The sequence below is a fragment of the Novosphingobium piscinae genome (assembly GCF_014230355.1).
Lineage (GTDB): Bacteria > Pseudomonadota > Alphaproteobacteria > Sphingomonadales > Sphingomonadaceae > Novosphingobium > Novosphingobium piscinae.
The window spans coordinates 1-50,332 of sequence record NZ_JACLAX010000019.1 but is presented as its reverse complement, the minus strand read 5'-3'; the positions used below and the strand labels follow the sequence as shown (position 1 = coordinate 50,332).

At 71.1% G+C, this 50,332-nt stretch carries 50 protein-coding genes, 1 other RNA gene and 2 pseudogenes; 24 read left to right on the top strand and 29 right to left on the bottom strand.

Going from position 1 to position 50,332, the window contains the following annotated elements:
• Window positions 1-218: 218 nt before the first annotated feature.
• The 4 genes from H7F53_RS14955 (at window position 219) to H7F53_RS14940 (ending at window position 2,561) form a co-directional block, all read left to right on the top strand.
• Window positions 219-821 carry an FMN-binding negative transcriptional regulator gene (locus tag H7F53_RS14955; RefSeq protein WP_185680304.1) on the top strand — a complete coding sequence of 201 codons (603 nt, stop codon included), beginning with the start codon at window positions 219-221 and terminating at the stop codon, window positions 819-821.
• Window positions 818-1,504, top strand: a complete 687-nt coding sequence (locus tag H7F53_RS14950) for an HAD-IA family hydrolase (protein ID WP_185680303.1) — start codon at window positions 818-820, stop codon at window positions 1,502-1,504. Before H7F53_RS14955 ends, H7F53_RS14950 begins: the two co-directional genes overlap by 4 nt.
• Entirely contained in the window at window positions 1,501-1,773 is a 273-nt protein-coding gene (locus H7F53_RS14945; protein WP_185680302.1) for a hypothetical protein, read from the top strand. Before H7F53_RS14950 ends, H7F53_RS14945 begins: the two co-directional genes overlap by 4 nt.
• Window positions 1,774-1,865: 92 nt before the next feature.
• Window positions 1,866-2,561 carry an ATP12 family chaperone protein gene (locus H7F53_RS14940; protein ID WP_185680301.1) on the top strand — a complete coding sequence of 232 codons (696 nt, stop codon included), beginning with the start codon at window positions 1,866-1,868 and terminating at the stop codon, window positions 2,559-2,561.
• 93 nt (window positions 2,562-2,654) lie between these two features.
• Here the strand turns inward: H7F53_RS14940 and H7F53_RS14935 are convergent, their stop codons facing one another.
• Window positions 2,655-5,369: a valine--tRNA ligase gene (locus tag H7F53_RS14935; protein ID WP_246438929.1), complete on the bottom strand. Its 2,715-nt coding sequence runs from the start codon at window positions 5,367-5,369 to the stop codon at window positions 2,655-2,657.
• A 112-nt stretch (window positions 5,370-5,481) separates the two neighbouring features.
• Here H7F53_RS14935 and H7F53_RS14930 point away from each other — a divergent pair, with 112 nt between their 5' ends.
• From H7F53_RS14930 to H7F53_RS14900, 7 genes are all read left to right on the top strand, one after another.
• Window positions 5,482-6,582: an ABC transporter permease gene (locus H7F53_RS14930; RefSeq protein ID WP_185680299.1), complete on the top strand. Its 1,101-nt coding sequence runs from the start codon at window positions 5,482-5,484 to the stop codon at window positions 6,580-6,582.
• Between the two features lie 4 nt (window positions 6,583-6,586).
• The gene (locus H7F53_RS14925) at window positions 6,587-7,447 is read left to right on the top strand and encodes an ABC transporter ATP-binding protein (protein ID WP_185680298.1); all 861 of its coding nucleotides are present in this window, start codon (window positions 6,587-6,589) and stop codon (window positions 7,445-7,447) included.
• 9 nt (window positions 7,448-7,456) lie between these two features.
• On the top strand, window positions 7,457-8,395 hold the full coding sequence (locus H7F53_RS14920; RefSeq protein ID WP_185680297.1) for an MlaD family protein: 939 nt from the start codon (window positions 7,457-7,459) through the stop codon (window positions 8,393-8,395).
• Complete coding sequence (locus H7F53_RS14915; protein ID WP_185680296.1) at window positions 8,392-9,006, top strand: ABC-type transport auxiliary lipoprotein family protein; 615 nt, start codon at window positions 8,392-8,394, stop codon at window positions 9,004-9,006. The genes H7F53_RS14920 and H7F53_RS14915 overlap by 4 nt, the downstream gene beginning before the upstream one ends.
• Window positions 9,007-9,070: 64 nt before the next feature.
• Window positions 9,071-9,604 carry a hypothetical protein gene (locus H7F53_RS14910; RefSeq protein ID WP_185680295.1) on the top strand — a complete coding sequence of 178 codons (534 nt, stop codon included), beginning with the start codon at window positions 9,071-9,073 and terminating at the stop codon, window positions 9,602-9,604.
• Between the two features lie 140 nt (window positions 9,605-9,744).
• On the top strand, window positions 9,745-10,488 hold the full coding sequence (locus H7F53_RS14905; protein ID WP_185680294.1) for a 7-carboxy-7-deazaguanine synthase QueE: 744 nt from the start codon (window positions 9,745-9,747) through the stop codon (window positions 10,486-10,488).
• A complete protein-coding gene (locus H7F53_RS14900; protein WP_185680293.1) occupies window positions 10,485-11,975 on the top strand; it encodes an MATE family efflux transporter in 1,491 nt (496 codons plus the stop codon). Before H7F53_RS14905 ends, H7F53_RS14900 begins: the two co-directional genes overlap by 4 nt.
• A 110-nt stretch (window positions 11,976-12,085) precedes the next feature.
• Here the strand turns inward: H7F53_RS14900 and H7F53_RS14895 are convergent, their stop codons facing one another.
• From H7F53_RS14895 to H7F53_RS14875, 5 genes are all read right to left on the bottom strand, one after another.
• Entirely contained in the window at window positions 12,086-13,780 is a 1,695-nt protein-coding gene (locus H7F53_RS14895; protein WP_185680292.1) for an ATP-binding protein, read from the bottom strand.
• 93 nt (window positions 13,781-13,873) lie between these two features.
• A complete protein-coding gene (locus H7F53_RS14890) occupies window positions 13,874-14,629 on the bottom strand; it encodes a TIGR02186 family protein (RefSeq protein WP_185680291.1) in 756 nt (251 codons plus the stop codon).
• 3 nt (window positions 14,630-14,632) lie between these two features.
• A complete protein-coding gene (locus H7F53_RS14885) occupies window positions 14,633-15,547 on the bottom strand; it encodes a sulfite exporter TauE/SafE family protein (protein ID WP_185680290.1) in 915 nt (304 codons plus the stop codon).
• Between the two features lie 85 nt (window positions 15,548-15,632).
• Window positions 15,633-16,718 (bottom strand): hypothetical protein, encoded by a 1,086-nt coding sequence (locus tag H7F53_RS14880; protein ID WP_185680289.1) that lies wholly within the window; start codon window positions 16,716-16,718, stop codon window positions 15,633-15,635.
• The gene (locus H7F53_RS14875; protein ID WP_246438928.1) at window positions 16,715-18,145 is read right to left on the bottom strand and encodes a glycosyl transferase family protein; all 1,431 of its coding nucleotides are present in this window, start codon (window positions 18,143-18,145) and stop codon (window positions 16,715-16,717) included. The genes H7F53_RS14880 and H7F53_RS14875 overlap by 4 nt, the downstream gene beginning before the upstream one ends.
• A gap of 96 nt (window positions 18,146-18,241) precedes the next feature.
• On the opposite strand from H7F53_RS14875, the gene nhaA reads away from it, so the two are divergent.
• Both nhaA and H7F53_RS14865 read left to right on the top strand, forming a co-directional pair.
• On the top strand, window positions 18,242-19,444 hold the full coding sequence (gene nhaA, locus H7F53_RS14870; protein WP_185680287.1) for a Na+/H+ antiporter NhaA: 1,203 nt from the start codon (window positions 18,242-18,244) through the stop codon (window positions 19,442-19,444).
• Window positions 19,445-19,525: 81 nt separating this feature from the next.
• Window positions 19,526-19,961 (top strand): annotated as a pseudogene (locus H7F53_RS14865) (VOC family protein).
• Between the two features lie 5 nt (window positions 19,962-19,966).
• Here the strand turns inward: H7F53_RS14865 and H7F53_RS14860 are convergent.
• Window positions 19,967-20,686 (bottom strand): TorF family putative porin, encoded by a 720-nt coding sequence (locus H7F53_RS14860; protein ID WP_221773760.1) that lies wholly within the window; start codon window positions 20,684-20,686, stop codon window positions 19,967-19,969.
• A gap of 213 nt (window positions 20,687-20,899) precedes the next feature.
• Between H7F53_RS14860 and H7F53_RS14855 the strand changes: the two genes are divergently transcribed.
• A complete protein-coding gene (locus H7F53_RS14855; RefSeq protein WP_221773759.1) occupies window positions 20,900-21,700 on the top strand; it encodes a metallophosphoesterase in 801 nt (266 codons plus the stop codon).
• Window positions 21,697-23,007, top strand: a complete 1,311-nt coding sequence (locus H7F53_RS14850; protein WP_185680285.1) for a UDP-glucose dehydrogenase family protein — start codon at window positions 21,697-21,699, stop codon at window positions 23,005-23,007. Before H7F53_RS14855 ends, H7F53_RS14850 begins: the two co-directional genes overlap by 4 nt.
• Window positions 23,008-23,060: 53 nt before the next feature.
• Here H7F53_RS14850 and rnpB read toward each other — a convergent pair.
• From rnpB to H7F53_RS14820, 6 genes are all read right to left on the bottom strand, one after another.
• Window positions 23,061-23,494: RNase P RNA component class A (gene rnpB / locus H7F53_RS14845), an RNA gene on the bottom strand.
• A gap of 22 nt (window positions 23,495-23,516) precedes the next feature.
• Window positions 23,517-24,221, bottom strand: coding sequence for an N-acetylmuramoyl-L-alanine amidase (locus tag H7F53_RS14840; protein WP_185680309.1), 705 nt, complete (start codon window positions 24,219-24,221; stop codon window positions 23,517-23,519).
• A gap of 13 nt (window positions 24,222-24,234) precedes the next feature.
• Window positions 24,235-24,873, bottom strand: coding sequence for a histidine phosphotransferase family protein (locus H7F53_RS14835; protein WP_379542809.1), 639 nt, complete (start codon window positions 24,871-24,873; stop codon window positions 24,235-24,237).
• Window positions 24,874-24,979: 106 nt separating this feature from the next.
• Window positions 24,980-25,378 (bottom strand): M67 family metallopeptidase, encoded by a 399-nt coding sequence (locus H7F53_RS14830; RefSeq protein ID WP_343062095.1) that lies wholly within the window; start codon window positions 25,376-25,378, stop codon window positions 24,980-24,982.
• On the bottom strand, window positions 25,375-26,289 hold the full coding sequence (ubiA, locus tag H7F53_RS14825; RefSeq protein ID WP_246438927.1) for a 4-hydroxybenzoate octaprenyltransferase: 915 nt from the start codon (window positions 26,287-26,289) through the stop codon (window positions 25,375-25,377). Before ubiA ends, H7F53_RS14830 begins: the two co-directional genes overlap by 4 nt.
• 111 nt (window positions 26,290-26,400) lie before the next feature.
• Window positions 26,401-26,688: a GIY-YIG nuclease family protein gene (locus H7F53_RS14820; RefSeq protein ID WP_185680284.1), complete on the bottom strand. Its 288-nt coding sequence runs from the start codon at window positions 26,686-26,688 to the stop codon at window positions 26,401-26,403.
• Between the two features lie 222 nt (window positions 26,689-26,910).
• On the opposite strand from H7F53_RS14820, the gene H7F53_RS14815 reads away from it, so the two are divergent.
• From H7F53_RS14815 to H7F53_RS14805, 3 genes are all read left to right on the top strand, one after another.
• Complete coding sequence (locus H7F53_RS14815; protein ID WP_185680283.1) at window positions 26,911-27,669, top strand: 16S rRNA (uracil(1498)-N(3))-methyltransferase; 759 nt, start codon at window positions 26,911-26,913, stop codon at window positions 27,667-27,669.
• Between the two features lie 114 nt (window positions 27,670-27,783).
• Window positions 27,784-29,172, top strand: coding sequence for a glutamate--cysteine ligase (locus H7F53_RS14810; protein ID WP_185680282.1), 1,389 nt, complete (start codon window positions 27,784-27,786; stop codon window positions 29,170-29,172).
• A complete protein-coding gene (locus H7F53_RS14805) occupies window positions 29,172-29,471 on the top strand; it encodes a putative quinol monooxygenase (RefSeq protein ID WP_185680281.1) in 300 nt (99 codons plus the stop codon). The genes H7F53_RS14810 and H7F53_RS14805 overlap by 1 nt, the downstream gene beginning before the upstream one ends.
• A 43-nt stretch (window positions 29,472-29,514) precedes the next feature.
• Here H7F53_RS14805 and H7F53_RS14800 read toward each other — a convergent pair whose 3' ends face one another.
• The 8 genes from H7F53_RS14800 to H7F53_RS14765 all read right to left on the bottom strand — a co-directional run bounded on the left by H7F53_RS14800 (window position 29,515) and on the right by H7F53_RS14765 (window position 36,976).
• Window positions 29,515-30,303 carry a carbon-nitrogen hydrolase family protein gene (locus tag H7F53_RS14800; protein ID WP_185680280.1) on the bottom strand — a complete coding sequence of 263 codons (789 nt, stop codon included), beginning with the start codon at window positions 30,301-30,303 and terminating at the stop codon, window positions 29,515-29,517.
• Window positions 30,304-30,354: 51 nt separating this feature from the next.
• Window positions 30,355-31,686 carry a methyltransferase family protein gene (locus tag H7F53_RS14795; RefSeq protein ID WP_185680279.1) on the bottom strand — a complete coding sequence of 444 codons (1,332 nt, stop codon included), beginning with the start codon at window positions 31,684-31,686 and terminating at the stop codon, window positions 30,355-30,357.
• A gap of 65 nt (window positions 31,687-31,751) precedes the next feature.
• On the bottom strand, window positions 31,752-32,126 hold the full coding sequence (locus H7F53_RS14790; protein WP_185680278.1) for a hypothetical protein: 375 nt from the start codon (window positions 32,124-32,126) through the stop codon (window positions 31,752-31,754).
• 136 nt (window positions 32,127-32,262) lie between these two features.
• Window positions 32,263-32,436 carry a hypothetical protein gene (locus H7F53_RS14785; protein ID WP_185680277.1) on the bottom strand — a complete coding sequence of 58 codons (174 nt, stop codon included), beginning with the start codon at window positions 32,434-32,436 and terminating at the stop codon, window positions 32,263-32,265.
• A 161-nt stretch (window positions 32,437-32,597) separates the two neighbouring features.
• Window positions 32,598-33,941: an outer membrane protein assembly factor BamB family protein gene (locus tag H7F53_RS14780; protein WP_185680276.1), complete on the bottom strand. Its 1,344-nt coding sequence runs from the start codon at window positions 33,939-33,941 to the stop codon at window positions 32,598-32,600.
• A gap of 30 nt (window positions 33,942-33,971) precedes the next feature.
• The gene (locus H7F53_RS14775; protein WP_246438926.1) at window positions 33,972-34,766 is read right to left on the bottom strand and encodes a tetratricopeptide repeat protein; all 795 of its coding nucleotides are present in this window, start codon (window positions 34,764-34,766) and stop codon (window positions 33,972-33,974) included.
• A 188-nt stretch (window positions 34,767-34,954) separates the two neighbouring features.
• Entirely contained in the window at window positions 34,955-36,082 is a 1,128-nt protein-coding gene (locus H7F53_RS14770; RefSeq protein WP_185680275.1) for a glycosyltransferase family 4 protein, read from the bottom strand.
• A gap of 24 nt (window positions 36,083-36,106) precedes the next feature.
• Window positions 36,107-36,976: an alpha/beta fold hydrolase gene (locus H7F53_RS14765; protein ID WP_185680274.1), complete on the bottom strand. Its 870-nt coding sequence runs from the start codon at window positions 36,974-36,976 to the stop codon at window positions 36,107-36,109.
• Window positions 36,977-37,048: 72 nt separating this feature from the next.
• Here H7F53_RS14765 and H7F53_RS14760 point away from each other — a divergent pair, with 72 nt between their 5' ends.
• The gene (locus H7F53_RS14760; RefSeq protein ID WP_185680273.1) at window positions 37,049-38,458 is read left to right on the top strand and encodes a protein adenylyltransferase SelO family protein; all 1,410 of its coding nucleotides are present in this window, start codon (window positions 37,049-37,051) and stop codon (window positions 38,456-38,458) included.
• 118 nt (window positions 38,459-38,576) lie between these two features.
• Window positions 38,577-39,989: a succinylglutamate-semialdehyde dehydrogenase gene (locus H7F53_RS14755; RefSeq protein ID WP_185680272.1), complete on the top strand. Its 1,413-nt coding sequence runs from the start codon at window positions 38,577-38,579 to the stop codon at window positions 39,987-39,989.
• 10 nt (window positions 39,990-39,999) lie between these two features.
• Here the strand turns inward: H7F53_RS14755 and H7F53_RS14750 are convergent, their stop codons facing one another.
• Entirely contained in the window at window positions 40,000-40,725 is a 726-nt protein-coding gene (locus tag H7F53_RS14750) for a hypothetical protein (RefSeq protein WP_185680271.1), read from the bottom strand.
• A 132-nt stretch (window positions 40,726-40,857) separates the two neighbouring features.
• On the opposite strand from H7F53_RS14750, the gene ygfZ reads away from it, so the two are divergent.
• The gene (gene ygfZ, locus H7F53_RS14745) at window positions 40,858-41,604 is read left to right on the top strand and encodes a CAF17-like 4Fe-4S cluster assembly/insertion protein YgfZ (RefSeq protein WP_185680270.1); all 747 of its coding nucleotides are present in this window, start codon (window positions 40,858-40,860) and stop codon (window positions 41,602-41,604) included.
• A gap of 72 nt (window positions 41,605-41,676) precedes the next feature.
• Here the strand turns inward: ygfZ and H7F53_RS14740 are convergent, their stop codons facing one another.
• The gene (locus tag H7F53_RS14740) at window positions 41,677-42,279 is read right to left on the bottom strand and encodes a TetR/AcrR family transcriptional regulator (protein ID WP_185680269.1); all 603 of its coding nucleotides are present in this window, start codon (window positions 42,277-42,279) and stop codon (window positions 41,677-41,679) included.
• Window positions 42,280-42,309: 30 nt separating this feature from the next.
• Between H7F53_RS14740 and H7F53_RS14735 the strand changes: the two genes are divergently transcribed.
• On the top strand, window positions 42,310-43,191 hold the full coding sequence (locus H7F53_RS14735; protein ID WP_185680268.1) for a metal-dependent hydrolase: 882 nt from the start codon (window positions 42,310-42,312) through the stop codon (window positions 43,189-43,191).
• A 27-nt stretch (window positions 43,192-43,218) separates the two neighbouring features.
• On the opposite strand, the gene H7F53_RS14730 is transcribed toward H7F53_RS14735, so the two are convergent.
• The 3 genes from H7F53_RS14730 to rplU form a co-directional block, all read right to left on the bottom strand.
• A complete protein-coding gene (locus H7F53_RS14730; RefSeq protein ID WP_185680267.1) occupies window positions 43,219-43,779 on the bottom strand; it encodes a GNAT family N-acetyltransferase in 561 nt (186 codons plus the stop codon).
• A gap of 245 nt (window positions 43,780-44,024) precedes the next feature.
• Window positions 44,025-44,294, bottom strand: coding sequence for a 50S ribosomal protein L27 (gene rpmA, locus H7F53_RS14725; RefSeq protein ID WP_185680266.1), 270 nt, complete (start codon window positions 44,292-44,294; stop codon window positions 44,025-44,027).
• 18 nt (window positions 44,295-44,312) lie between these two features.
• Window positions 44,313-44,615 (bottom strand): 50S ribosomal protein L21, encoded by a 303-nt coding sequence (gene rplU, locus H7F53_RS14720; protein WP_185680265.1) that lies wholly within the window; start codon window positions 44,613-44,615, stop codon window positions 44,313-44,315.
• A 210-nt stretch (window positions 44,616-44,825) separates the two neighbouring features.
• Between rplU and H7F53_RS14715 the strand changes: the two genes are divergently transcribed.
• The gene (locus tag H7F53_RS14715) at window positions 44,826-45,365 is read left to right on the top strand and encodes a hypothetical protein (RefSeq protein ID WP_185680264.1); all 540 of its coding nucleotides are present in this window, start codon (window positions 44,826-44,828) and stop codon (window positions 45,363-45,365) included.
• Between the two features lie 129 nt (window positions 45,366-45,494).
• Here the strand turns inward: H7F53_RS14715 and hemH are convergent, their stop codons facing one another.
• The 3 genes from hemH to H7F53_RS14700 are packed head-to-tail and all read right to left on the bottom strand — an operon-like array spanning window position 45,495 to window position 49,889.
• Window positions 45,495-46,511, bottom strand: a complete 1,017-nt coding sequence (hemH, locus tag H7F53_RS14710) for a ferrochelatase (protein WP_185680263.1) — start codon at window positions 46,509-46,511, stop codon at window positions 45,495-45,497.
• Window positions 46,511-48,874, bottom strand: a complete 2,364-nt coding sequence (locus H7F53_RS14705) for a xanthine dehydrogenase family protein molybdopterin-binding subunit (protein ID WP_185680262.1) — start codon at window positions 48,872-48,874, stop codon at window positions 46,511-46,513. Before H7F53_RS14705 ends, hemH begins: the two co-directional genes overlap by 1 nt.
• Before the next feature lies 1 nt (window position 48,875).
• The gene (locus H7F53_RS14700; protein ID WP_185680261.1) at window positions 48,876-49,889 is read right to left on the bottom strand and encodes a P-loop NTPase; all 1,014 of its coding nucleotides are present in this window, start codon (window positions 49,887-49,889) and stop codon (window positions 48,876-48,878) included.
• Between the two features lie 116 nt (window positions 49,890-50,005).
• On the opposite strand from H7F53_RS14700, the pseudogene H7F53_RS14695 reads away from it, so the two are divergent.
• Window positions 50,006-50,332: pseudogene (locus H7F53_RS14695) on the top strand (hypothetical protein); the annotation flags it as partial.

Sequence of the window (50,332 nt, the reverse complement as noted above, 5' to 3'; positions counted from 1 at the left end):
CGCGCCCGTGGCGGCCCCGCGACTGGCAAGGCGGCCGGCAAGACGGGCGGCAAGACGGGCGGGCCGCCCGCCGGCAAGCCGACCGGCCGGGCGGCTCCGCGCGGCGCATCCGGCCAGTCCGCTGGCAAGCCCGGCGGCAAGCCCACTGGCCGGCCCGCCGCCCGTCCCCGCCCCGGCCCCGGCTCCAGCCCTCGCCGTCCGGGACCGAAAGCGCGCTGATGCATCCCGCCGCCGCGTTCCGTCACGATGATCGCGCCCTGCTCGAGGCCGTGGTGGCAGAGGTGGGTTTCGGCATGGTCTTCCTGACCACGCCCGACGGCCCGCGGGTGGCCCACGTGCCCCTGCTGTCAACCGGCGACGGGGCGGTGCAGTTCCACCTCTCGCGCGGCAACGCGCTGGCCCGCTGGATCGACGGGGCCCAGGCGCTGGCCGTGGTCAACGGACCCGATGCCTATGTCTCGCCGGCGTGGTATGCCGATCAGGGCCAGGTGCCGACCTGGAACTATGTGGCGGTCGAGATGGAAGGACGGGTGCGGCGGATGACGGCAGAGGGACTCCATGGCCTGCTCGAGACCGTCTCGGCCCGGCACGAGGAACGGGTCAACCCGGCGGCGCCGTGGACGATGGACAAGGTCCCGCCCGAGCGGATGGCCCGCCTGCTCGACGGGATCATCGGCTTCGAGCTGGAGATCGCGGCCTGGCGCCCGACCTTCAAGCTCTCGCAGAACAAACCCGCGGAGGAGCGCGCGCGGGTCGCCGCAGGGCTCGACCGCACCGGCGCGCCGGCCCTGGCCGAACTGATGCGGAGGCTTGCGCCATGACCGCCGCAGGCACCCCGGCCCGGCCGGGCGAACCCCGCCTGATCGTGTTCGACTGCGACGGCACGCTGGTCGATGGTCAGGGCGCGGTGGTCTCGGCGATGGGCGCGGCCTTCGCCCAGTTCGCCCTGCCCACCCCCGAAGCCGGACTGATCCGTCGCTCGGTCGGCCTGTCGCTGCCCCAGGCGGTGCGCCGCCTGGCTCCCGACAGCGACGACGAGGCGGTCCGCGACATCGTCGATGCCTACAAGTCTGCCTTCCGTGCGGCCCGAGCCGCCGGTGAGCTGTCCGAACCGTTGTTCGCCGGCATGGCCGAGTTGCTCGGGGCGCTGGTCGCCGCCGGCTGCACGCTCGGCGTTGCCACCGGCAAGTCGGACCGCGGGCTCGAGCACTGTCTCGACACCCACGGCATCGCCCACCTGTTCGTGACGCTGCAAACCGCCGACCGGCATCCGTCCAAGCCCCACCCGGCGATGCTCGAGGCGGCACTGGCCGCCGCCGGGGCGCGGCCCGAGCAGGCCGTGATGATCGGCGATACCGCCTATGACATGCTGATGGCGGTCGAAGCCGGGGTCCGTGCGATCGGTGTGGCCTGGGGCTATCACGAGCCCGAGGAACTGATCGAGGCCGGTGCAGAGTATGTTGCCGCCACCATTGACGAGCTGAGGACCTACCTGCTGCGATGAGCGAGACGCCCACCCCCGATGCCCCGCCCGCCCCGGCGCAGGAGCCGGCCGCGAAGGATCCTGCCGCCAAGGATCCGGCAAAGGCCCGCTTCATCGCCATCACCCTGCTGCGGATGAGCGGCGCGCTGTGCGTGCTGCTCGGGGTGATGATCACCGAGCGGCGGATCGACTCGCCATGGTGGCTGGGCGTGATCCTCACCCTGGTCGGCTTCGTCGATGTCTTCCTGATGCCGAAGATCCTCGCCCGCCGCTGGAAGACACCGGGCTGACCGCCCGATCCCCGGCCCACTCCGGGCCTTTTGGGGACAAGCCGGCCGGAGCCGGCGAGCTGCCCCGATCAGACCTTCGGATCAGGATTGCCATGAAGCGCTTCTACCAGGACGTCGCGGTCGTCGAACAGGATGGCGGCTGGCGGGTCACGCTCGACGGACGGCCGCTCAAGTCGGTCGGCGGCCGGTTGCAGGTGGTCCCCAGCCGCGGGCTCGCCGAAGGGCTGGCCAGCGAATGGGCCGGCCAGGGCGAGCAGATCGACCCGGCGCGCTTCGTCTACCGCGACATGACCGACTACGCGATCGACGTGGTCGGCCCGGACCGCGCCCAGGCGATCCGCGAGCTGCTGCCCTACGGCGAGACCGACACGCTGTGCTACCGCGCCGAGCCGGGCGACAGTCTGCGGCGCGAGCAGGACCGTGTGTGGGAACCGCTGCTGGTCGCCGCCGAGGCCCGTCACGGGCTGGCTTTCACCCGGATCGGCGGGGTCATCCACCGGCCGCAGCCGGCCGGGACCATGGCCCGGCTCGAGACGATCCTGGCCGAGGCCGACGATTTCGGGCTGGCCGCGCTGCGCAACCTCGCCGGGCTGGCCGCCTCGCTGGTGATCGGGCTGGCGGCGCTGGAGGACGGGGCCGCGCCCGAGGCGCTGTGGCTGGCGGCCAATCTCGAGGAGGACTGGCAGGCCGAACGCTGGGGCCACGATGCCGAAGCCGCCGCGCGCCGCGAACGCCGCCGCGAGGCCTTCCTCGCCGCCGCCACCTTCGCCCGTCTCGCGCGGGGCTAGGACGCGGGGGAGAAGCCGGCGGGGGGCGCTGGCTCCGCTCCCGGCCCTTCCCCGGAAAGGCAAGGGGGCCATGGCAGCCCCGCGACCGGGGCCTCAGCCCAGCCGCGCCAGCGCGGTGGTCAGGCGTTCGGCCTCGGCGGCGTGCAGCGCATGGTCGGCCCGGGCCTTCTCGACCGCCTCGGGCTTGGCCTTCTCGACGAAGGCCGGATTGCCCAGCCGCCCCTCGAGCGACTTGGCTTCCTTCTGAGCCGCCGCCAGCGCCTTCTCGAGCCGCGCCTTCTCGGCGGCGATGTCGATCACGCCCTCGAGCGGGATCACGATGTTGGCGTCGCCCGCCCCCACCTGCATTGCCGCCCCGGCCGGGGCCGGTGCGAAGTGGATGCCATTGAGCCGCGCCAGCCGGTCGATCGCGCCGGGATTGCGCGCGATGATCCCACGGGTCGCCTCGCTGGCCTCGGGCAGATAGGCGTCGAGCCGGGCGCCCGGGGCGATGCCCAGCTCGTTCTTGGCGGTGCGCAGGTTGCCGATCAGCGCGATCAGCCATTCGACCTCGGCCTTGGCTGCGGGATCGACCGCGGCCTGCGGCGCCGGCCACTGCGCAACGATCAGCTCATGGGGGCGATCCCCCAGCTTCGACCACAGCTCTTCGGTGACGAAGGGCATGAACGGGTGGAGCGTGACCAGGATCTGGTCGAGCACCCAGCCGGCGACGGCCCGGGTCTCGTCATCGAAGCTGCCCTTCACCAGCTCGATGTACCAGTCGCAGAACTGGTCCCAGACGAAGTGGTAGATGGTGTTGGCCGCCGCATCGAAGCGCAGGTCGGCCAGCGCCTGATCGAGCGCGGCCACGGTCTCGACCACTTCGCCGACGATCCAGCGGTTGACCGCACTGGTCGCGGCCGGAGCGGCGACCGACGCGCTGCCGCCGACGCCGTTCGACTGGCAGAAGCGCGCCGCGTTCCACAGCTTGGTGGCGAAGTTGCGGTAACCCTCGACCCGCTTCTCATCCATCTTCACGTCGCGGCCCTGGCTTTCCATGGCCGCCATGAAGAAGCGCAGGGCATCGGCGCCGTACTGGTCGATCAGGCCGAGCGGATCGACCACGTTGCCCTTCGACTTGGACATTTTCTGCCCGTCCGCGGCGCGGACCAGCCCGTGGAGGTAGAGCTTGCGCCACGGCACCTCCTTCATGAAGTGCAGCCCCTGCATGGCCATGCGCGCATCCCAGAAAAACAGGATGTCGAAGCCGGAGATCAGCACGTCGTTGGGATAGTGGCGGGCGAGGAGGCTTTCCTCCCCGTGCCGGGGAGGATTTTCTTCCGGCCAGCCCAGCGTGGCGAAGGGCCAGAGGGCGGAGGAGAACCAGGTGTCGAGCACGTCCTCGTCGCGGGTCAGCGGCTTGTTGCCGGCCAGCGCCTGCGCTTCGGCCTCGGTCTCGGCCACGTAGACCGAGCCATCCTCGGCGTACCACGCCGGAATCCGGTGCCCCCACCACAGCTGGCGGCTGACGCACCAGGGCTGGATGTTCTCCATCCAGTTGAAGAACGTCTTCTCCCAGGTCTTGGGGACGATCTCGATCGCGCCGCTCTTGACCGCGGCGATCGCCGGCTGGGCCAAAGTTTCGGCATCGACGTACCACTGGTCGGTCAGCCAGGGTTCGATCACCACGCCGCCGCGGTCGCCGAAGGGGGTCTGGATCGTGCGCGGTTCGGCGTCGTGGAGAGTTTCGTTGCCCTCCTTGTCCTTGATCACGTGCGGGATCAGGCAGCCGGCCGCCTTCATGTCGGCGACGATGGCGGTGCGCGCGTCGAAGCGGTCCAGCCCCAGGTACTTGTCCGGCACCAGCCCGTCGGCGGTCTGGACCACGCGGGCCTCGGCGTCGAACATGTTGAGCATGTCCGCCGGCTTGATCCCGGCGCGCTTGCCCACCTCGAAGTCGTTGAAATCATGCCCGGGAGTGATCTTGACCGCGCCCGAGCCGAGCGCCGGATCGGCATGCTCGTCGGCGACGATGCGCAGCCGCCGGCCGGTCAGCGGCTGGAGGATCTCCTGGCCGATCACGCTGGCATAGCGTTCGTCCTCGGGGTGCACGGCCACGCACATGTCGGCCAGCATGGTCTCGGGCCGGGTGGTGGCGACCTCGATGTAGTCGAGCCCGTCGTCGCGGGTCACGCCGTCGGCCAGCGGGTACTTGAAGTGCCAGAAGCCGCCCTTGACCTCGCGGGTCTCCACCTCGAGGTCGGAGATCGCGGTCTTCAGCTTGGGGTCCCAGTTCACCAGGCGCTTGTCGCGGTAGATCAGGCCCTGGTTGTAGAGGTCGACGAAAACCTTCACCACGGCCGTGGTGAAATGCGGGTCCATGGTGAACTGCTCGCGCGACCAGTCCATCGAGCAGCCCAGCCGGCGCAGCTGGCGGGTGATGGTGCCGCCGCTCTCGGCCTTCCATTCCCACACCTTGGCGATGAAGTCCTCGCGCGAATAGTTGGTGCGCTTGTCCTGCCGCGCCTCGAGCTGGCGTTCGACCACCATCTGGGTGGCGATGCCGGCGTGGTCGGTGCCAACCACCCACAGCGCATCCTTGCCGCGCAGCCGCTCGTAGCGGATCAATATGTCCTGCAGCGTGTTGTCCAGGGCATGACCGATGTGCAGCGAACCCGTGACGTTGGGCGGCGGGTTGACGATGGTGAACGGCTGCGCCGCAGGGCGCGCCGGCCGGAACAGGCCGTGGCTTTCCCAATGGGCATACCACCGCGCCTCGATGGCAGCGGGGTCGAAGGTCTTGTCGAGCGGAGTGTCCGGGGCAGTCATGGCTGGCGCCATGCCAGCGCGGTCCCGCCGGCGCAAGCCGGCTGCGCTGCGGCCGCGCGATCCGATCGCCACCCTTGTCGTGCCCCGGCTTTTCCCGCATGAACCGGTCCTGATGAGGCAACCAGCCGAATTTTCCGCCCGTGACGATGGGACAATCGCGCTCTCCGGGCCGCTCACCGTGGCGACCGTGGGCCCGCTCGACCAGGCGCTGCGCGGGCTCGACCAGCCGGTCGGGGCGGTCGACCTTGCCGGGGTGACGGCGATCGACACGGTGGGCGCCTGGACCGCCTGGCGGCTGGCACGCGACAGCGGCGCCGAGATCACCGGCGCCAGCGCCGAGGCCCGCCGCCTGATCGATGCGGTAAGCGGCGCGCGGGCCGATCCCGACGTGCGCGCGCCGCGCGCCGAGCTGAGCGAGCGGGTGCCCGGCGCGGTCGGCGACCTGGTGGTGGGCTGGTGGCAGGGCACGCTCGGCGTGGTCGGCTTCCTCGGCCAGCTGATCGTCGCGCTCGGCCATATCCTGCGCCACCCCGGCGCGATGCGCGGCAAGGCGCTGGTCCGCCAGCTCGAGCTGGTCGGGGTCTCGGCGCTGGGGATCATCGGGCTGATGAGCTTCCTGGTCGGCATCGTCATCGCCCAGCAGGGCGCGGTCCAGCTCCAGCAGTTCGGCGCCGAGGTCTACACGGTCAACCTCACCGGCCGGCTCGCCATGCGCGAGCTGGGCGTGCTGATGACCGCGATCATGGTGGCGGGCCGCTCGGGCTCGGCCTTCGCCGCGCAGCTCGGCACGATGAAGCTGACCGAGGAGGTCGACGCGATGCGCACCATCGGCGTCTCGCCGATGATCGTGCTGGTGGTGCCGCGGGTGCTGGCCTCGGTGCTGATGATGCCGCTGCTGGGGTTCTATGCCGCGGTGATCTCGATCATCGGCGGAGCGGCGATCTCGGACGTGGCGCTGGGCATCCCGTTCATGACCTTCCTGCTGCGCATCCAGGAGGTGGTCCCGATCCGCGACCTGTGGGTGGGCATGATCAAGGCCCCGTTCTTCGGCGCGATCATCGCCATGGCCGGATGCTACCAGGGCATGCAGGTCAAGGCCAATGCCGAGGAGGTCGGCGCGCGGACCACCATGGCGGTGGTCCAGGCGATCTTCATGGTGATCGTGCTCGACGCCTTCTTCGCGGTGTTCTTCACCAATATCGGCTGGGGCTGAGGTGATGGACCAGCCCGCCCCCCACCTCCCGGCCGAGACCGGCGACGCGACCGACCCGATCGTGATCGAGGGGCTGGTCAACCGGTTCGGCGACCACGTGATCCACCGCGACCTCTCGCTGCGGGTGCGCAAGGGCGAGATCCTTGGCGTGGTCGGCGGGTCCGGCACGGGCAAGTCGGTGCTGATGCGCTCGATCATCGGGCTGCAGGTGCCCGCAGCCGGTTCGATCACCGTCCTCGGCCGGTCGATCACCGATGCCCGCGACGACGACGACATCGATATCCGCGCGCGCTGGGGCGTGCTGTTCCAGGGCGGCGCGCTATTCTCGACGCTGACCGTGGGCGAGAACGTCGAGGTCCCGCTGCGCGAGTTCTACCCCGAACTGGGGGATGCGCTGCTGCACGAGATCGCCGCCTACAAGGTGATGCTCTCGGGCCTGCCGGAAGAGGCGGTCGGCAAGTATCCGGCCGAGTTGTCGGGCGGGATGAAGAAGCGCGCCGGGCTGGCCCGCGCGCTCGCGCTCGATCCGGAACTGCTGTTCCTCGACGAGCCGACCGCCGGGCTCGACCCGATCGGCGCCGCCGCCTTCGACCGGCTGACCCGCGCGCTGCAGGAGACGCTCGGGCTGACCGTGTTCCTGATCACCCACGATCTGGATACGCTTTACGAGATCTGCGACCGGGTGGCGGTGCTGGCCGATGGCCGGGTGATCGCGGTGGGGACCATCCCCGAACTGCTCGCCACCGACCATCCGTGGATCCAGCAATACTTCAATGGTCCCCGGGGGCGGGCGGCGCGCGACAGCCGCGCGCGGGCCGGCGCCGCGGCCGACATGGTGGACAAGTCCGCCGCAGGGGGAGCATAGCATCGCGTCATGGAAACCAGAGCCAACCATGTCTGGGTCGGGGTGGTCACGCTGGCGCTGCTGACGCTGGTCGCCGCCTTCGTGGTCTGGATCGCCCGTCTCAACGAGGGCAACCAGGACGCCTACGACATCTTTTTCAAGCAATCGGTCGACGGGCTGGCGATGGGCTCGCAGGTGACCTTCGCCGGCGTGCCCGCCGGACAGATCGAGCGAATCGAGCTGTGGCCACGCGATCCCAGCTTCGTGCGGGTGCGGATCCGCGTGGACGAGAAGGTGCCGATCCTCCAGGGCACCACCGCCACGATCCTCGGCAGCTTTACCGGGGTCTCGACCATCCAGCTCGAGGGCGCGGTCAAGGGCGCCCCGCCGATCACCGAGCTCGGGCCCGAGGGCGCGCCGGTGATCCCGACCAAGCGCGGCGGTCTCGGCGCGCTGCTGAACAACGCCCCGCTGTTGCTCGAGCGGCTGGCCACCCTGTCCGAACGGCTCACCCTGCTGCTCTCGGACAAGAACCAGCAGTCGATCGAGAACATCCTCAGCAATACCGACCGGATGTCCGCCAACCTCGCCGACGCCTCGCCGCAGATCGAGCGGACCCTCGCCGAGCTGCAGGTCACGCTCGGCCAGGCCAGCACCACGCTGGCCGCCTTCGAGCAGACCGCGATCCATGCCAATGGCCTGCTCGCCAACGAGGGCCAGCCGCTGGCCCGCCAGCTGCGCGAGACGCTGACCGCGGCCAAGCAGGCGGCCGACGCGCTCAAGATGACGGTCAATGAGGCCCGGCCCGCCGCCCGCGAGCTGTCAACCTCGACCCTGCCCGCCGCCGAGGCCGCGATCCGCGACCTGCGCGAAACCTCGCGGGCGCTGCGCGACATCACCCAGAAGATCGACGATCAGGGCGCCGGCGCCTTGCTCGGCAAGTCCAAGCTGCCGGACTACCAGCCATGAGGACCCCGCCCTTGCCCCTGCGCCGCCTCGTTCCGTCGCTGCTCCTCGCCGCGGGATGCGCCCTGGCGCTGTCCGGCTGCATCCGTCTCGGCAGCGGCAAGCCGCCCGCCACCCTGCTCACGCTGACCTCGGCCAGCGCGGTCGCCGCGGGAGCTGGGGCAAGCGGCAAGGCTGAGGATGCGCTGGTGGTCTTCGACCCCGAGGTCGACCGGACGCTGGCCGTCCAGCGCGTGGCGGTGACGGTCGATCCCGCCAATGTCGCCTATCTCAAGGATGCGCTGTGGGTCGAACGCCCCGCCCGGCTGTTCGGCGCACTGCTCACCGAGACGATCCGCGCCAAGGGCAAGCGCCTGGTTTTCGCGGCCGACGATCGCGCCGCGGCGGGCAGCGACCGGCTGAGCGGGCGGCTGCTCGCGCTTGGCTACGACGCGGCGAGCCAGGCCGTGGTGGTCCGGTTCGACGCGGTGCGTACCCGGCCGGGCGGCGCCATTGCCACCCGGCGCTTCGAGAGCCGCGTCCCGGTCAGCCGGGCCGAGGCCGCCACCGTTGCCCCCGCGCTCAACCGCGCGGCCAATGCCGTCGCCGCCGAGGTGGCTGACTGGATCGGCTGACCGCGCGGGTACGTTAGCCATTCCGGTTGACGAACGCTTGACCCGCGCGGGCTAGAGACCGGCCATGGCCTGGTTTCGCACCGACCCCCTGTTCTGTCGGCGCAGCGCGCGCACCGACCTGCAGTATTGGCTGATGCTGCTGGTGGGCGCGGCATTCGCCTACGGCGGTTTCACGATCGAGCCGGCGAGCAACTGCAACGACAGCGGCGAATGCGCGCCCTGGCTGGTGCCGATCGCCGCGGTGATGGGCCTGGGGTTTGTCGCCATGGCCCTGGGCCCGCTGATCACCAACCCGCAACGGGGTCTGAGCTTCGATCCCGCCACCAGCGAACTGCGCTGGTGGCAGAACCGCACCGACCGCCATCCCGGCGATGCGGCGCAGATCCCGGTGGGCCAGATCGCCTCCATCCGGCTGATCGAAGGCAGCGATTCCGACGAGATCCATGTCTACGACCAGGCCGGCGAACGCCTGCCCTACCTCGACGAGACGGTCATCCCGGGCTCGATCCGCAGCTGGGCCGAAGCGATGGTCGCCCGCTGGCCGCATATCCGATTGACCGCCGAGCGTGAGCGCCCACCGCGCAAAACGGTTTCCTAGCGCGCTCCGATCTGACAAGGCGGGGACGTGCCGCGCTGTCCGCATCCTGCCCTGCCGCCTTCCGACCAGTGCCGCCCGGCTGGGAAGCGATGGCCGTCCTGGACCCTGTCAACCGTGTCAACCACCCCCCGCTCCGGCCCATGCTGACCCTCGCCACCACGGTCCCCGGCGAGCCCGAGATCTTCGCCTCGCTGCAGGGCGAAGGGCCGTCGCTGGGGCGGCCCAGCGTGTTCGTGCGGCTGTCGCGCTGCAACCTGGCCTGCCATTGGTGCGACACCGCCTACACCTGGCGCTTCACCGGCGACAACCGGCCGCACCGCGACGGGCTGGCCTTCGACCGGGGCGACAACCAGCTGGCCCTGGCCGAGGCCGAAGTGGCCGCGCGGATCGCCGCGCTCGGGCCCGACCGGCTGGTGATCACCGGCGGCGAGCCGCTGCTGCAGGGGGCGGCGCTGGCCCGGCTGCTCGATGCACTGGCGGTGCTGCGGCCCGCCGGGCACGTCGAGATCGAGACCAACGGCACCGTCGCCCCGCATCCCGCGCTCGACCCGCTGGTTCACCAGTACAATGTCAGCCCCAAGCTGGCGCACAGCGGCAATCCCGCCGAACTGGCGCTGCCCGCCGAGCGGCTGGCCGCCTGGGCGGCCGAACCGCGGGCGTTCTTCAAGTTCGTGGTGGCCACGCCGGACGATCTGGCCGAGGTGCGCGAACTCGCCCGGCGCCACGCCTTCGTGTCCGACCGGGTGTTCATCATGCCCGAGGGCACGCGCCCCGCCATCCTCACCGAGCGCCTGCGCTGGCTGGCCCCGCTGGTCCTCGCCGAAGGCTGGCGGCTTACTGACAGGTTGCACATTCACCTTTACGGCGACACACGGGGGACATGACCGACGCCACGTCCGACCCGGGGGCCGCCGCCCAGTCAGGCGCCAGCCAGCCCGGAGCCAGCCAGCCCGGAGCCAGCCAGCCGGGTGCCGCCCGTCGCGGCGACCTGACGCAGGGTCCGATCCTGCGCACGCTGCTGCTGTTCTCGATCCCGACACTCCTGTCCAACGTGCTGCAGACGCTGAACGGCTCGGTCAACGCGGTGTGGGTCGGGCGGCTGATCGGCGAAAGCGCGCTGGCCGCCACGGCCAATGCCAACGTCATCACCTTCCTGCTGTTCTCCGCGGTGTTCGGTTTCGGCATGGCCACCACGGTCAAGGTCGGCCAGCACTACGGCGCGCGCAACATCGATGCGGCGCGGCGCACCTTCGGGGCCGGGACCGGCTTCTGCACCCTGCTTTCGCTGGCCGTGGCGATCGCCGGCTGGTTCGCCTCGCCCCAGCTGCTGCGGCTGATGGCGACCCCGGGCGCCAGCATGGCCGAGGCCGACGCCTACCTGCGGGTGATCTTCCTCTCGCTGCCGTTCGGCACGCTCACCATGATGCTGTCGATGGGGCTGCGCGGTGCCGGCGATGCGCGCACCCCGCTCTATGCAATGATCCTGACCGTGGTGATCGACATCGCGTTCAATCCGCTGCTGATCCGCGGGATCGGCCCGATCCCGCCGCTGGGCATCGCCGGATCGGCACTGTCCACCGCGATCGCCAACCTCGCCGGGGTCGTGCTGCTGGTGGTGGTGCTCTACCGCAAGGACCTGCCGCTGCGCCTGCGCGGAGCCGAGCTGGCCTATCTCCGGCCGGTCGCCAGCGAACTTGGCTACATCGTCACCAAGGGCCTGCCGATGGGCGCGCAGATGCTGCTGATCGCGGCGGCGCAGCTGGTCATGGTCGGACTGGTCAACCGCGAGGGGCTCGACACTACCGCCGCCTATGGCGCCTCGATGCAGCTGTGGAACTACCTCCAGATGCCGGCCTTCGCGATCGGCTCGGCGGTCAGCGCGATGGTCGCCCAGTCGATCGGCGCGGACGATCATCGCCGCGCGGCCGCGGTGACCCTCTATGGCGTGGCCGCCAACCTCATCATGACCGGGGTGCTGGCCGTGCTGATCGTCGGCTTCGACCGGCCGCTGCTCGCCCTGTTCCTTGGGCACGACAGCCCGGCCATCCCGATCGCCCGGCACATCCAGCTGATCTGCACCTGGTCGTTCATGCTGTCGGGGGTGATGATGGTGATGACCGGGACCATGCGCGCCTATGGCGCGGTCATGCTGCCGCTGGTGATCCTGTTTATCGCCTTCTACCCGGCGCGGATGGGGTTCTATTTCAGCGTCTATCACCTGATCGGCAGCGAGGCGCTGTGGTGGTCCTATCCGGCCAGCTCGGCCGTGGCGCTGGGGCTGACCGTGCTGGCCTATACCCGCGGCGGCTGGCGCAAGAACCGCACCGGGATCTACCCCGGGGCGGCACCGGCCGCGGCAGGCCGGGGGTGAGCCCGGTCTAGAGCGAAATCCGTACCGACAACACCGGACGGATCACTCCGGACTTTGGTTTCGCCGCGTTTTCCGGGTCACCCGATGGTTCCATCTGGTTGGTAGACGCTCTAGCGGCCCTGGGCGCGCCAGCGCATCACGGTGCGCAGGACCATGTCCTCCTCGCCGCCGGAGTTGCTCCACAGCTCGGTGATCGAGGGATCGGCCGAGGCCGGCCGGCGGACCTCCTCGAGCTCGTCGAACGAGACGCGCACCGGGATCGAGACGCCCTCGCCCGAGATGATGCACTCGCGGTTGCGCAGCGCCGGGATGGAATCCAGGAAGCCCTTGGCGCCTTCCGGCATGGCGGCGCGGACGAAGGCCTGGTCGCGCTCGTTGTTGAGGCGCATCGCGATGATCGTGCCGCACTGCGACAGCACGCCTTCGGCCAGATCGGAGGGGCGCTGCGTGATCAGCCCCAGGCTGACCCCGTACTTGCGGCCTTCCTTGGCGATCCGCGAGAGCACGCGCCCGACCGACGAGCCGTCGGCGTTGCGCTCGCTGGGGACGTAACGGTGCGCCTCCTCGCAGACCAGCAGGACCGGCCGGGTCTCCTCGTCGCGGGCCCAGATCGCGAAGTCGAAGATCAGGCGGCCGAGCACGGCAACCACGGTCGAGGTCACCTCCGAGGGCACGCCCGAGACGTCGACGATCGAAATCGGCTTGCCCATCGCCGGGAGGCGGAAGATCTTGCCGATGAAGTCGGCCATGGTGTCACCCACCAGCACGCCGGAGAACATGAACTGGTAGCGCGGGTCGCCCTTGAGCTCGTCGAGCTTGCTCTTGAGCCGCATGTAGGGGACCGAGCTGGTGCTCTTGTCGAGCTTGCCCGCCTCGTTCTGGAGGATCGCGGCCAGGTCGGAGAGGAGATAGGGGATCGGGCTGTCGACCGTGACCTTGCCGAGGCCCTCGGCGAGGCGGCTCTTCATCCGCGCCTGGAGCAGGCACTTGGCGAGGATGTCGGCATCGACCGCACGGTCGGTGCCGTGCGAGGTCAGCAGCACCTCGCAGTGCTCCTCGAAATTCATCAGCCAGTAGGGCAGCTGCAGGTTGGTGGTGTCGAAGATCACCCCGGTATTGCGGAAGGCCGAGGCATATTCGCCGTGCGGGTCGATCATGACCACGTGGCCCTGCGGCGCCATTTCGCAAATGCGGTGCAGGATCAGCGCAGCGCTGGTCGACTTGCCGGTGCCGGTCGAGCCGAGCAGGGCGAAGTGCTTGCCAAGCAGCGCGTCGATGTAGACGCCGGCGCGGATGTCGCGGGTGGGGAAGACGGTGCCGATCTGGATCGCCGAGCGGCCGTCGCTGGCGTAGATCTGGCGCAGGTCGCTGCTGCTGGCGGGATAGACCAGCGCGCTGGGGATCGGGAAGCGCGTCACGCCGCGGCGGAAGCCGTGGATCCGCCCGGTCAGCTTCTCCTCGTCGCCCTCGCCGAGGAAGTCGATGTTGGCGAGCACGCCGCTGCCGGACTTGGGATCCTGCCGCTGGGTCCGCACGCTAGCGAGCAGCCAGCCGCGCCCGACGCGGATCTTGATCGCGCTGCCGACCTGGCCGGCCAGCGCGATCGAGGGATCCTCGTCCTCGCCGCACTCCTGCAGGCGCTGCAGGTCGAACGCGACCAGCGACGACGAGCCGGCGATATCGAGCACCACCCCGATCGGTTCGGCGGCATTGCCGTGGCGCCCCTCGACCCGGAAGCCTGCGGGCACATCGGCCCCGGTTGCGGGATGGGCCTGATCGAACCCGCTCATGCTCATGTTGGTCATGCGTCCGCCGCTGGTTGCTGTCGTCACGGCCGCAAACCTACGGGCGGGAGGGTTAACGTCAGGCAAAGATGTCCCGCGCAGTCGCCCGGGCGATCATCCGGGGGTCAGCAGGCGACCGGCGATCCAGCCCATCGCCACCGAGACGGCCACGGCGAGCAGGCCGTAGAGGAAAGCCGAGTGTTGGGCGAACTCGGCGACAAGACGCTCGAACCCGCGCTTCTTGACCTCGACCCGGGCGATCGCCGAGGCGACCACCGCGCCGCGGGTCACCGCGAAGGTCTCGGCAGTATAGGTCCCGGTCTGGACGTTGGACGGCAGCTTGATCCGCGCCTGGTAGAGCACCTGCTCGTTCACGGTCACCCCGGTCGGGTCCTCCTGGTAGAGCTTCTGGTTGGTCATCAGCTGGACCAGCCCCGCGGCGAAGCGGATCTGCTCCTCGGTCTGGAAACTGCCGATCGGCGAGAGCTGCAGGAACGGCAGCCCGAGCTCGTAAATGGCCGCGGTGCGCGGATCGACGATCCGGTCAAGCGGGCGCGACGAGGCGACGGCGTAGAACGAGGGGGCCGAGCGGAACCGCGCGCTCGCGGCGTTGACCCAGATCCCGGCATACCTCTGCTTTTCGCGCAGCGTGATCGACTGGGTCGGTCCCTTGAGCACCACGACGATGTCATAGTCGCGCCCGGCCCGGGTCCCCTGCGGATCGAGGATCGCGCCGTAGAGCAGCAGTTCGGTCCCGGTGAAGCCCTGCCGAACCTGCACCTCGTGCTGCGACACCTCGGGGACGAGGATCGGATCGCGGGCGCCGCCGAGCAGGACGAGGCAGACCAGGGCAAGGAGCGCGCGCAGCATCGGCTAGAGCGGGGCCAGGGTGTAGATCGCGTCGGGGCGATAAGTCAGCCCCAGCGCCATGCGCAGCGCGACGACCAGGACGATCCCGGCCAGCACCAGCCGCAGCCGTTCGGGCTGGACGCGCTGGGCGATCCGCGCCCCAAGCTGGGCCCCGGTGACTGAGCCAAGCAGCAAGAGCACGGCCAGGACGATGTCCACCGCCTTGGTGGTCAGGGCGTGCATCATCGTCGTCGCCATGGTGACGAACAGGATCTGGAACAGCGAGGTGCCGACCACCACGCTGGCGCTCATCCCGAGAATGTAGAGCATGGCCGGGACCAGCACGAAGCCACCGCCGATGCCCATCAGCATGGTCAGCACCCCGGTGGTCATGCCGAGCAGCAGCGGGGCGAGCGGCGAGATGTAGAGGCCCGAGCGGTAGAACCGCCAGCGCAGCGGCAGATTGGCGACCAGCGGATGGTGCCGCCGCTTGCGCGCGGCAAGCGGCTGGCCGCGGGTGCGGGCCCGGATTTCGCGAATCGAATCGCGCGCCATGAACCCGCCGATCCCACCGAGCAGCAGCACGTAGAGCACGTTGATCACGGTATCGATCTGGCCCAGCGCGGTGAGGACACGAAAGAGCAGCGCGCCGATCGCCGTGCCGATCACCCCTCCGGCCACCAGCACCCCGCCCATCAGGAAATCCACCCCGCCACGGCGGCTGTGCGCGAAGACGCCGGAGACGCTTGCCCCGGTCACCTGGCTGGCGGCCGAGGCGGCGGCGACAGTCGGTGGCACGCCGTAGAAGATCAGCAGCGGCGTGGTCAGGAACCCCCCGCCCACACCGAACATACCCGACAGCAATCCGGTCAGCCCGCCCAGCGCGATGATGACCAGGCCGTTGACCGCGAGGTTGGCGATGGGAAGGTAGACGTTCATCGTTCGCCGGCAGCCTAGAACGTCTCCCGCCGAGGGGAAAGCGCCAATCCCCGCCCGGCCGGCCCGCCGGCCTGCCGGTCTGCGGCTAGAATGAGGCGGCCAGCACCAGTGCCGGTCCGGAGCCTGGCGCCGCCTGCCCCGCCACGCGCTGCCGCCAGTCGGCCTGGAGGCGGCCCTGCAGCCCCGGACCGAGCCGCAGCGGCAGGGTCAGCGTCGGCCCCAGATCGAGCCGGGTCGCCCCGCGCTGCCCGGCCGCCCAGACCCCCGCGCCAGCGCGCAGCGGCAGCCCGGTGGCGGCGCCCAGGTCAGCGTCGATCAGGCCGTGGACATCGGCATAGGGCGTGGCCTCGCGGCCACCCACCCACCCGGCCTGGGCATAGGCGGAGGCCTGCAGCCCTCGCCCGAGCCGCCGCGTCGGGACCTGCCCGACCAGCCCGACGGCCGGCCGCACCCGCTGGCCACCGACACCGGCATCGACCCGCAGTTCGGCGGTGAGATCGAGCGCCAGCGTGGGCAGCGGACGCCAGCCCAGCCCCATGGCTGCCTCCTGCGCCGGCAGCTCCAGCGCCGCACTGGCGCGCAGATAGGCAAAACCGCGTGCTGCGACCGCCCCTCCCGGCCGCAGCCGCAGGATCGCCCCGGCCTGGCTGGCGCCATAGCGCGGACCCGCCACCGCACCGGCCGCGCTCGCACCGCGTAGCAGCACCCAGCCATCGCCCGCGATCCGCAGTCCGGACCGGGTGCGCCCCGCCGGCGGGTCCAAGTGCGGTAGCCCCGCAGGCGGAGCCGCCGAGGGTGGAGCGCCGTGCGGCTCCACCGCCGTCGCCGCTGGCCCATCAGGGCCCCCGGCGGCGCGCAGCCCTGCCTGCGGTCCGGCCAGCTCGACCCGGACAATGCGGGGTGGACCGGTCGGCGCCGGTTCTGCCGCGTCCGCTTTCGCGTCGCCGCCAGGGATCACCAACCTGCGTGGCTGCCCCGCCGCGAAAGCGACGGCCACCCCTTCGGCCGCAATGTCGCGCAGGGGGAGCCGCCCGCGGGCGAGCGGCGGTGCCTCGACCGGGACGCCCGGCGCCCCCACCAGCTGCGCGCCGATCCGCACCAGCCCCCAGCCGAGCAGGATCGTCGCCAGGGTCCAGACCGGCTGGCCGGTGCGCGCCGCGCCGCGACTCATCGGGGCTGCCCCCGGGCCGCCGGATGATGGCGGTGGCCGGTCTTGTCCCAGCGGACGCGTCGGCCGCGCAGGCTCTGCAGGTAGACCCGCAAGGCACGGTGCGCGGCAGCGATCGCCACGAGGTTGCTGACCGGTGCCCGCAGCACCGCGCGCAATCCCTCGGCCGGGCCATATTCATGCGCCACGAACAGGCCGCGCCAGACCAGCCGCCACGCCAGCCCCGCCCCGCAGGCAAGGACAAACGGCCCGGCCCAGTCCGGCATCAGCGCCGCGCGGGCCGCGGCCGGCGAGACCGCCAGCGCCAGCAGGGCCGTGCAGCCCAGCGCGGCATAGGCCGCCAGCAGGACCGCCGCCGCCATCGGCGCGCGCCGGTCGCGCAGCGCCATCCAGCGATCGACCAGCCCGCCCGACCAGCCGAGGCGATCCCACCCCTGGTAACAGATCCCGAGCGTCCAGCGCGTCTTCTGGCGGACCGCGCGGTCGAACCGGTCGGGGAAACAGGCCCGGGTCGCGACCAGCTGGCCGGCATGGTCGCGCAACCGCAAAAAGCGGCCGCGCCCGCCGGTCCGCGCGATCCGCCAGCCGATTTCGTAATCCTCGGTCAGACAGTCCGGCGCGAAGGGCCCGGCACTGGCGCCGGTTCTGTCCGGTGCCGGCCCCGCCGCCGCGCGGATCCGGGCCAGGCGATCAAGCAGGTCGCGGTTGAAGCCGCAGCCCACGCCCGCCGCCGGCAGCGCGGCCCCCAAGGCCGTGCGGACCACCAGCGCCTTGGTATGGGCCTCGGCAAACTCGTCGAGATAGTGCCCCGCCACCCACAGCGAGCCCTCCAGCGGTTCGGCCCGAACGGGGAGCTGGACGAACTCCGCCTCGGCCAGCGCCGCGTCGAACACGGCGAGTTCGGCGGGGTGGACCATGTCCTCGGCATCATGGAGCACCACGGCCCGGACCCGCTGGCCGCCGGCCGCCTCGTCGGCGACGAGCGCGCGGTAAAGGCCGTTGAGGCAGTCCGCCTTGGTGGTTGGCCCGGCGGGGGCAACCGTCACGACGCGCAGGCGCGGATCGCCATCGCCGGCCTGCTCGGCCGCCAGCCGGGTCGCCGGATCGCTGGCATAGCAGCCGACATAGAGCCGCAACTCCGGGTGCGGCCAGACGGCCAGCGCGTGACGCACCGTGGTGCCGATCACGGCCGCCTCCTGCCAGGCCGGGACCAGCACGGCGAGCGGCCCGCGGAGCGGACGCGCGGCAAAGCCTGCCGGCAACCGGCGGGATTGCGCCCGGCCCCGGGCCACCAGGAGCAGCCAGAGGCAGTCGATCAACAGATCGTCGATCAGGCCCAGCAGCAACCAGAAACCGGCGAAGAGCAGCAGCTCATGATGGAGCAGCGCCAGTCCGGTCGATGCAAGCCCCGCGCCTGTTTCCGCCCCCAACGCCTGACCTCCGCAGCCCGGCGCAACCCTGTAAACGGGCTTATTACAATTGTTCCAGGTTGCAAAGCCGGCGCGGCCCGGCGCAGGGTGACCGGCATGACACCGCGCCGCCATGCCTTCACCCGGCTCGCCACCCGCCTCAATGCCCTGGCCCATGGCGAGGCCGGCGCGGCGCTGCTGCTGATGGCGGCCGCGGGCGCGGCGATCGCCCTCGCCAACTCGCCGGGGCAGGAGGGCTATCACCGGCTGATCCACGGCCCGCTGGCCTGGACCCCGCTGTCCCACCTCGGCTCGCTCGAGCTGTGGATCAACGACGGACTGATGGCCCTGTTCTTCTTCGTCGTAGGGCTGGAGATCAAACGTGAGGTCCTCGACGGCGAACTGGCCAGTCCGTCGCGGCGGCGATTGCCGGTGCTCGCCGCCTTGGCCGGCATGGCTTGCCCCGCGCTGGTCTATCTTGCCTTGGCCCACGGCCTGTCGGGACCAGCCGGAGCAAGCCTGAGCAGCGGTTGGGCGATCCCAGCAGCCACCGACATAGCCTTCGCGGTCGGGGTCCTCGCACTGGTTGGTCGCGGCCTACCACCGTCGCTGCGCCTGTTCCTGCTGACCGTCGCCATCGTCGACGATCTCGGCGCCGTGCTGATCATCGCCCTCGCCTATACCCCCGCGGTCGCGACCGGCTGGCTCGCCCTCGCCGCCGTGTTGTGGCTGGCCATGGCCGGGCTGGGGCGGCGGCGCTTCCCGCACTGGGCGGCCTATGCGGTGCTCGGCCTGGGGCTGTGGTTCGCCGTGCTCCACTCCGGAATCCACGCGACCATCGCCGGGGTGCTGGCCGCCTTCACGATCCCCCTCCAGCCCAGCCAGGAGAACGGTGACAGCCTGCTGCTGCGGCTCGAGCACGGGCTGGCGCCGTGGAACGCCTATGTCATCGTCCCCCTGTTCGGCTTCGCCAATGCCGGGGTCGGGCTGGGCGGAGGGCTTGGCGAGGCGCTTGAACCCCTGCCGCTGGCCGTGGCGGGCGGGCTGTTCCTGGGCAAGCAGATCGGCGTGTTCGGGGCGATCATCCTGGCCGAGCGCACCGGGTTCGCCCCGCGCCCTGCCGGCGCGACCCTGCGCCAGCTGTGGGGCCTTGCCGCGCTGTGCGGGATCGGTTTCACGATGAGCCTGTTCATCGCCAACCTGGCTTTCCCCGGGGCGCCCGAACAGATCGAGGCGGCCAAGCTGGGAATCGTCGCGGGCTCGCTGCTGGCCGCGCTGCTCGGCTATGCGCTGCTGCGGAGCGCCCGCGCCCCGACCTGACTCCGGCCCGGCCGATCCCGCCGCCCGCTTGCTGCAAGCCACCCGCTGTGCGAGGACCGCTCGACCAGCAAGGAGCCCAGCGTGCCCAAGTTTCTGCACAGCATGATCCGCGTCACCGATCCCGACGCGACCATTGCCTTCCTCAACCTGATCGGGCTGGAGGAGGTCCGCCGGTTCGACAGCGAGCAGGGCCGCTTCACCCTGATCTTCATGGCCCCCCGGTGACGAGGGCAGCGCCGAGGTCGAACTGACCTACAACTGGCCGCCGGCCGACGGCAGCCCGGCCGAGGTCTATGGCGGCGGGCGCAATTTCGGCCATCTCGCCTACCGGGTCGAGAACATCTACGAGACCTGCGCAAGGCTCCGGGCGGCGGGCCACACGATCCACCGCCCCCCACGGGACGGGCACATGGCCTTCGTCAAGACCCCCGACGGGATCTCGATCGAGTTGCTGCAGGACGGCCATCTGCCACCGCAGGAGCCCTGGGCCTCGATGCCCAACAGCGGCAGCTGGTAGGCGCCTCAGAAGCCCAGCGCGAGCGTCCCGACCAGCCGCTCGCCGGTCAGGCCGGAGCGGTACGGGCGGTCGCTGCCGACCAGCGCCGCCCCCAGCGTCCAGCGTCCCCCCAGCGTTGCGGTCGCGCCAAGGGCGTAGTCCCAGGCGACACCGCCCGCCGCCAGTGCCGCCGAGGCCAGGGGCAAGGGTCCGGCCTGCCGGCCGAGCCGGCCGGTCAGGGTCAGCGGGGTCCCCGGGACGGCCAGGTCGACCGTGCCGTGCAGGTAAAGGCTGTCGCTGTCCCCCGCGCCCAGCGCCGCCTGAGGCCAGGCATAGCGCGCGCCCAGGCTGAGCCGCGCCGGGCCATAGCTGGTCGCCACCGCGACCATTGGCTCGAACAGCCCGCGCCGTCCGCGGATCGCCGAGGGAAAGGCGGAGTACTGCAGGCCTCCGGTGAACGTCACCCCGGAGAGCAGTTCGCGGCCGTAACTGGCGAAAAGGTCGAGTTGCAGATCGCCCTGGACCGGATCCCCGGCCAGCCGCGAGGCCCACAGGCCGGCCTGCAGCCCGCTGGCATGGTCGAGCTCGACCAGGCCCTGCAGCGCCGGATCGCCGCCCGACCGCGAGACCCCGCGGAAGCGGTAATCACTGACCAGCGCGATCTCGCCGCGCAGCGAGAGCGCCCCGGTCGGCACGTCCTGCGCTCGCCCGGGGCCGACCGTCCCGGTCAGGAGCGCTGCGACCAAGGCGGTGCGGACAAGACGAGACCTCAAGCGCGGCACTCCCCTCCTCAAGACCATGGGTCCGTCCATTGCCGCGGTCATGCCGCGGCGCAAGCCCCCGACGACCCCACCGGGCGATTCCGCCGCTCTGCAGTCGTTTGCCGACGGCGAGGTGGTTGTCGTTCGGGCCCAGGCGGCATATGTCGGCCCCATCGGGAGGCTACGGCTCTGATTAGCTTGCGAAACCTCTTTCGCTTCCGGACCCCGGAACCGCCCGGCGCGGCCACCGTGCCGGCGGGCCAGCGAGTCTATGCGATCGGTGACGTGCACGGCCGGGCCGACCTGTTTGCGGCGCTGGTCGCAGCGATCGAGCAGGATGACGCCAACCGCACGCCCGCCGCCACCACGCTGGTCCTGCTCGGCGACCTGATCGACCGCGGCCCCGACAGCGCCGCCGTGGTGGCCGCCGCACGGGCCCTCGCGGCGCGCCGGAGCGTGCGAATGGTGATGGGCAACCACGAGGAGATGCTCCTGCGCAGCCTGGCCGAGCCCGAGATCCTGCGCGGATTCCTGCGCTATGGCGGGCGCGAGACCCTGCTGAGCTACCCGCTCGACCCGCAGCTGCTCGCCGCCACCGAGGCGGTCGAGCCGATCCAGCAGGCGATGGCCCAGGCCATCCCGGCCGAAGACATCGCCTTTCTCCGGGCCGGCGAGGCGATGGTACGGATCGGCGACTACCTGTTCGTCCACGCCGGCATTCGTCCCGGTGTGCCGCTGGAGGCCCAGTCGCCGCACGATCTGCGCTGGATCCGCGGCACCTTCCTGACCCATGCCGGGGATCACGGCGTGGTGGTGGTCCATGGTCATACCATCACCGACGAGGTCGATTGGCAGCCCAACCGGATCGGGATCGACACCGGTGCATTCCGTTCTGGACGCTTGACCGCGCTGGCGCTGGAGGGCAGGTCGCGATGGCTGATCGAGACCAGCATCGATGCCGGGGGCATCGTGCGGTGCCAGTCGAGGAGTATTGAATGAAGATCGCCATGGTGGGTTCGGGCTATGTCGGCCTGGTTTCTGGGGCCTGCCTGGCCGATTTCGGGCACGATGTCGTGTGCATCGACAAGGACCCCGGCAAGATCGAGCGGCTCCAGGCCGGCGTCATGCCGATCTACGAGCCGGGCCTCGCCGAGCTGGTCGCCGGCAATGTCAAGGCCGGCCGGCTGTCCTTCACCACGTCGCTGGCCGAGGGGATCGACGGCGCCCAGGCGATCTTCATCGCGGTGGGAACGCCCTCGCGGCGCGGCGACGGCCATGCCGACCTGTCGTTCGTCCATGCCGTGGCGCGCGAAGTGGGCGAGCACCTCAAGGCCCCGGCGGTGATCGTCACCAAGTCGACCGTGCCGGTCGGCACCGGCGACGAGGTCGAGCGGATCCTCGCCGACGCGGGCCTGGCCTTCCCGGTCTCGGTCGTCTCCAATCCCGAATTCCTCCGCGAAGGCGCCGCGATCGGTGACTTCAAGCGGCCTGACCGGATCGTCATCGGCGCCGAGGACGATTTCGGCCGTCAGGTGATGCAGGAGGTCTACCGCCCGCTGTTCCTGAACCAGGCCCCGCTGCTGTTCACCAGCCGGCGCAGCTCCGAGCTGATCAAGTACGCGGCCAATGCCTTCCTCGCGACCAAGATCACCTTCATCAACGAGATCGCCGATCTCTGCGAGAAGGTGGGCGGCAACGTCCAGGACGTGGCGCGCGGGATCGGGCTCGACAACCGCATCGGCTCCAAGTTCCTCCACGCCGGCCCCGGCTACGGCGGCTCGTGCTTCCCCAAGGACACGTTGGCGCTGCTCAAGACCGCCGAGGACTATGATGCCCCGCTGCGGATCGTCGAGGCCGTGGCCAAGGTCAACGACAGCCGCAAGCGGGCGATGGGCCGCAAGGTCATCGAGGCGCTGGGCGGGGCCGAGGCCGCACGCGGCAAGACCGTCGCCCTGCTCGGGCTGACCTTCAAGCCGAACACCGACGACATGCGCGATGCCCCGGCGATCGCGATCGCCCAGACGCTGCAGGACGCTGGCGTCAAGGTGACCGCCTATGATCCCGAGGGCATGGAGATGGCCGCACCGCTGATGCCCGGCGTGACCATGGTCGGCAGCGCCGCCGAGGCGGTGACCGGGGCCGATGCGGTAGCGCTCGTCACCGAGTGGGACGCCTTCCGCGCGCTCGATCTCGACCGCGTCAAGGCGCTGGTCAAGACCCCCGTGCTGATCGACCTGCGCAATGTCTACCGCCCCGACGAAGTCCGCGCCAAGGGCTTCGCCTATACCAGCATCGGGCGGCCGTAGGACAGCGGGAACGCGATCCTCCCCGTCAGCGGGGAGGATCCAGGCGGAACCGGTGCACCGGGGAGCCTGTAAGCCGGGTTCTGTCCGACCGACGGTATCCCTGAAGAGAGACCGTATCGGCCGGGGCAGCCATTCCTCTCGGCGACGCATTGCTGCGGCGCTCCAGCGACCAACCCGGGCGATCAGGTCCGAAACAGACCCGCTGTTGCCAGCACGCCGCCCCTATTCGGTCTTGCTCCGGGTGGGGTTTGCCTTGCCGCTTCCGTTGCCGGTCGCGCGGTGCGCTCTTGCCGCACCCTTTCACCCTTGCCGTCCCGGCCGGAGCCGGGGTGTGGCGGTCTGCTCTCTGTGGCACTGTCCCTGACCCCCGTTGCCGGGGGCCGGCGGGCGTTACCCGCCACCCTTGTTTCGTGGAGCCCGGACTTTCCTCGGCCTTCAACCCGCTCATGCTGAGCCTGTCGAAGGACGCGGCTGCCCGGCCCCCCGGTGCATCGCGGCGCCTAGCAGGTTCAGCGGGTATGGCCAAGGTCGCGTTCGAGCAGCAGTTCAAACAGGAGCGCGCCGCATTCGCCGTCGATCACGCCATCGATCAGGCTGGGCCGAAACCGCCGCTGGAACGCGCGGACCGCAGCGGCCTCGTCGGAAATGTCATAGCCGAACCGTTCGAGCGCGAGGGTGAAGGCGCCGGGATTGTCATAGACCAGCCGCATCGATGGCCGGGGGGTCGGCAGACACAGGTTGTGGCGGGCCAGGATCGGCCAGGGAAAGCGCTCGCCCGGATCCTGCTTGCGCGCCGGCGCCACGTCCGAATGACCGACCACATTGCCGCGCGGCACCTGGTGGCGGCGCCGGATGTCACCCAGCAGCGGCAGCAGGGCATCGATCTGCGCCTTGGGGAAATCCCGGTAGCCGAACTCGTGCCCGGGATTGACCAGCTCGATCCCGACGCTGGCCGAGTTCACGTCGGTGATCCCGCGCCAGTAAGACCGGCCAGCGTGCCAGGCCCGCTCCGCCTCGTCGACCAACTGGATGACCGTGCCGTCCTCGTCGATCAGGTAGTGCGCCGAAACCTCGGCGGCCGGATCGCACAGCCGTTCGAGCGCCTCCGCCGCGGTGCGCATCCCGGTATAGTGCAGCACGATCATGGTCACCGGCAACTGCCGGGCATTGCGGTTGGGTGACCGCACATGCCGCTGCACGAGCCAGGACCGCAGATCCATCAGGCCCTCACCGCGTGGGCAGCACGGCGCCCATCACCAGCGCCTCCCCGGTCAGCATCGACTGCAGCGTACCGCCCAGCTCGTCGGTCAGCTGGCGCAGCATCACCGCCGGAGCGGTGCGGCTCGACAGTTCGCCCTCGCCCAGCGTGCCCTCGAGCGCGCGGCCGACCAGCGGATCGAAAGCGATGCGCGGACCGGCGGCGCGGATGACGATCTCGCTCTCGCCCTCGCGCAGCTCGGCACCGAGATCGAGCGTGCCGCCGCGCACCAGCGCCTCGATCCCGATCAGGGCCAGGTTGAGCAGCATCTTGATTGCCGGCTTGGGCAGGGCATTGCCCGAGAGCGCCCAGCGCGCCTCGATCCGGCCGTTGTTGCCGATCAGCGCCTCGATCACGGCCTTCGCCTCGTCGACCGGGACCAGCTCGCCGAACCCGCCGGCGGCGCCGAAGGCCAGGCGGAAGAACTTGAGCTTGTCAGCGCTGGTCTTGGCGCTCTGTTCCAGCAGCTCGACGATGCGCCCGCGCATCGCGGGGTCCTTCTCGTCCGCGAACAGCTCGAGCCCGTTGGTCAGGGCGCCCACCGGGCTCAACATGTCGTGGCACAGCCGCGAGCAGAGCATGGCAGCAAGATCGAGCGAAGTGTTCATCAGTTGGCAGTCTCGGCTGAACAGGTTGACACGGTTGACACGGTTCAGGAGCGAAAACGCCACCCCCTTGCGAGGGGCTTCTGGTGCCCGTCCCTGTCCCGTCGCCTTAGGCTTCCGTCACGGAGTAGGGAAGCGCGGCGAATCCGTCCAGCCCATCCCGCCACAGGGTGATCGCGCCGTTCGCCGCGATCGCCCAGATCCGGCCATCGCCGCTTGCCGCCGCGCGGTCGGTGGCCGAGGGTTCGGCCAGGCCGTTGGGGTGCGAGTGCCAGTAGCCCAGCACCGCCGGGCCGCCGCCGCGCGTCGCGCGGTGCGCGGCGATCAGCGCGGCCGGGTCGATCTCGAAGCGGCTTCGCGGGGCAGGATCGACATTGGCCACGACGGTGGCGGTGTGGATCGTTCCGGCCGTGCCGAGCAGCAGCCCGCAGGCTTCTTCAGGCGCAATCGCGGCGGCCGCGGAAAGGATCGTCGCCTGTGCGCTGCGGGACAGACGGACCCCGCTCACGCGTTGCCGACCACCCAGCAGGCCAAGGCCATCAGCAAGCCGGCGAAACGGTTGGCGCGAAACCGGGCCAGAGCGTTGTCGCCCGCGTCGGGACGCAAGGTGGCGACCTGCCACAGCAGGTGCAGCGCGACCGGCCCGAGCGCGACCAGCACCAGCCCGTCGGGACGCAGTTGCCAGAAGGCCAGGCCCCAACAGAACAGAGCCGCACCATAGAAAGCCGTCACCCCGCCGGTCACCCGCGTCCCCAGCGCCCGCGCGCTCGAGCGGATCCCGACCAGGGCATCGTCCTCGCGGTCCTGCAGGGCATAGATCGTGTCGTAGCCGATCACCCAGGCCATCGCGCCGGCATAGAGCAGGCCAAGCGGCACGACCTGATCGCCGCGCACCTCGACCCAGCCGACAAGCGCCCCCCACGAGAATACCAGCCCCAGCCACGCCTGCGGCCACCAGGTGATGCGCTTCATGAAGGGATAGGCCGCCACCGGCAGGATCGCCCCGAGCGCCACCAACTGGGCCTGCCAGCGCAATTGCAACAGGACCACCAGCCCCACCGCGCAGAGCAGCAGCAGCCAGGCCCAGGCCGCCTTCGTGCTGACCCGCCCGCTCGCCACCGGCCGCGCCGCGGTGCGCGCGACCTGCCGGTCAAGATCGGCATCGACCAGATCGTTGTAGACGCAGCCCGCGCCGCGCATCGTGATCGATCCCAGCAGCAACCAGGCGATCAGATCCCACCGCGCCGCGCCACCGGCCAGCAGCACGCCCCAGGCGCAGGGCCAGAACAGCAGCCACCAGCCGATCGGCCGATCGAACCGGGCCAGCAGGGCAAAGTCGCGCAGCGGCTGCGGCAACCGGGCGACCAGGCCGCGGTGCTGGCTGTCGGGGACGATCTCGGCGGTCATGGGGTTGCGCATAGCGGGAGGACGGCGGCGGGGCTAGGGTTGGGTACAAGCTTGGTGGCAGGGCCTCCTGCTCTCGTCGCCCCTGCGGAGGCAGGGGCCCAACCCAAGGTCTCACCAGTCCCTTCAGGCGTTCATGCGCTCGAACAGGTCCTCCCAGTGCGGGTTAGCCTCGCGGACAAGACAGAGCTTCCAGCTGCGCTTCCAACGCTTCATCGCCTTCTCACAGGCAATTGCTTCGTCGATGCGCTCGTGCCGCTCGGCGTAGACCAGCCGGGTCAGGCCATGCTTACGGCAGAATTCCGATCCGCTGCCGGTCCGATGCTGGTGGACGCGCGCAGCGAGGTGGGCGGTCACGCCAATGTACAGCGTACCGTGCGGTCCGTTGGTCATGATGTAAACCCAGCCGCCCATGGCACGATTTCTACCTCCGTCCTCACGGGGGGAGAAGCCGGGTTGGGCCCCTGCCTGCGCAGGGGCGACGAGGACTGATGCGAATGATCACGCCTGCTGTTTCCGCTTTCCCTCGAGAAAGCAGGACTGCCACCCATGCGCGCCCGATGCGCCGGGTTCGGCAGTCCTGAAGCGTCTAGGCCCATCTCGACTTCCCCCGCCATCAGCGCCTAAGGAACCCCGATGACCCCGCCCCACAACCCCGCCATCCCGGCCTGGCCGCCGCGTTCCGCGCCGCGGCTGTTCGTGCCCGGGCCGCTCGAGGCGGGCGCCATGGTCGAGATCGACGGGCCGCAGGCGCACTATCTGGGCCGGGTGATGCGCGTCGCCATGGGCGATGCCATCGTGCTGTGCGATGACCTGACCGGCGAATGGACCTGCCGAGTGAGCGAGGCGGGCAAGCGCAGCGTGATCGCGGTGGCAGAGGCGCTGACCCGCCCGCGCGAGGACGTGCCCGATTTCTGGCTGGTCCCGGCCCTGCTCAAGAAGGACCGGTTCGATCTGGTGCTGGAGAAGGCCACCGAGCTGGGGGTGCGGCGGATCGCCCCGGTGCTGACCCGGCGCTGCGTGGCCGACAAGCTCAATGCCGAGCGGGCGCGGGCAATCACCATCGAGGCGGCCGAACAATGCGCCCGCACCGCCCTGCCCGAGCTGGCCGAACCGGTGAAGCTGGACGCTCTGCTGCGGGACTGGCCGGCCGACCGGACCCTGTTCTTCGCCGACGAGACCGGCGGCGCTCCGGCCGCAGCCACCTTTGCCGCGCACCCCGGTCCGGCCGGGCTGGTGGTCGGCCCCGAAGGCGGTTTCGACGAGGCCGAGCGCGCCGCGATCCGCGCCCTGCCCCAGGCCCGCGCGATCACCCTGGGCCCGCGCGTGCTGCGCGGCGAGACCGCGACCATCGCGGCCGTGGCGCTATGGATGGGGGCGGCAGGCGACTGGTAGGGTCGCCAACCGGCCTCGTCATGCCAGCGGAAGCTGGCATCTCTCGCCCCACGGCGATCCTCCCCCCAACAATTCCGCTTCCCCTCCCCCGGCGGAAACACTAACGCGCAAGCCATGAGCACGCGCCAGGCATCCGACGAGCACGACCCGCTGATCGAGAGCCGCGATCAGCTCGCCAAGCCCATGGCCAAAGGCGAGAAGCCGCGCGAGCGCTGGCGGATCGGGACCGAGCACGAGAAGATCGTCTACTCGACTCGCGACTACCACGCCCCCAGCTACGACGAACCCGGCGGGATCCGCGACCTGCTGCTGGCGCTGACCGAGTTCGGATGGACCCCGATCGAGGAAGGCGGCACGGTCATCGCCATGGCCGGACCTGACGGCACGGTCAGTCTCGAGCCGGCCGGCCAGCTCGAGCTGTCGGGCGCGCCGCTGGAAAACCTGCACCAGACCTGCGCCGAGACCGGCCGCCACCTGCAGCAGGTCAAGACCATCGGCGACCGCTTCGGTCTGGGTTACCTGGGCCTCGGCATGTGGCCCGACAAGCGCCGCGACGAGCTGCCGATCATGCCCAAGGGGCGCTATGCGATCATGCTGCGGCACATGCCGCGGGTGGGCACCATGGGGCTCGACATGATGCTGCGCACCTGCACCATCCAGACCAACCTCGACTATTCGAGCGAGGCCGACATGGTGCAGAAGTTCCGCGTCAGCCTGGCCCTGCAGCCGCTGGCCACCGCGCTGTTCGCCAATTCGCCCTTCACCGAGGGCAAGCCCAACGGGTTCCTTTCGTACCGCAGCCATATCTGGTCCGACACCGATCCGGCGCGCACCGGGATGCTGCCCTTCGTGTTCGAGCAGGGCTTCGGCTACGAGCGCTATGTCGACTACATGCTCGACGTGCCGATGTACTTCGTCTTCCGCGACGGGAAGTACATCGACGCCGCCGGGCAGAGCTTCCGCGACTTCATGGCCGGCAAGCTGCCGGCGCTGCCGGGCGAGCTCCCGCGTGAGAGCGACTGGATCGACCACCTGTCGACCGCCTTCCCCGAGGTGCGGCTGAAGTCGTTCCTCGAAATGCGCGGCGCCGATGGCGGGCCGTGGAACCGGATCTGCGCCCTGCCCGCGCTGTGGGTGGGTCTGCTGTATGACCAGGGCGCGCTGGATGCCGCCTGGGACCTGGTCAAGGACTGGGACATGGCCGGGCGCGAGGCGCTGCGGGCCTCGGTGCCGAAGCTGGGGCTCGATGCGCGGCTTCCCGCCAGCAACGGCAAGGGGGGCGGGACGCTGCGCGACATCGCCGCCGAGGTGCTGGCGATCGCCCGCTCCGGCCTGCGCGCGCGGGCGAAGCTGAACGAGGTGGGCGACGACGAGACCGGCTATCTCGGCCCGCTCGACGATATCATCGCCAGCGGCAAGGTGCCCGCCGAGCTGCTGCTCGAGCGCTACCACGGCGAATGGCAGGGTGATCTGGCCAAGCTGTACGAGGCCAAGAGCTTCTGATGCTGCTGGTGATCGGCCACCTGCGCTTCCCCGCCGGGGCGCGGGCGGGCGTGCTGGCGGCCCTGGCCGAGATCACCCGCGAGACCCGCGCCGAGCCGGGCTGTCTGTTCTACGATTTCGCCGAGGACGTGCTCGAGCCTGACTGTTTTCGCGTCAGCGAGGGTTGGCGGGATGCCGAGGCGCTGCGCGGCCACTGGGCGAGCGCGCACATGGACCGCTTCCGCGCCGCCCGCGAAGCCCTGGGGATGAGCGAGCGGGTGGTGACCCTGTACGAAACCGCGGGTCCGACCGAGATCTGACCCCGGCCCGTGGCTGGCGGACGCGGCCAGGCCGAGTCCCGGGTCAGCTGCGGCAGCGCTGCGCCAGCAGGCCGGTCGCCTGCGTCAGGTCAAGATCAGCGATCAGCAGGCCCGCCTGGCCATAGGGCTGCCAGCACAGCGCCGTGCCATCGGGCCGCGCCACGGCCGAGGTCATCGGCGCGCCCCCACTGGCGCAGTTGACCGAGGCGACGAACACCGTGTTCTCCGCAGCGCGGCACAGGATGGCCTTTTCATGGAAGGTGTTGGCCGGATCGAGGTAAGCTGTCGGCCGGTAGCTCCCCGGTTCGGCCACGGCGGCGAAGGGGTGGAACACCAGTTGCGCGCCTTGCCGCGCGGCGGCACGTACCGTCTCCGGATAGCGGAAGCCCTCATGGCAGATCGCCACGCCGAAGGTCAGCGGACCGACGGTGAAGACCGCGCGCCCAGCACCGTGGCAGGGGTAGACCGCCTCCTCCCCCGGATCGAGCTGGACCTTGTCCTGCCAGCCGAGCAGCGTGCCGTCGGGCCCGATCACCGCGGCGGCGATCTGCAACCCCGCCGCCGTCACCCGCTCGGTCCCCAGCACCACACCGAGCCCGGCGGCGGCCGCCGCCGCGCGGATCTCGGCCAGGGCTGCGGCGAGGAAGGCCGGATCGGGCGGCGGCATCGTCCGGCCGGGCCAACGGTAGCCCGGGACGAAGCATTCGGGAAAGCACACCACCAGCGCTCCCGCGGCGGCGGCAGCGGCGATGCCCTCCTGCGCGAGGGCGACGGAATCGGCCGGGCCGGTCGGCTCGCGCAGATTGGCAAGGGCAATGCGGACGGTGCTCATGGCGCGCCACGATAGGGCGCGGCGGGGCCGAGGCAAGCCCGGCCGGGCGGATCACTCCGCCGGCTGGACCGTGCCGCGGCGCGGGGTGGCAGCCCCGACCAACCGGCCGAGCGCGCGGGTGATCGTGGGATTGCGCTCCATCCAGGCGTGGTAGGCGCGGTACTTGGCATCCTCGGCGAGAAGATGCTTCTCCTCGGTCCGCGCGCGCCAGTAGTAGACCGCGCTGACCAGACCAAGCACCACCGTATCGCGCACCGCGTCGTTGGGATTGCCGGTGGTGACCAGGAACGGCAGGGTCGAGAGCCACCAGAACAGGTTCTTCGACAGATAGGCCGGATGCCGGCACCAGCGGTAGGGCCCGTTGGTGAGCACGCCGCGGTAGGTCAGGTTGGAGAAGCGCAGGCCGAAGGCCACGGTGGCCCAGGCGTAGATCGCGGTCAGCCCGACCAGCACCGTGCCCCAGACCCACAGCAGGGCGGTGCGCCCCTCGAACCAGTAGGCCCAGTCGGCCGTGCCGAAGTGGTAGTCGAGCGGTCCGCCGCCGCTCATCAGGATGAACGGCGGATAGCACATCAGGGCCGCCACCCAGGCGGCCAGGTGCGGGTTGGCGCTGCGGATCTGGGCGTCGAGCGGCTTGAGCGTGACGAGATAGCCGACCATGGCGATCTGCACGTCGATCAGGAACAGCAACTCGGTCAGCCAGCGGGTCCAGGCCACCGGATCGGGGCCGATCTCGCCAAGGTCGAGGGTGGTGATCGTCGCCCAGCCCGGCGGCAGGATCGAGATCATGAACGCGCAGAAGAATCCCTTGACCAGCCAGGTCCGGCCATGGGCGCGGACCTGCTCGGGATCGAACGGCTCGCGCCCGACCAGCATGGCGCCGAAGTGCCAGGCGCCGTCGCGCGGCTCGACCAGCACACGGTCGAGCCACAGGACATAGGGGATCGACAGGGCGAACAGCGGCACAGCGGCGGCGCCGATCACCTCCATCGCGAAGACATACTGGCCTTCCCAGTACCAACGGGCGATGCAGTACGTGAAGCCGATCAGCGCCCAGGTCGCCCAGAGCCCGGCGATCTTGGTGATCGTGATATCGACGATCGCCGCCAGCGGACGCGGCCGGTCCCAGGCGATCCCGGTCGAGGGCCGGCGATGGACCCGGTCGACCAGCACCGCCCAGAGCACCATCGGCAGCCCCGAGAAGAGCATCGCGGCCAGCGCGGCGAACGGTCCGGACAGCGGCTCGCGCGGCCCCGGGAGATCGAGCAGAATGGCGATCGCAGCCCAGTTGCGGCACACCAGCAGCCAGCCGAACAGGCCGGCCAGACCGACCAGACCGGTCGCGGCGGAAACATCGCTGGCGGGACGGGGATCGCGCGGCATGGCCGCCGGCTTAGCCGCCAAGGGTGCAGAAAGAGTGAAGAGCCCGGGCTCCGCCCCGCCCAGGATCAGGCCGCGGCAGGATAGTTTTCGCGCAGGTAGGCCAGGATGCGGTTGAGGAAACCGGGGCTGAGTTCCCAGGTCGGATCACGGAACTGGACCATGCCGTCGGCCTGCAGCAGCGAGAGCCAGCGCACCGCGACCGTCGGGCTGAGCTCCGTCGCGGCAGCGAGCGCAGCGGTGGTCGCCGCCTCGGCCTGACCGCGGCTGGCCAGCAGTTGGAGCAGCAGGTCCCAGGCGACATCAACCAGCATGCCCTGCGGCAGCAGCCGGCGTCGCGCCTGGCGCCGCGCGATGATCTGGCGCGCCAGGCCGGCGTAGCGGCCGAGGACGAGGTCCGTCGGCAACTCCTGCACCTGGTCGAGATCACGGCTGCTGGTCATTCTTGCCTCCGGCCCTGCACCCCTTGGCGCCGCCTTCCGTAAATCCCTTTAGTCCAGAGGGAGGAGGCCAGACGTTACCGGGCATGGGTAACGGGGAATTAACCATCGCCGCGCGACCGGCGCGGCGGCGACCGGGTCAGTGCTGGCTCTGCCCCGGATCGAGATAGCGCGTGAGCGCATCTAGCGCGGTCGCGGTGTAGGCGGCAGCGAGATGGGCCTGGCTGGTATCGAGCAGCCGCAGCGCCTCGGTCAACAGGCGCTCGGCCTCCGCCAGCGGCGAAAGCTCGTGCTTCAATTGGCTTTCAGGCATCGGGTGCGACCCCGGGAACGATTCGGTGCAGACGGACCATGCCGCAGCGAAGACTGAAAACCGGGCCTCTGCAATCGCTTGCTGGGGCAGTGTCGCAAAGCGGGACAGGCTTTTGACCGCCGCCCGACAGCCGGTCAGCCGTGTCCGCGCGGTGCAGCGCCTTACCGGAAGGCGCTGATCTTGCCGCCGTCGTCGAGAATGTACAGCGTGCGATCGGCCACGACCGGCGCCAGGGTCACCCCCTTGCCGAGCCGGGTGAACGGCACCGGCTGGCCATCCTCGACGCGCACCGACGAGACCTCGCCGCGGGAATTGGCGATCCACAGCTTGCCGTTGGCCAGCACGGGGCCGGTCCAGAAGATCGCGTTCTTCTTCTTCTTTTCATTCTGGTAGCGCGGCAGCTGGGTCGACCAGCGCGCCTTGCCGGTGCTCCGCGCAATGCACAGCAGCTTGGCATCGTCGGTCAGGGTGAAGATCCACTCCCCCGCGATCGCCGGGGTCGAGATGCCCGCCAGGTTGAGCTCCCAGACCCGCTGCCCGGTGACCAGCTCGTAGGCGGCCATGCGACCGCCCTGGCCGAGCGCATAGACCCGGCCGCGATCGACGATCGGATCGGCGTCGATGTCGGTCAGGACGCCCACGCTGGTCGAGAGCGAGGTGCGAGCCAGCGCGTCGGACCACAGCGTTCGGCCGTTCTCGTAGCGGTAGGCGACCAGTTCGCCGGTGGAGAAGCCGGCGACGACCGTGCCCTGCCCCGCTGCCGGGGCGGCAACGCCGAACACGCCGGACTGGCCGACCGAGGCGCTGACCGCCCAGAGCACCGCACCATCGGCGACATCGAGCGCGACCAGCTGGTTGTCCTGGGTCATCGCGTAGACCGCGTTGAAGGCGATCACCGGCGAGCCGCGCAGCGGTCCGGCCGGCTTGACCCGCCAGACCTGGGTGCCGGTGGCCGCATCCAGCGCGGCAACCTCGCCCAGCCCCGTGGTGACGTAGAGCCGGTTGTTGTCATAACTGGCCCCGCCGCCGAACACGGCCGCGGCGCTGTCGCCCTTGATCTTGAACGGCGTGGCCCACTGCGGTTTGCCGGTCTTGGCGTCAAAGGCGTGAACCAGCCCATCGGTGTCCATCACGAACAGGCGCCCGCCGCCGATCACCGGCGCGGCGGCCAGACGCTGACGGTTCGTGGTGCCCGCGATCGAGGCGGTCCAGACCCGCGTCGGCGCCTCGCCGAGGGCCAGATTGCCATAGGCCTTGCCCGGGGTGTTGCCCGCCTGCGGCCATTCCGGATTGAGCACGGCCTCGGGCACGACCACGCTGACCTGGTTCAGCGTCGGATCGACCTTGGCACCGCTTTCCACGCGCGACAGGATCGGGATGCGGTTGCCGACGGTCGGGGTGGTCGGGCCCTTCTTGCCGCCGCAGCCCGCCAGCGCGACCGCCAGGACGAGCGGGGCCAGCGCGAGGGGAAGGCCGATCCGGCGGTCGGGGCTGGGACGGGTCATGCAGGCATCTCTCCAGGAATTCATCGCGCGTCAGCGGGCGCTGGCAGCACCCGCGCCGCTGTTCGCGGCCTCGTTCACGTCATCGATCGCATCGACCCCGAGCAGCCCGGCCATCTGCCGAGCGCGGGCGCGCAACGTGTCGGGCACAGTCTTGTCCCGCGCGATCGCGGCAAACAGCGGTCCCGCCAGGTCGGCGCGGTTCTGCTTGAGATAGGCCGCGCCAAGCAGTTCGCCGGCGCTGCCGAAATAGGGCGCACCCGGCGCGGCGAGCGGCTTGAGCCGCGCCACGACCTGATCGACCGGCAGGCTGTCGAAGCCCAGTGCGATCTCGCGCAGGGTCGCCAGATCGCGATAGGGTCCGGGCGCCTTGGCATCGGCTGCAACCGCTGCAAACTGACTGCGCGCCTCGGCCAGCTTGCCCTGTTCCACCTTGACGCTGGCGTCGAGCAGACGCGCCGCGGCGCCGATCCCTTCGCCTGCGCCGGTCAGATCCTTGAGCTGGTCGCCCCCAGTGGCGAGCCGTCCAGCCTCGATCTGGTCGAGCGCCAGGGTGAGCTGCTCGCCGCGCTTGCCGGCAGCCTCGGTGCGGCTGTGTTCCCACCACAGATAACCGGCGAGCCCGATCAGGAACAGCACAACGACGATGGCGACGGTGCGGCCGTGGCGCTTCAGTGCGTTGAGCACCTCCTGCTCGCGCAGGGCCTCGTCCACCTCGCGCAGGAAGCCCTCGCCCTGCGGCCCGCCCGCGCCGCCACTGCCCAACGACCCGGGACCAGTGGCCGGAACGGGGGAACGGGTGCGGTTAGAATGGGGGCGAAGGACCAAGGCGGTGCCTCTTGTGCGTAAGGGAAGATGCCGGGTGTTTAGCGGATGGCGATTCCATTTCAACGTCAATCGTTGCCGGATCGTTGCCCGCCTGTAAGCGGTTGGTGCTCAGGATCCCGCAAGGCGGGCGAGCAGCTGCAGACTGGCCCTGCGGGGCTGAAGCCGGGCTGAACGATCACCTGCGGACATCAGGGAAAGCGGCCCGTGCCCAGCGCCGCGCCATAGACCGCGCGATAGGCGGCCACCATGGCGGCCTCGTCATAGTCGGCCACGGCGCGGGCGCGATTGGCGCGGCCGATCGCCTCGCGGCGCGGCGCATCGGCAGCCAGCGTGGCGAGCGCGGCGGCGAGCGCCGCCTCGTTGCCCGGATCGACCACGAAGGGCCGGTTCTCCGCCGCGACCATGCCGGCCACGTCACCGACCGCGGGCGAGACCACCGGCAGGCCCGCTGCCATGGCCTCGACGACCGAGATCGGGAATTGCTCGCTGTCGGACGACAGCGCGAACAGGTCGAACAACCCCACCACGCTGGCGGGATCGGGAACGAAGCCGGGCAGGTGGAGGCGATGACCGATCCCCAGCCGCAGGGCCTCGGCCCGGATCGCCTCACGCTCGGGCCCCTCGCCCACGATCACCAGGTGCCACGCCTCCGGCAGAGCGGCGCAGGCCCGCACCAGTCGCGGCAGGTTCTTGACCGCGCGCAGCCCGGCCAGCGTGCCGACCCAGAACTCGCCCGGCCGCTTGACCACGCGCGGCAGGGTATCGGGCCGCGGCTTGCGCGCATAGGCGGCGGTGGCGATGCCGTTGACGATGCGGTGGACCCGGCCGCGCGGCTGCTGCCACACCTCCAGCGCGATCCGCTCGAGCCGTTCGGAGGGCACGACCAGCGCGGCGCTCTGGCCCAGCGCGATGCGGCGATACCAGTTGCGCAGCGGCTTGAGCCCGGCCGCCTCGTCCTGATTGAAGCCATCCTCGTGATGGACCAGCGGCGGCAGGGCGAAAGCGCGCGCGAACAGCGTATGCGCCATCACCGCATCCATCGCCCCCCAGTTGTAGGTCAGCACCAGATCGTGGCCGCGCATGGCCTGCGCGATGCGCTGCAACCGCCCCAGCCCGGGGCGGCCGGCCAACGGCGGGAAGCTGTCGGGATAGTCGACCGGAATCGCGCGATCGACCGCCTGCCGCGCGCCGAGCGCGCCGGGCTGGGCCGAGACCACGGTATGGCTGAGGCCGCGGCCGAACAGGGACATCAGCCGTGCCGCGCGCAGCTCCTTGCCGCCGGGATCGAAGCTGGAATGGAGATGGAGGATTCGCATGGCGACAGGGACGGCGCGCAGGGCTCAGGCCACCCGGGCCAGCAGCCGCTCGATCGCCGCGACCGCCTCGGGCTCGTCGAGCGTCGGGGCATGGCCAACCTCGGGCAGGGTCAGCGCCTCGGTGCCGGGCACGCGGCGCACCATCTCGTCGAGGCAGTGCGCCGGGAACAGGTCAGACAGGGCGCCGCGCAGGACCAGCAGCGGCCGCCCGGCCAGTGCCTCCCAGGCCGGCCACAGATCGACCGGCGCGGCCGTGGCAGTGGCGGCGAAGGGCTCGGCGATCTTCATGTCATAGTCGAAGACGATGCGGCCATTCTGGCCCAGCGTCATCACCCGCTTGGCCATGGCCAGCCAGTCGGTGATGGTGAAGCGCGGGAAAGCGGCGCCCTGCGCCTCGTGCAGCGCGCGCGCCGCGTGCATCCAGGTGGGGAAGCTGCGCCCCTGGCCGACATAGTCGAGGATCCGCGCCAGCCCGGCCGGATCGAGCTCGGGCCCGATATCGTTGAGCGCGGCGGCGGCGATCCGCTCGCCCCCCCGCGCGGCCAGCAGCATGGTGAGGATCCCGCCGAGCGAAGTGCCGACGATCACGCAGCGCGCGATCCCGGTCTCGGCCAGCAGCGCCTCGATGTCGTCGACGTACTGGAGCGGCTGGTAGGTGGCCGAATCCTTGGCATAGGCGCTATCGCCCCGGCCGCGCAGCTCGGGGCAGAGCACGCGCCAGCGCGGCGCCAACCTTGCGGCCAGGGTCTCGAAATCGCGGGCATTGCGGGTCAGCCCGGGCAGGCACACCACCGGCGGACGCGCCGCCGCCTCGGGTCCGGCCGCGGCATAGTCACGATAATGGAGTCGCAGCCCGTCCCGGCTCGACCAGTAGCGGTCTTCGAACTGGGTCATGAAAACTGGCCGCAATCCCCTTCTTGCCCGCCCCGCCTTGCGGCAGGGGATCAGCCACCCCACTATTGCCTGATGTTCGTAGAACCGCAAGCGGCCGCCTATCGGCCCGATCCGCAGATCCTGCCGCTGGCCGGATGGTTGGCCTCCGGCGTCGCGGCGGCCGACTTCCCCGCCACCACCCTGCGGTTCCGCAATGACCGCTGGGCCCGCGCCGTGGGGCTGGACGGGCTCGACGAGGCCGCCTGGGTGCGCCATTTCGGCCGGTTCGAGCCCCTGCCCGACAACCTCCCCCAGCCGCTCGCGCTGCGCTATCACGGCCACCAGTTCCAGGTGTACAACCCCGAGATCGGCGATGGCCGCGGCTTCCTCTTCGCCCAGCTCCGCGACGGGGCCGGGCGGCTGCTCGATCTGGGCACCAAGGGCTCGGGCCAGACCCCCTATTCGCGCTTTGGCGACGGACGGCTGACGCTCAAGGGCGCGGTACGCGAAATCCTCGCCACCGAACTGCTCGAGGCCCTGGGGGCCAACACCAGCAAGACCTTCTCGGTGATCGAGACCGGCGAGCGGCTCTACCGCGACGACGAGCCCTCGCCCACCCGCTCTGCGGTGCTGGTGCGGCTGTCGCACAGCCATGTGCGGATCGGCACCTTCCAGCGTCTGCTCGCGCTGGAGGAGCCCGGGCAGATGGCTGCGCTGGTCGACTATTGCCTGCGCGAATTCCCCGGCCCGCCCCCGCCCCCCGATGCGCCGGGGCGTGACGAGCCGGCGGTGGTCCTGCTGCACCAGGTGGTGGAGCGGCTGGCCGACATGGCGGCGAGCTACATGGTCGCCGGCTTCGTGCATGGCGTGCTCAACACCGACAACATGAACATCACCGGCGAGAGCTTCGACTACGGTCCGTGGCGCTGGCTGCCGCGGTTCGACCCGCTGTTCACCGCCGCCTATTTCGACCATGCCGGGCTCTATGCCTATGGCCGCCAGCCCAGCGCGATCCACTGGAACTGCGGGCAGCTGGCGGTGGCGCTGCGGCTGCTGGCCGATGCCCCGCCGCTGATCGCCGCGCTCGACCGGTTCGGGCCGCTGTTCAACGCGGCGCTGGCGCGGCGTTTCTGCTGGCGGCTGGGGGTGGTCGCGCAGGGCACGGAGGCCGACCTTGCCCTGGTCGCCGCGGCCGAGCGCCACATGGCCGAGCACGCCCTGGCCCCCGATGCCTTCCACTGGCGCCACCGCGGCGGGCGGGGGGAAGCGCAAGGCGAGCTGGGCGAGCGGCTGGCCAGCTATGCCGCGGTGCCGGGTGCCGCCGAGGCCCCGACCGAAGCGGCGCCGGTGACCAATCACATCGACGAGGTCGAGCGGATCTGGAGCGCGATCGCCGAGCATGATGACTGGAGCGCGCTGTCCGATCACGTCGCCGCGATCCGCCGGCTGGGCGCCATACTGGGGCCGCCGCCGGTCGCCGCTGGCCACCTGCCCGGGAGATAAGCTTACCGAAATGTTTACGGGTTCAAGGTTATCAAGGCGTTGTCGGGGCGGGCGCGCAACGGCTATCAACCCGGTCGGCTAGCGGGCTCCGCGACGGCCGACGACAATCAAGGATGGGATGACTGACGAAATAGTCTCGACTGCCCCCGCCACCGGCGAGGAGCTGTGGCGCGGCCGGGCCGGCGACGTCGAGGACGCCGTTGCACGGGCGCAGCGCGGCTGGCCGGCCTGGGCGGCGCAGTCGCTGGCCAACCGGATCGAGCTGATGCGCCGCTTCGCCAACGAGGTGCGCAAGGAGGCCGATGCGCTGGCCGACCTGATCGGGCGCGAGACCGGCAAGCCGCTGTGGGAAGCCAAGGGCGAGGTCGAGGCGGTGGTCGCCGCGGTCGAGATGGCGGTGCGCGCCTATGCCGACCGCACCGGCCAGCGGCGGCTTGACAGCGCGTTGCAGGGCACGGCCGCGCTGCGCCACAAGCCCCACGGAATCATCGCCGTACTCAGCCCGTTCAGCTCGCCCGCGCAGCTGCCCGCCAATGCGATCATCCCGGCGCTGATCGCTGGCAATGCGGTGATCTTCAAGCCCAGCGAGAAGGCCCCGGCCTGCGGCGAGGCACTGGGCCGCTGCTTCCACCGTGCCGGAATCAGCGCGAACGTGCTGCAGGTGCTGATCGGCGGTCCAGCGACCGGGCAGGAGCTGGTCACCCACACGGGAATCCACGGTGTGCTGTTCGCCGGATCGGCCCATGCCGGAATCGCGATCAGCCGACGGCTGGCGACCAATCCCGGGCGGCTGGTCTCGCTCGACATGGGCGGCAACAACCCGATCGTGGTCTGGGACACCCCCAAGATCGAGGATGCCGCCACGCTGGTCGTCCAGTCGGCCTTCGCCGGTGCCGGCCAGCGCTGCACCAATGCCCGGCGGCTGATCGTCAAGAGCGCGCTCTACGATGCCGTGGTCGGCGAGGTGAAGCGGTTGGCCGACCGGCTGATCGTCGGCGCGCCGGCCGACAGCCCCGCTCCGTTCATGGGCCCGGTGATCGACAATGCCGCCGCCGACGGCCTGACCGAAAGCTTCGTCTACCTCTTGTCCAACGGCGGGCGGCCGATCAAGCACATGGTCCGCCCGCACGCGGACCTGCCATTCCTGTCCCCGGCGATCATCGACACCACGGCCATGGCCGAACGTCCCGACGTCGAACTGTTCGGCCCGTTGCTGCAGGTCATCCGGGTCGACGATTTCGACGCGGCGATCGCCGAGGCCAACAACACCCGGTTCGGGCTGTCGGCCGCGCTGATCGGCGGCACGCCGCAGGACTACAACCGCTTCTGGGCGCATGTCCGCGCCGGCGTGCTCAACTGGAACCGGCCGACCAACGTGACCTCGCCGGGCGCCCCGCTGGGCGGGGTGGGACTGTCGGGCAACCACCGGCCGGGCGGTGCCTATGCCGCCGACCACTGCGCCTATCCGGTCGCCTCGACCGAAGTGGAACAGCCGCGCTCGACCATCGGGATCGGGCTGCGCGAAGGCTGACCCGGCGCGCTCAGAGCCCGGCGGTGACCAGGGTCACCGCGGTGCCCTCGTCGCGTCCTTCGACCAGCGCGAGGAACCCCCGGCCCGCCGCGCCGCCCAGGATCCGGGCGCGCGGATCGGAACGCTCGTACCGGGGATCAAAACCGGCCTGGCGCGCCCGCGTCCAGTAGAAGGCCAGCGCCTCGTCGGCCGGCAGGGGAGTCAGGAACGTGACCGCGCGCAGCCGGCACCCCGGTGCCTCGCGGCCGGCGCCATCGAGCAGATGGCCCCGCGGGATGATCGGCACGGCCGCGGGCAGCTGCGCGCCCCAGCCCGCGCCATAGCCCAGCCCCGCGGCGCAGCCCGGCGCGCCGCGCAGCGCGGCGAGCAGGTGGCTGGCGGTCTGGGCCAGCGTGGCGTCGGCCGGCGGAAAGACCGCCGCGGCCGGCTCGGGCAAGGTCTCCGCCGCCCCGCCGAGCGAGCGCGTGGCCTCGACCCGGATAGCAGTGAGCTCCTTGGTGCTCCGGTCGATCAGCGGGATCGGAACCGCAGCCGGGCCATTGAGAGTGAACACCGCGCCGGGCTGGGCCTGGCCGAGCAGGTCGGGGTCGGTCATCAGCGGGTCGTTCAGCACGGCGGCAATCACCGGATCGCGCGGCGGCGGCGGGGCGGGCGGTTCGTGCCCGCAGGCCGCCACCGCGCCGACCAGTGCCAGCGCGCTCCCCTTCCCGACGATGGCCTGCCAAGCTCGGCTCACGCGCGCGGACCTCCTGCCCGCCCGTCTGTGCGAAGAGGGTTAATTTCGCGTGAGCGGGCGCCGCCGCGCGCGGCGGCCGCGTGGCCAACTTGCCCCTACCGCCGCGCGCCCGGGCATCCTACCTACCAGGGCATGACCGCCACCCACCTGACCTCGCGCGCCGTGATTCGCCTCAGCCCCGCCCCCGGCGAGGATGCCGTGGGCTTCCTCCAGGGGCTGGTCACCCAGGACCTGACCGGGGCGCTGCCGGTCTGGTCCGGGCTGCTCTCCCCGCAGGGCAAGGCCCTGTTCGATTTCCTCGTCTGGCCCGATGGCGCGGACCTGCTGCTCGACTGCGAGGCCGCGGTGGCCGAGGCACTGGTCAAGCGGCTGACGCTCTACCGGCTGCGCCGCGCGATCACGATCGCGCTCGACCCGGGCCTCACCGTGCACTGGCACCCCGAGCCGGGCGGAGCGGCAGTGCCCGACCCGCGACTGCCCGGGCTGGGCGGACGCTGGCTGGCGCCGCCGGCCAGCGACAGTGCGGACGGGTCCGCCGGCACGGCCGATACGGCCTGGCGGCGCCACCGCCTGATCATGGGGGTGAGCGAGGGCCGCGCCGAGCTGGGCGATGGCGAGACGCTCTGGCTCGAATGCAATGCCGCCGAGCTCAACGGCGTGAGCTTCACCAAGGGCTGCTATGTCGGCCAGGAGAACACGGCACGGATGAACTGGCGCCAGAAGGTCAACCGCCGGCTGCTGGTCGTCCCGCTCGCGCGGTCGGACCCGGCACGGCAGCGGATCGCCTATCCCGAGCTGGGGCTGGCGGTCGATCATCTGCGGGTCGAGGACGTCGCGCCCGACCTCCTGCCCGCCTGGCTGGCGCAACCCGCGGATTGACCGGCAGGGCCTGATGCTTCGGCCTGCTTCGGTGTCACTGAAACAGGGACAGCGTCGGCCGGTTCCCCGGCCCTAGCCGGCTGGGGTGGCGCAACCCATCGTGATCCCGGCGCGCGCCGCGCCCTCGATCAGCAAGCGTTCGGCCTGATCGCGCGCCGCGGTGCGCGGCAGGTCGAGCGACTGGCTGAGCGGCCCGCCCATCAGCGCATCACCCAGGGCCAACAGGACCAGGCTCTGGGTGACCGCCCGCATCGATTCGGTGCCGGGCTCGTGCACGTCCTCGACCAGCTCGCGGATCGCCGCGACGATCGGGTCGAGCGCATCCTCGTTGCCCGACAGCAGCATCCACGAGGCGAGCGCCCCGCCGCCCTCGCGATCGAAGGCATCGAAGGTCAGATCGACCACCACCCGGGGCGAGACCAGCCCGGCCCGCGCCGCCAGCACGGTCTGGCCGATCGTGGCGCAGATCGTCCCGGCAAGGTGCGCCGCCAGCGCCGTCTGCAGCCCCGCTGCCGAGCCGAAGTGGTGCAGCAGGTTGGCATGGGTCCGCCCGATGCGCTGCGCCACGGCCTTGAGCGTGACCGCCGCCGGGCCAGCCTCGATCAGCAGCGCGCGCGCGGCATCGAGCGCCTGCGTGCGGCTTTCCTCCTGCGTCAGGCGCCTCCTTATTGACATCCTTGTCAGTACACCCCCATATCACTCGGTATGAACGCACCCAGCTTTCTTGCGCCGTCGGCCGACGGGGTAGCCGGTGACACCCGACCTGCCAAGCATGGCGAAGCCACCCTCACCGTGCGCGACCTGCGCTTCGGCCGCACCACACGACCGGGTCGCTGGTGGCTGGGCGGCGATCCGGTCGCCACGGCCTGGCACACGGCGCTGTCGGCCACGTTCCCGCGCGGCGAGGCGTTCTTCATCGAATCGGTCAAGGCCTGCCGCGACGGCGCGCCACCCCGGCTCGAAGCCGAGATCCGCGATTTCGTAAGGCAGGAGATCAACCACACGCGCGAGCACCTCGCGTTCAACCGCGGGGCGCTGGAGGCGGGCTACGATTTCACGCGGATCGACGCCCATGTTGAAGCCATGCTGGCCCTGACCAAGGGGCGCCCGCCCGAGGTCAACCTGGCGGCGACCATGGCGCTCGAGCACTTCACCGCGATGCTGGCGCACGAGTTCCTGGCCAACCCGGCGCACTTCGCCGGGGGCGAGCCCGAGGTGGTCAACCTGTGGCGTTGGCACGCGATCGAGGAGATCGAGCACAAGGCCGTCGCCTTCGACACCTATCGCCACGCGACCCGCAACTGGCGTCCGCGCCGCCGGTGGGTGCTGCGTTGCCTGATGATGCTGATCGTGACCAGGAACTTCCTGGCCCACCGGATCGCCGATGCGCTCGACCTGCTGGCGCAGGACGGCATCACCGGCTGGCGCGCCAAGGGCCGTCTGCTGGCCTACCTGTTCATCCGGCCAGGCGTGCTAAGGCGCATTTTCCCTAGCTGGATCAGCTATTTCCGGCCCAGCTTTCACCCGTGGGATCATGATGACCGGGCGCTGATCGCCACGGCCGAGCGCGCCCTGGCAGCGGGGTGAGACCAACGCCCCGCCCCGCTGCCGGGGTCATGCCGCACGCATCAGCGGGTCCGGCTCGTCGTCGCAGTCGTTCGGCGTGTCGAGCTGGATCGCATGATGGATCGCGGCCACGGTTTCTCCGCGGGCCTGCGAGAAGCACGTCTCGATCGTCCCGCTGGGCCGGAAGCCGGCCTTGCGCAGGACCCGACCCGAGGCCGGATTGTCGTGAAAATGCGCGGCATGAACCAGGCCATGGCCCAGCGTGCGGGCCAGCACCAGGGCGGCCCGCACCGCCTCGGTGGCGAAGCCGCGGCCCCAGTGGGCCCGGGTGATCCAGTAGCCCAGTTCGGTCCGTCCGGCCGCGCCGCGCAGCAGCGCGACCGTACCGATCGTCTCGCCCCCGTCACGACCCGGCAGGGTGACCAGGAAGTGCGGATAGCGCGGATCCTGCGGCAGGGCGGCAAAGACCTGCGCATCCTGCGGGTGATAGGGCCAGGGCACAGCCGCCAGATTGCGGCAAATCTCCGCATCGGCGACGGCGTGGAACAGATCGCTCCAGTCCTCCGGCCAGGCGGGCCGCAGGAACAGGCGTTCACTGCGAAAGAACATCGGTGCCTCCTTCACTTCCGCCCCCGCACGCGCAGGTAAGCGGACTGCGTGACATTGCCGTGGCACTTGCGACGGCCCGCCCCAGAGGAGAGGCCGGACGTCACGCGGGCCGGTGTGCGAGGAAGACACGAAAAAAGGGAGACGGGCGGGGCCCCTCTCCCTCAACTGGCCGGTTCCTGCTGCCGCTGGGAGCGGCGGAACCGGCGGGGCCATCCCGTCAGGATGGCCCTTTATCGACCATCCGCTTACTCGGCGGCTTCCGCCATGGCATCGACCGACACGTACTTGCGGCCGAGTTTACCGGCGTGGAAGCGCACGCGCCCCTCGGCCAGAGCGAAGAGGGTGTGGTCCTTGCCCATGCCCACGTTCACGCCCGGGTACACGCGGGTGCCGCGCTGGCGAATGATGATGTTGCCGCCGATCACCTCCTGACCGCCGAACTTCTTCACGCCAAGGCGCTTCGACTCCGAGTCGCGACCGTTACGCGACGAGCCGCCTGCTTTCTTGTGTGCCATTGCAATCTACTCCGGAATTCAGGCGGCGCCGACGGCGGTGATGCGCAGCAGGGTCATCTGCTGGCGATGGCCATTGCGGCGGCGATAGTTGTGGCGGCGACGCTTCTTGAAGACGATCACCTTCTCGCTCTTGGCCTGCGCGATGATCTCGGCCGAAACCACGACGCCCTTGGCATCCTTGATCTCGCCGCCTTCACCGGCGAGCAGGACGTCGCCCAGGGTGATCGTGTCGCCGGCTTCACCCGCCAGCTTCTCGACCGCGATCTTGTCTCCGGCGGCAACCCGGTACTGCTTGCCGCCCGTGCGCACGACTGCGAACATGGTGTTCAATCCATTCTATCTGCATTGTCCGCCCTGGCGCCGATCCACCGCCCTGGACCGGGCAAGCGGGAGCGACAAAGCGCCGACGGCCCGCGCAGGCGGGTGCCGGAAGAAGGTGCGCCGTTAGTGCAAGCACCCCGGGCTGTCAACCGCTGCGGCATGCTTTTGCGGCTCTGGCGCCCGCCCGGACGAGCGTTTATGGCCGGGGCCATGACCGCGCTGCCCCGCTCCGCCTGCCTGTTGCTGCTTGCCGGCCTGTCCTTGGCCTCCTGCAGCCGCCCGGAGGGCTACCCCTCGCTGGCGCGGCGGCCGCAGGAGGTCGAAGCGGGGCGAATCACCGGCAGCCTGCCGGCCCCGACGATCACCGCGCCGCCGGGCCTGCTCCCGGCCGAGCCGACGGTTGCCGCCCCCACCGGAGCGGGCCTGGCCGAGGCCCTGGCCGCGCTGCGCGATCAGGCCGCGGCGGCGCATGGCCGCTTCGCCGACGCGCGCGGGCGGGCCGGGCACACGATTGTGGCGGGACGGGGGGCCGCGCCGGGCAGCGAGGCCTGGGCACTGGCCGCCGTGGCGATCGCGGATCTCACCGCCGCACACGATGCCACGGCGACCGCCTTGGCCGAACTGGACGGGCTCTACGTCCGGGCGCGGATCGACGGCGGCGATGGGGGAGCCATCGCCGCCGTCCGCGACCAGGTGACCGCATGGGTCGCCGATGAGGATGCGGTCCTGGCCGAGCTGGTCGGCGCGTAGCGGTCGGGGCTTCGCCGAAACCCCTGCCCGTCTTCCGCAACCGGCGGCCGCAATCGGCCTAGCGCGCGCGCCGCACCGGCTCCTTGACGCAAATCAAACCGCCTGCCGACCCCGGGGCCGGCCTCGCGGTCAGTCCAGCCAGCCGCCCAGTTCGCGGCGGATCAGCGCTTCCAGCATGGCCATGCCGGCCTCGCCGGTGTTGAGGCAGTCGAGCGCGGCATAGTCGGTCCCGCCGGCCTCGGCGAATTGCTCCTGGCCGCGGATCGCCAACTCCTCGAGCGTCTCGAGGCAATCGGCGCTGAAGCCCGGCGCGGCGATGGCCAGCCGGCGGGTGCCGGCCGCGCCTTCGCGGGCGAGCACGTCGTCGGTGGCCGGCTCGAGCCACTTGGCCCGGCCGAAGCGCGACTGGAACGAGACCTCGACCCGCAGGCCGGGCCAGTCCGGGGCGAGCGCGGCGGCCAGCAGCCGCGCGGTCTTGCGGCACTGGCAGTGATAGGGATCGCCGAGGAACAGCGTGCGCTCGGGCATGCCGTGGAACGACAGCACCAGCGCCTCGGGCCGGAAGCTCAGCCCGGCAAGCTGGCGCGACAGGTCGGCCCGCAGCGCCTCGATGTGCAGGGCATCGTCGAAATAGGGCGGCAGAGTGCGAATCGCAGGCTGCCAGCGCATCCCGCGCAGCGTATCGCCCAGCGCGTCGATCACGGTCGCGGTGGTCGCCCCCGAGTACTGCGGATAGAGCGGGGCGACGAGGATCCGGTCGCAGCCGGCTTCCTTCATCGCGCGCAATTCGTCCCCCAGCGCCGGGCGGCCATAGCGCATGCCCCAGCGCACCATGACCCGCTCGCCCAGCCGGGCCTGGAGGCCCTCGGCCTGGGCCTTGGTGATCGTCGCCAGCGGCGAGCCATCAGGGCCCCAGACCTGCGAATAGGCGTGCGCGCTCTTCTTGGGGCGAACGTTCAGGACGATCCCGCGCAGGATTGGCTGCCACAGCAGCCTTGGGATTTCGACCACGCGCGGATCGGAGAGGAACTCGGCCAGATAGCGCCGCACCGCCGGGGTGGTCGGCGCGTCCGGCGTGCCGAGGTTCACCAGCAGGACGCCGGTGCCGCCGGTCGGAGCGGCGGGATGATCGGCAGGACGCAGCATCAGACTTCCTCAGCAAAGAGCGGCAGTTTGCGGAACCGGATCCCGGTGGCCGAATGGAGCGCATTGGCAATGGCAGGCGCGACTGCCGCGACCGCAAGTTCACCCGGATCGCAGGGTTCGCCCGGACCGTCGATGAATTCAACGACGATTTCGGGCACATTGGCCAAAACCGGCAGGGACAGGTCAGCCAGCCGGCCCAGCACGGGCAGGCCGCGCACGTAGCCGGTGCTGGCGCCGATGGTCTGGCCCATGCCGAAAATCAAGCCACCCTCGATCTGCTGGCGGGCGATGTCGCGGTTCACGATGCGGCCGAGATCGGCCACGGCAGTCAGCCGCTCGACCCGCACACCCGATTCGTCGCGCCGGACCGTGGCGATCACCGCGATCCGTCCCCCCTCGGGCGCGGCAGCCTGTTCGTCACCGGCCGGTTCCTCGGGGGCGGGGCCGAGGCGGTGGCAGGCCAGCCCCTGCCCGCTCCCGGCCGCCCCGGCATCCCATCCGGTCAGGGCAGCGCAGCGCTGCAGGCACTCGGCCAGGCGGACATCATTGCCGAGCATCTCGATGCGATAGGACAACGGCTCGCGCCCGGCGGCGCGCGCCAGCTCGTCGACGAAGCTTTCGGTAAAGAACGCGGCCACCGCGGGCGCATTGCCGCGCAGCCGACCGGCCGGAATACCTGTCGAAACGGGCACGTGATCGACCGCGACATGGGCCAGCCGATAGGGGGGCACGGCGCCTTCGACCGCGAGCGGATCGGCGGCGCCGGCAGTGGCCGCGAGCGCCGCCGGCGCGTCGCGCCCGCCGAACAGCCGGGCGCCGAACTCACGCGCCGCCGGCGGCGTGGCGATGCGGGTGTGCCAGGCCAGCACCGCGCCGCCATCGGGCGCGGTGCGCGCCCAGAGCAGCGCCGCGGCGGGCGCGCGCGGCTTGCCGGCAAGGTGTTCCTGCCAGCGCGACCAGGTCAGCTGGACCGGTCGTCCGACCTCGCGCGCGATCAGCGCCGCCTCGACCGCGTGGTCGTGCTCGAGCCGGGCATCGAAGCTGCCGCCGGCCAGCACCGGGTAAAGCAGCACGTCGCGCGGATTGACCCCCAGCGCGCCGGCCACCGCCTGCCGGGCGGCCTCGGGCGCCTGGCTGGCGAGCCACAGCTCGACCCGGCCGTCGCGCAGCCGCGCGGTGCAGCTGGCGGTCTCGAGCCCGGCGTGGAGCCCGGGGGCGACGTCATAGCGCGCGACCAGACTGGGCCGCTCGCCCATCGCCTCGTCCGGATCCCCCAGCTCGGCAACGCGGTAGGTGCGCGCCTTCTTCACCGCCTTGTCGAGCGCGGCGTCGATCCGGGCGGTGTCGACCGGCTGGCGCACGCGGAAGCGCGGCGCCACCGCGGCCAGCGCGCGTTCGGCCGTCCACCAGGTCGGCGCGACCGCGGCAAGCCAGCGCTCGCCCTTGACCAGCCGAACCCCATCACCGCGCGCCGCGGCAGGATCGTAGCGCCCCAGGCTGGCCTCGGCGCCGAGCGGGGCGTGGCGGATCGCGGCGAAGACCATGCCGGGCAGCCGCACGTCGGCGGCGAAGCGCGCGCGGCCCTCGGCCTTGGCGGGCAGGTCGAGCCGCGGGAACGGCACGTTCTCGGCCCGGTCGGCGGTCTCGGCCGGCGGCGGGCCGAGCGGGAGTGGATCGGCCGGATCGTAGCCGGCGGCGTCCTCAGCCAGTTCGCCGAAGCGGGCGCGGCGGGTCCCGTGGCTGACCACCCCGCCGGCGACCCGGCAGGCCTCCCACGCCACGTCCCAGCGCGCCGCCGCAGCCTGCATCAGCATGGTGCGGACCGCGCAGGCGGCCTCGCGCGCGGGCTGTTCGTAAGCGGCCAGCGTGGTGCCATCGGCCGTGGCGGTGAAGCGGCTGCGCTCGGCGAAGCTGCGCGCCAACCGGCTGCTGCGCGCCGCCTCGCCCCGGCCTGCCCCCAGCTCGGCCCCGAACGGCATCCACAGCGCCGACCAGCGCGCGGCGAGCGGGATGTTGGCATAGGCGCCACTGACCGGCGCCGGCTCGGCCACCAGCTGGGCCCAGTCGGCCCCCAGCTCGAGCGCCACGACCTGGGCCAGCAGGGTGGCCGCTCCCTGCCCCATCTCGAGCTGCGGCACGGCGACGGTAACCGTGCCGTCCGGTCCGATCCGCAGCCAGGCGTTATAAGAGGTTTCGCCCGCGCCGGCGGGGACCGGTGGCGGATAGCGCCGCGGCATCAGTCCCCAGGCGGCCAGCAGCCCGCCCCCCGCCGCCGCCCCGATCAGCAGCCCGCGGCGGGTGACGCGGGGCCGCGCCAGCGACGCGAGCCCGCGGCGGCGCCGGACGAGGCCGGGCTCGGCCATGTCAGCCCGGAGTAGCCGGCGCCAGCGCCAGCCAGTCGGCCAGGCGCCGCGCCACGGCGAGGAACGCCTTGCCCTGCGGGCTGTCGCCCGCGGCGGGCGGGCGGCCGGCATCGCTGTCCTGGCGGATCTTGAGATCGAGCGGAATGTGCCCGAGGAACGGCACGCCGGCCTCGGCCGCGGCCGCCTCGGCCCCGCCATGGCCGAACGGATCGCTCGATTCGCCGCAGTGCGGACAGACATAGCCCGACATGTTCTCGACCATGCCGATCACCGGGACGCCGGCCTGGTCGAAGAAACTCATCGCCCGGGTCGCATCGATCAGCGCAAGGTCCTGCGGGGTCGAAACGATCACCGCGCCGACCGGCTTGTGCTTCTGGACCATGGTCAGCTGGACGTCGCCGGTACCGGGCGGCAGGTCGATCAGCAGCAGCTCGACATCGCCCCAGTGGGCATCGACCAGCTGCCCGAGCGCGCCCGAGGCCATCGGCCCGCGCCACGCGATCGCCCGCCCGGGCTCGACCAGGTGGCCCATCGAGAGCACCGGCACGCCCCATTCGCTGGGCACCGGGAACATGACCTTGTCATGGGCCTCGGGCCTGCTGCCGGCATTGCCGAGCAGACGCGGCTGCGAGGGGCCGTAGATATCGGCATCGACCAGCCCGACCCGGACCCCCAGCCGCGCCAGCGCCACGGCGAGATTGGCCGACAGCGTCGACTTGCCGACACCGCCCTTGCCCGAGCCGACCGCGACAATGCGGCGGGCGGGTGCGGCAGGCGCGGTGGACGCCGATTCGCCGCGACTGCCCATGAGGGCAAGGCGCAGCTCGCGCACCCCAGGCAGGGCCTCCAGCTCGGCCCGCACCACAGCCTCGAGCGCGGTGCGGGCGGACGCGTCCAGCCCGGTCGCGTCGAGCACCACCGTAGCCACCCCATCGGCCAGCCGAGCCGAGGAAATCCGGGCCCGCGCCGCTTCGGGCACGGCGTTCCGCAGTGTTGTGCTGGTCTCGTCGCTCACGTCTGGTTCCTTGTGGCCGCAGCCCTATCGCGGGCCGCCCTAGCAAGGAACCGGGCGAAGGAAAATGCGCGCGGAGCCCCTGTTTTTGTCAACAACTCATTCCTATAACGAGCGGCATGGAAACAAACGGCGATGCGATCGCGCGCGGCTGGCTAGCCATGGCGGGTGACAAGGACAAAGCGGGCGAGAACGCCGGAGGCAACTCCACCAGCGGCAGTCCCTGGGGCAATGGGGGCGAAGCGCCGGGACCGGCCGAGGGCACGGGCGAAGCCCCGCGTCCCGACACGCCGCCACCCGGCGGTGGCACGGGCCCGCGCAATCCCTGGCTGCCCGGCGGCGGCAAGCCCGGTGCGCGCCCCGGCGGCCCGGGCGAGGCGCCGCGCCGTGGCCCCAGCCTCGAGGACCTGTTCCGCGGCCGGTCCGGCGCGCCGGGTGGCGGCGGC

Bases quoted from the DNA above. Each gene is read 5' to 3' on its own strand.
- H7F53_RS14955 (WP_185680304.1), top strand. From the start codon at position 219: ATGCATCCCGCCGCCGCGTTCCGTCACGATGATCGCGCCCTGCTCGAG.
- H7F53_RS14950 (WP_185680303.1), top strand. From the start codon at position 818: ATGACCGCCGCAGGCACCCCGGCCCGGCCGGGCGAACCCCGCCTGATC.
- H7F53_RS14945 (WP_185680302.1), top strand. From the start codon at position 1,501: ATGAGCGAGACGCCCACCCCCGATGCCCCGCCCGCCCCGGCGCAGGAG.
- H7F53_RS14940 (WP_185680301.1), top strand. From the start codon at position 1,866: ATGAAGCGCTTCTACCAGGACGTCGCGGTCGTCGAACAGGATGGCGGC.
- H7F53_RS14935 (WP_246438929.1), bottom strand. From the start codon at position 5,369: ATGACTGCCCCGGACACTCCGCTCGACAAGACCTTCGACCCCGCTGCC.
- H7F53_RS14930 (WP_185680299.1), top strand. From the start codon at position 5,482: ATGAGGCAACCAGCCGAATTTTCCGCCCGTGACGATGGGACAATCGCG.
- H7F53_RS14925 (WP_185680298.1), top strand. From the start codon at position 6,587: ATGGACCAGCCCGCCCCCCACCTCCCGGCCGAGACCGGCGACGCGACC.
- H7F53_RS14920 (WP_185680297.1), top strand. From the start codon at position 7,457: ATGGAAACCAGAGCCAACCATGTCTGGGTCGGGGTGGTCACGCTGGCG.
- H7F53_RS14915 (WP_185680296.1), top strand. From the start codon at position 8,392: ATGAGGACCCCGCCCTTGCCCCTGCGCCGCCTCGTTCCGTCGCTGCTC.
- H7F53_RS14910 (WP_185680295.1), top strand. From the start codon at position 9,071: ATGGCCTGGTTTCGCACCGACCCCCTGTTCTGTCGGCGCAGCGCGCGC.
- H7F53_RS14905 (WP_185680294.1), top strand. From the start codon at position 9,745: ATGCTGACCCTCGCCACCACGGTCCCCGGCGAGCCCGAGATCTTCGCC.
- H7F53_RS14900 (WP_185680293.1), top strand. From the start codon at position 10,485: ATGACCGACGCCACGTCCGACCCGGGGGCCGCCGCCCAGTCAGGCGCC.
- H7F53_RS14895 (WP_185680292.1), bottom strand. From the start codon at position 13,780: ATGACCAACATGAGCATGAGCGGGTTCGATCAGGCCCATCCCGCAACC.
- H7F53_RS14890 (WP_185680291.1), bottom strand. From the start codon at position 14,629: ATGCTGCGCGCGCTCCTTGCCCTGGTCTGCCTCGTCCTGCTCGGCGGC.
- H7F53_RS14885 (WP_185680290.1), bottom strand. From the start codon at position 15,547: ATGAACGTCTACCTTCCCATCGCCAACCTCGCGGTCAACGGCCTGGTC.
- H7F53_RS14880 (WP_185680289.1), bottom strand. From the start codon at position 16,718: ATGAGTCGCGGCGCGGCGCGCACCGGCCAGCCGGTCTGGACCCTGGCG.
- nhaA (WP_185680287.1), top strand. From the start codon at position 18,242: ATGACACCGCGCCGCCATGCCTTCACCCGGCTCGCCACCCGCCTCAAT.
- H7F53_RS14850 (WP_185680285.1), top strand. From the start codon at position 21,697: ATGAAGATCGCCATGGTGGGTTCGGGCTATGTCGGCCTGGTTTCTGGG.
- H7F53_RS14835 (WP_379542809.1), bottom strand. From the start codon at position 24,873: ATGAACACTTCGCTCGATCTTGCTGCCATGCTCTGCTCGCGGCTGTGC.
- ubiA (WP_246438927.1), bottom strand. From the start codon at position 26,289: ATGCGCAACCCCATGACCGCCGAGATCGTCCCCGACAGCCAGCACCGC.
- H7F53_RS14820 (WP_185680284.1), bottom strand. From the start codon at position 26,688: ATGGGCGGCTGGGTTTACATCATGACCAACGGACCGCACGGTACGCTG.
- H7F53_RS14815 (WP_185680283.1), top strand. From the start codon at position 26,911: ATGACCCCGCCCCACAACCCCGCCATCCCGGCCTGGCCGCCGCGTTCC.
- H7F53_RS14810 (WP_185680282.1), top strand. From the start codon at position 27,784: ATGAGCACGCGCCAGGCATCCGACGAGCACGACCCGCTGATCGAGAGC.
- H7F53_RS14805 (WP_185680281.1), top strand. From the start codon at position 29,172: ATGCTGCTGGTGATCGGCCACCTGCGCTTCCCCGCCGGGGCGCGGGCG.
- H7F53_RS14800 (WP_185680280.1), bottom strand. From the start codon at position 30,303: ATGAGCACCGTCCGCATTGCCCTTGCCAATCTGCGCGAGCCGACCGGC.
- H7F53_RS14795 (WP_185680279.1), bottom strand. From the start codon at position 31,686: ATGCCGCGCGATCCCCGTCCCGCCAGCGATGTTTCCGCCGCGACCGGT.
- H7F53_RS14790 (WP_185680278.1), bottom strand. From the start codon at position 32,126: ATGACCAGCAGCCGTGATCTCGACCAGGTGCAGGAGTTGCCGACGGAC.
- H7F53_RS14785 (WP_185680277.1), bottom strand. From the start codon at position 32,436: ATGCCTGAAAGCCAATTGAAGCACGAGCTTTCGCCGCTGGCGGAGGCC.
- H7F53_RS14780 (WP_185680276.1), bottom strand. From the start codon at position 33,941: ATGACCCGTCCCAGCCCCGACCGCCGGATCGGCCTTCCCCTCGCGCTG.
- H7F53_RS14770 (WP_185680275.1), bottom strand. From the start codon at position 36,082: ATGCGAATCCTCCATCTCCATTCCAGCTTCGATCCCGGCGGCAAGGAG.
- H7F53_RS14765 (WP_185680274.1), bottom strand. From the start codon at position 36,976: ATGACCCAGTTCGAAGACCGCTACTGGTCGAGCCGGGACGGGCTGCGA.
- H7F53_RS14760 (WP_185680273.1), top strand. From the start codon at position 37,049: ATGTTCGTAGAACCGCAAGCGGCCGCCTATCGGCCCGATCCGCAGATC.
- H7F53_RS14755 (WP_185680272.1), top strand. From the start codon at position 38,577: ATGACTGACGAAATAGTCTCGACTGCCCCCGCCACCGGCGAGGAGCTG.
- ygfZ (WP_185680270.1), top strand. From the start codon at position 40,858: ATGACCGCCACCCACCTGACCTCGCGCGCCGTGATTCGCCTCAGCCCC.
- H7F53_RS14740 (WP_185680269.1), bottom strand. From the start codon at position 42,279: ATGTCAATAAGGAGGCGCCTGACGCAGGAGGAAAGCCGCACGCAGGCG.
- H7F53_RS14735 (WP_185680268.1), top strand. From the start codon at position 42,310: ATGAACGCACCCAGCTTTCTTGCGCCGTCGGCCGACGGGGTAGCCGGT.
- H7F53_RS14730 (WP_185680267.1), bottom strand. From the start codon at position 43,779: ATGTTCTTTCGCAGTGAACGCCTGTTCCTGCGGCCCGCCTGGCCGGAG.
- rpmA (WP_185680266.1), bottom strand. From the start codon at position 44,294: ATGGCACACAAGAAAGCAGGCGGCTCGTCGCGTAACGGTCGCGACTCG.
- rplU (WP_185680265.1), bottom strand. From the start codon at position 44,615: ATGTTCGCAGTCGTGCGCACGGGCGGCAAGCAGTACCGGGTTGCCGCC.
- H7F53_RS14715 (WP_185680264.1), top strand. From the start codon at position 44,826: ATGACCGCGCTGCCCCGCTCCGCCTGCCTGTTGCTGCTTGCCGGCCTG.
- hemH (WP_185680263.1), bottom strand. From the start codon at position 46,511: ATGCTGCGTCCTGCCGATCATCCCGCCGCTCCGACCGGCGGCACCGGC.
- H7F53_RS14705 (WP_185680262.1), bottom strand. From the start codon at position 48,874: ATGGCCGAGCCCGGCCTCGTCCGGCGCCGCCGCGGGCTCGCGTCGCTG.